The organism is Mycoplasmopsis gallinarum DSM 19816 (assembly GCF_000621085.1).
Classification (GTDB): Bacteria; Bacillota_I; Bacilli_A; order Mycoplasmatales; family Metamycoplasmataceae; genus Mycoplasmopsis; species Mycoplasmopsis gallinarum.
The window spans coordinates 68,704-126,374 of sequence record NZ_KK211211.1 but is presented as its reverse complement, the minus strand read 5'-3'; the positions used below and the strand labels follow the sequence as shown (position 1 = coordinate 126,374).

The window sequence follows — 57,671 nt, the reverse complement described above, 5'->3', positions numbered from 1 at the left end:
TGGTGTAGTTGCTTCAGCATTTGTACCAGCTTCACTTACACTTGGTGCAGGTGATGTGCCTTCTGAATTACCTTCAGTTGTTTCTGATGTTGTAGGTTCTGTATTTGAGTCTGCTGGAGGAGTTACTGGTTTAATTGCTTCTTCAAATCTAGCATTTAAAGCAGTTAAATCGTTATTTAATGTAGTAAGTGATGTTTTATCTTCTTCTGTTAATTCATCTTTTTCTGCTAAAGTAGTAACTTTTGCTTTTAAAGCAGTCATTTCTGATTTAAGAGCTTGAACTTTTTCGTTTGAATCGTATTGAGTATCATTAATTTTAGTTTCTAATTCTGTAGTATTAGTATTTAAAGTATTAAATGCTTCAATTGAAGTTAATTCAGCTTTTAATGCTTCATATTCAGTATTGTATTCTTGAAGAGTTGAAGCATTAGCAGTTAAACTTTCTTCTGAACCAAGAGTTTCAACTTTTTCTTTTAAAGCAGTCACTTTATTTTTTAAAGCTGTAACTTTTTTATCATTTTCATAATTTGCATCACTTAAATCTGATACATAAGTAGCAATATTATTTGTTAATGTATTGTATGACTGAATGTTTGCAAATTCAGTTTTTAAATCTTCTAACTTAGTTTTGTATTCTTGAATTGTTTCAGTTCTACCTTTTAAGTAAGTTTCTTGACCAAGAGTGTCAACTTGAGTTTTTAATTCGCCAACTTTAGTTTTAAGTGCTTGAACTTTAGTATCGCTATCACTTGCACTATCATTTAATGTAGTTTCAAAAGCTTCGATATCAGTTTTTAAAGTATTTAATTCTGCTCTTGCAGCTTTTTCCTCTGGTAAGTTTTCATCATTTTCAACAATAGTATCTAATGCAATTTCAGTAACTTTAGCAACGTTTTCTAATCTTTCGCTTCTTTGTTGTAAAACACCATTTTCATCAACATAATCATTATTTAATAATACTGAGTAAGTTGAATTTAAAATAAGTTTTGAACCATCTTCGCTGTATTCATAACTATTTAAAATTTCTGCATAAGTAGCAGGTAAAGCAGCTATTGTAATATGGCTGTCATTACTTTGCATAATGTTTTGACCTTTTAATGAATCTAAGAATCTATTTAATTCTTCCTTAGTTGCAAATTTATTAGTAACAGTGAAAGTTGCTGGATTGTATTGTTTTTTAGTTACATCATAATCAACTGTTTTGAAACCAGGGATAACTGTTAATTTTTGAAGGGTTTCTTTTGTGTCATAATCTTGAGCAAATTGTTTAACAATAATAAAACCACTTAAATCATTATTTCCAACTTTATCTTGAGTAATAACATATTTATTTTTTCAAGAAGCAGTTTTAATAAAATCAGTTGCTAATTGATATTCAGTTGGATATGTAGCAGCTTTGATTTTTGGATCAATTTTGTGAACTTCATTACCATTTAGAAATTCTTCTAAGGTAAGTTCTTTTTGGTTTGCTTGATTTTTTTGATTAAGATGCATTGTAACTGGAACTGCAATTGCAGTTGTAACAGCAGCAGTACCTAAAATAACTCCGGCTGTAATTAAAGCAGCTTTGGTTTTTGACATATTTCTCCTTAATAATTACTTTATTTTATTTTAATTATTATTTTAATTTTACTTATTAATTTTAAATATTTTATAAATAAATTTAATATTTATATTTTCTAGGCACAATAATTTTTGGTGTGTAGCGATAATTATATTTGCTTCCATCCAAAATATTGGTTTGAATCATTCTTTTAATATAAAGACCGATTAAGACATAATCAATAAAAATTTTCAATTTGTATTTTTCTAATTTATCATAAACAGAAGGTTTATCGATATCTGTTAGTCTTATATTTCTATCACCTGAAGTAATTAAAGCTAAAAAAACATCATGTGAAGAACAAACAACATTTACTAAATTGTTGTTTCTAAAAGTTTTAATTAAACCATTAATTTCTTCAATTTTTGAAGGATTAACACTGATTTTTTGCACAGCAATATCAAATTCTTCACTTGCTTTTAAAAAACCTGCATATCTTTCAGCTTTTTCAATTGATGTTAAATTTTTATCTTCAACATAAACAATTTTTTCGTTTTCTTCTTTAACATTTAAATATGCTTTGGTAAGTTGATAAAACGCTGATTCATAGTCAATTATGGCGCTATTGATTCCTTCATATTCTTTACCAAAAATAAAAGTAGAAATACTTTTAATATTGTTTTTAATGTAATTTAAAATTGGATCTACATTTGGTAAATTCGGTAAGAAAAATAACATCGCAGAAGGTTTAAATTGCACCATAAATTTAACAGTATCTAAATACTCTTTAATCGAATTAGGCGCATAAGTTATGACAGTCCGCATTTCTTTTTTTATTGAACCTTGTTCAAGTCCATGAATAATATGAAAATGTGATGATTTCATTCACTCGGGCACAATTACAAAAATAACATTATCTTTAGACTTTGATAATTTAGATGAATTTTTAGGTCTATAACCATAATCCTTAGAAACTTCAGCAATTCTTTGTCTTTTATCAGCTGAAACATATCCACCATTAAAAAAACGGCTAACAGTAGTAATAGAAACTTTTGCTAATTTAGCTATATCTTTATATGAGAATTCTTTCATACTTTAATTTTATAATATCTTAGCTATTATTTTTTTCATATTTTTGCATATTTTTTTTAATTTTCTTTATGCAAAATATGAAAAAATTTCTTTTGATTTTTTAAAAACAATGTTTTCATTATAATTTTTATGTTAACAAAACAATAACCTTATAACCTGGTCAGGTCAGAGATGAAGCAGCCATATTAAGAAGTGTTGTGTTTGTTAACTTTTTTATTACAATAAAAAAGCTTTTAAAATTGATAAAATTTATTTAAGAATTGAAAGTGAGAAAACGAAATGAGAGTTGTTCATGAACCTTTAACAAAACATCAGTTTTTAGATAAATATAAAGAAAAAACAAGAGAAATTGTTTCTAATGCTTTTGATGAAGCTACAAAAACAATTAATATAAAGAAATCTAAAATTTTCTATTGAATAGGTGTAGGTTTAATTCCTTTGGGAATCATACTGATTATTTTAGCCGCTTATATGGCTGTAATCAATAATTCAAATGGAACTTTATTAAATGTTTTTGCAATCATAAGTGTTATTTTAGGTTTTATAGCTTTAATTACTGGAATTATTTTCGTAATTATAACGATTAAGAAAACTAGAAAAGTGAATGCATCAATCATTGCTAAATTGAAAAATGATAGATTGTTTGCAAAAACTTTTGAGGCGTTCAATTATGAATTATTTGATACTGAAGCGGAAACAATTAAATATTTGGCAACAAAATATGATGAGAATGAAAGTTATAAATTTGAAAACGCTTTGACTGTCATTAGAAAAATTAATCAAGGTGATATTTCAAAAAATCTTCTAGGTATTGAAGGTATTCCAATTGATGCACAAATTATTAGTAATTACAATAATCAATTTGTAGTAGATGAATACAACAATATTTGAAAAACATTCAATTTAACATTTTACTGAGTTAGACAAACCACTGATCATAAAGGGAATATTGTAACTCATGAATATAGAAAAAATCTTTTTGCAGTATTGGGATATTATCCAAATAATGATCGTGCAGAAGGTTTTAAATTTGCTATCGGTCACAGACCTTTATCTATTGCGTCATTAAAAGCCAATGTGAAATTAGAAAATAATAAATTTAATAAAAAATTTAATTTATACTCAAATGATGAATTAAAAATTAGAAATGTATTTACACCTTTAACAATGGAAAAATACATTGAATTAGCTTCAGAAAATGTTAATGTGCCTGGATTTGGATTATATTATGATTCGCCTCTTGTGCTTAGCTGATTTGCTGGTTCAGAGATTTTAGAATTTAATTGACCAAAAGTAGTGTTGTTAAATAAACACAAAATTGTTAATTTTATTGTAAATGATGTGTTAAACGACTCATATTTAGTTTATTGAGTAAGTTCATTTATGAACGTTCCTCCATATTTCTATTAAAATTTAAAAATTAAGGAGAAAAATGCAAAAAAATTTTAATGAGTTTAAAAAAGAAAATTTAAACAAACTTAATGAATATATTCAAAAAAGTGTTGAAGAAAAAAGAAAAGAAACAAATAAAAAAGGAAAAATCCTTTATTACGGTTTATTAACTTTATTTATTATTGTAATTTTGAGCGCAATTGCTGTTTTATTTGTATATAGTCAAGCAGCATATCAAAATAAAAGTAATGTTAAATTAGTTCAATGATTATTATATACAGTAGTAATTATCTTTATTTTGTTTACTATAATGACTTGAAGTTATAAATATTTATTTATCAAAAAAAATACAAGCAATTATCAGTTATTAAAACCAGAAGATATTTACCCTGAATTATATAAATTAGCTAATCTAAATTATGTTGAAGAAAAAGAAAACATTTTGAATTGAGCAGCAGAATCGTTAGAAAATTCAATTCTTGCTCAAAATGAAGAATTAACTCTTGCTACTACAACAGAATTGATTAATTCAGAAAATGATAATCAAGACAAATGAACAATTCAAAACATTATTGCACAAGATCAAAATAAAAGTTACTCAAAATTATTTTTTGAAGCAGATATTAAATCTAAACAATTTAAAAATTCATATCAATATGGCTATTCTTTCCCACAAAATAGTGTTTTTGGACCAGTAGAAAATGCAGATGTGCTTTTATGTAAAAAATGCAATTTATTTTCTACAGGCAAAGTATCTTCAGTAAATACTATTAGAAACATTTATGAATTTGCCAAAGAATATGATTTATTAGATAGAGAATTTGGTTTTGTTATTCAAAAAGAAACAAACAAAATTTATGCTTGAATTACATTAGATAGATTATTATTTGAAGAACAAATTGATAAAGAATACGCAGAAAACATTTTGAGAGATATATTCCTTATTGGCAATATTCAAGACATTATTATGTCATTAGACTAAAATCAAAATAAACTAGAAAAGAAAATTTAATTTCTTTTAAACTAGTTTATTTTTATTTTTAATAAAAATTTAAAACATCTTATTTATAGATTTATTGATTTGGTTAATTGAAATTGTCTTTTTTCGCTAAAAATTTAGATAATCGAAATTATTAATATATAATAAAACAAATAATTTATATTATTTGTGAAGGAAAATTATGGAACCACAGCACTTAATGACAGTTAAGTTTGGATTTATTATGAATTTCTGAGTTGAAATTCTTATTTATTCTAAATTTGACTAGTATTTTTTAAGTGTAGGTAGATTAAAATATGCTAGTAATAGCATATTTTTTTTATAAAAATCGACCATAGTTATATAAAAATAAGGAGAAGTTATGAGCACTAAAAAACCTAAATTCAATTTTAGAACTCATGTTTGACCAAAATATGTTTTATCAGCTGGGCTTATAGTTGCCGCAACTGCAGCTTCGTTGGGAGCTTTATTTGCTTATTCAAACAACTCAGATGAGAAAAAAGGTAAAGTTAATCCTACAGGGAACGATAAACTTTACAATGTTTTTGTTAAAGATTTAAAAGAAGCAAAAGCAACATTTTTAAATGCATCAAAAAATAAAGAAGTTGCGCAATATGACTTTGAAAATGACGTAGTAAAAATCGACAAACAAGAATTTAATGTTAGAGATTATTTAAATTACTATTTTAGACAAAATGGGAATTTACCAATTTTAAATATTAGATATGGATCATTTAATTTCTACAATGAATATATAGAGGCAGTAAATCCTGCTGAATTTTTCAAATTCACTAATTGATTTATGACAAACGTTTCATGAGGACCAGAAATTATTACCTTAAATTCGTTCTCAATTGTTAAAGGTGTAGAAATGAAAGGTAATAGCATTACTTTGGGAGCACATGCTAACAATAATAAAGAAACAACTACTATTACTTTCTATCCTGATGCCTTTTTTGGTTCATTACCAATTTATTCAACTTTAAGTGGTGAAGGAAATGCACAAGATTCATTGGTGTATAAAATTAACCAAAATTTATTAACCTATGATCAAGCTGAAGGATTTTTAAGCAAAATTTCACAATACAATGCTTTAGCTAATGTAAGTTCTAAAACTTTATCAATGTACTTTTTCAGAAATATTTTGGATATTAGACAATTAATTGGACGTAAAGTTTATGCTTTAAGAAAAACTAATTGACAAGAAAATTTACTAAATGTAGCTGTAAATGACATTGAAAAAGCTAGATTAACCATTGAAAACCCATATTTATTGCTAATTAATGGTGCTAATTTAGAAGAAGCGAAATTAAATTTAACTAAATTAATTAATCAATATCAAAATGACGATACATATGAATTGTTGAAAAATATTGATGTCAATAATTTAGAAGAAAAAGAAATTATTTACACCACCATTAATCCAAATGAAGCATTAAATAAAGACGAAATTTTAGATAGATATTTAAATTTAACTTTTGATGATGGAACTGAATTTAGACTATTTAAATCATTTAAAGATGTTGAATATAAAACTGGTAGTTCTTCAATAAATTTTGCAATTAAATCTGAAGAAAATGTTGAATCAATTAAGAATGGTTTCAAAAAAGCAGAAGACAGAATTTTTGCTTTAAAAGAATCATATAAAGATTCAATTGAAAAAGTGGCTAAAAAATATGATATTTTAGTGAATTTAAATGAAATTAAGGCTCTTAATGCAAAATTACAAAAAGCAAAATCAGCCAATAATAATGAAGAAGTAAATCAATTAAAAACTCAATTAAATGAACAATTAGCTAATTTAAATAATGATCAAGATAAAATTAATGATATTTTAAATTTAATTAAAGACGAATATGATTTTGACAATAATTCATTAGTTATTAATTTAGATCAAAATGAAACATTAAATTACAGTCAACAAATTGCTTTAGCAAATCAATACAACGAACTTTATCATACTTACTACAATAAATTACAAACTATAACTTCACCAATTTTAGATGGAGTTACTTTTAGTGCGACTGAATATGAACCATATGTTTATTATGTAAATGATTTAGCTTATTTACCAAACCAATTAATTACTATCGATTCATTAGTGCAAGAATCAATTAATGCGCAATTAAGCTGAAGAGATTTTTACAATATTAATGGTTTCTTAAGCAGTAAAGCAGACGAATTAACTGATACCACAAGCAAACAATTTTACTTATATGCTCCAGAATTAAAATCATTAGAAGATGAATTTAATGCTAAAAATCCTAATTCACCTTTTAAGTTTGAATTTAGCAAATTACAAACTGAATTAAAAGAATTACAAAAACAAAGTCAAACAATAGCAGAACAAAAATCAGAACATGAAAACATTGCGGTAGGATCAAGCGAAGAAGGCGAAAAAAGCATTGTTCAATTAATGACTCCTTTATTTGAAGCTGATTTAAATCTTCCTGAAAATTATCAACCATTGGGATACAATGATTTTGCAGTTAAAAAATCATTTACTTTTTCATATTTGGCTTCACACTCTTACGAAGTTTTACAAAATTATTTAAACCTTTTAACTGATGGAAATCCAAGTGCTAAAGATGAAAAGACAAAAGCTGGTTTTAATGCTTATTTTGCAAGAGTTGCACAACCTGTTTTAGATAGATATGCAAATCAAATTAATGAGTTAAAAGAACTTGAAACTCAAAGAGATATTTATAGAACTAGATTAGCAAGTTCTGAAAACGACATGGAAGCTTCTGTGAATTTGGCTTATTATCAAGCTCAAATTACAGCTAAAAGAAATGCATTTAATCAAGAAGCACAAACTAATAATTTAGCTTCATATGAACAAATTAAAAAATTAATTAATTTTAAAGAAGCTATTGAAACTTCAAAAACTTTAATCGCTAAAATGATTAGCCAACGTGATGAATACATTAATAAAAGCGTTCAATCATTTTTAATTAGTATGGACGTGCGTTTAATTAACTTCAAATTAAATTTCTTATTAAATTCTCCATCATTTACAGATCAAAACATTTTAGATAAATATAATCAAGTTTTAGTTGAATATGCAAAAGAAAGAGCAACTTTAGCTGAAAAATTCAAAGCACAAGTGGCTTCACTAGAACTAGAATGATTTAAAGCTAGAGCACAAGCAGCTTTATATCAAATTCAATATTCAGACTATAATGCTGCCTTCACAGATACTAAAGGTGTTCAAGATTATCAAGATGATAAAAATGTGCAACAAAATGCAATTAATCAACTACAAACTGAAGTTGATGAACTTAAAACAGCTTTAAATACGCCACTTACAGCTTTAAAAGATCTTTATGAACAAGTCCAAATTGATTCAACTAATGCAAATGAATATGCAAAAGCGGCACAAGTTGAAATTTTAAATTCAATTGATGAAACAGAAAAGAAATATGCTGAATATTTAAATACAACTAGAGAAAAAATCAATAATTTAGTTAATGAAATCTTGCCTTTAAAAGAGCAATATGAATCTACTCAAGATGAACAAGAAAAAGTTAATTTAGTACAAACTATTGCACGTAAAACCACAGAATATAGATTATTAGAACTTGGTTTAGCAGGTGCGGAAGGGTTAAAAAAACTTTTTGCAATTAACATTAAAGAACAATATAACAATTTAACTACTGAAATTAATGATTCAATATCTAATTATGAAGATTTAATTACATTGAATAATAGAATATCATCTTTACTTTCTGCATTCTTATCAACTAATGAAGAATTAGATGAAAATCTTAAAAATTTAATTAATGAATTTAATCAGTTATTAGAAACTAAAAATAATGCTTTAACTACTGCATTGAATGCAAATAATGAATACTCAAGCAAAAGAGTGGATTATTTAAGAGCTAAAATTAGATTTAATTCAAAAAATACGCAATTAACCACAGCAAAAAATACATTAGATACAATTGAAAATAATTTAGTCGACATTCAACATCTTTTAACAGATGGTTCACAAAGTAAAACAGATTATGAAACTTATCATTCTTTAAGTGCTAAAGAAACTCAATTATTCAGAGAACAAGTTGCAAAAAGAAAAGAATTAACCATTATTGATGCAAGTGAACCTGAAAATGGCGAAAGTATTCATGTTGTTGATAATTTACGTTTTGAACTTAATCAATTAATTAATTCTTTCTATAAAAATAATCCAATAATTTCACAATTTAATGGTTATTTAAACGAATTAAGTGATGAAACTAGTGAATTAAATACTTTAAAAAATAATTACGAAACTAAGAAAAATGAAATTGATTTTGACACTGCTTTAAATAACTTTAATGAAGAAGTAAGAGAATTAGAAAATTACACTTCACAATTTGTGACTAATTTGAAACAAAAAGCAATTATTGAAGTAATTCAAGAAATAAATGGGGAAAATCCAGATTATCTTGCTCAATTAGTTGAAACAGCTAATATTGAAAATGAAGATTATCAAGATGCAGTTAATAACAAAATTGCGCAATACACTCAAAATCTAGATTCATCTTTAAACAAAATTAATCAAAAACTTGAGACCACTTTAACTTTCGCTTCTAAATTAAATACAACCGTTAGTGAATTAGATTCTAAATTTAGTGATTTAGAAAATCAATTAAATGCATATCTAAATAAACTAAAAGAAATTTATAAAGAAGCGGTTTTAAAATCATTTAAATATTTAAGTAAAGATGATTTAGAAAATGAAAATAGACATGAAGAAATTCTTAAATTAGGCATTAAAATTTTCAATTTAAATAACAAAATTTATTCATTAACTCTATTACAAAAACAAGTATCTGAATATAAAACTAAATTCACTAATGTCAGTGAATATGTGCAAAATTTACAAAATTCAGCTGAAATTTCATCTAAATTAGCAACTTACAAAACTAATTTAAAAGCTTATTTTATAGATGAAAGTGTTAAAGTAAATAATGCCAAAGACATTTTAGCTATTTTATTCAATAATGATATTGTTGCGGAATTTGATGCTCAAGAAGCACAAGCAGAAGAAACTTATGCAGAAATTGAAGCGGCTAATGAAAGAATTGAAGAAATTGAAAATGAAGAAGGTTATGAAGAAAATGAAGAATTAATTAATGAATTAGGAACTTTAAGAGCTAAAGTTGCGAACTTAAATCCTATCATTGATAATTATTATGCTTTAGAAACCTTAAAAGATACTTTCGAACAAGCTAATTCCGAATTTGGTCAAGCAATGGCTTTAGAAGAAAGTGATGAAGAACCAAACAATGCTTTAGCAAATGAAAAATTAACTCAGGTAATTGAAAGTCAAGAGCAATATGAAAACAGTTTAGACTTAATTAGCCAATACATGGCTGAATATAAAGCTTACGCAGAAGCATTAACTTCTAAATATAACTATCCAACAGAATTAGCATCACTTTACATTGAAGCAATTGAATTATCAGCAAATAATATTATTAAAATTACTAATGAAAACTTGTTAAAAGAATCAAAACAAGCTTCTTTAAATGATGAAAATAATTATGGTATTGCACTTGAAAACTCAAATCAACTAATTACTGCACAAACTAAAGTTGAATTAATTAACAAATTAATTAAACAAGGCATTTTAGCTAAAGATGCTTCACTTGAAGAAGTAAATAAAGTAGTTAAAAAAATGGAATTAACTACTATTGAAAAACAAAATACTAAATTAATTATTACTTTAAGAGAATTACGTGATAGTAGCGAAAAAAGTTTCGATGGTGCTTATAGTCAAAATTATTTCAAATTTAATGTTGATGCAAAAGATGAAGATCAAAATAAAATTAATGCTGTTGAAAACTTATTTAAATTCCTAGGTTACAAACGTGTGGTAATGCCTTCAATTATTAAAGAAGAAGGAAATATTAAAGACCCAATTTCAAACCAATTAATTAAAGGTTATTCAGTTTATACTGAAGCATATCAAGGTTTATTATCAACATTACTTAAAGAAGTTCCTTATGCAGCCGAAAAAATTGAAGGTGAACATTTAGTAAGCAAAATCAATGATCAAGGTGTTGTGGAATATGTTATTGAAAATGGTACATATTGAGGCTTCAAAACAGATTCAAGAATTGGTTTATGAGCTATTTTACAAATGAGCGATCCTCAAAACTTTAAGGGAGTACCAACTGACTTCTTAAAATTTGTGGCTGCCCATGAATACGGACACCACTTCACTTTAAATTCAGCTAGTGATTTAGGTGACAAAGGTGATGATTCAATTTTTGTAGGTGCTTTATTACCAAGTGCATCTCCAAATATTAATAATTATTACAACAAAAAAGATCTTGAATTGTATTTAAAAGCAAGAGCTAATATCGATGTTAATGCCGATAGATTATTTGATGGTGATTTTGTATCAAATGATTTTGGTGAATATCCTGCCTTTAAATTGCCTAAATTAGTAGATGGCGAATTAACTTATGTTGATGAAAAAGAAGAAAATATCTGAGGAACTCCACTTTATGAAGATAATGTAATTAAAGCAATTGATAATAAAAAACGTCGTTTCTTACAAACGCTTGAAGGCTTAAAAGAAGCTGCTAAATTAATTAGAGAAGAAAATGGCTTAAATGAAAAACAATTCAAAACATCTGATTTATGAATTATGAACTCGCTTGATCAATTCTCAGGAACTATTAATCCAACAGTAGCTTCTGGAATTGCTAAATATTTAGTTAAAGAAGCAGATGGATCATATTCATTTATGCCAGGTTCTTTAGAAATTCTTAAAGGGCAAATAAAAGACGGACAAGGCAATTTAATTGAATTTGAAACTAATGCAAACGGCAAAGTTGTACCAAAAGTTGTTGAAGGTAAAAAAGATGCTAATGGTAGATATATTTCAATTTCAAAAGTTTTAATTAAAAACAGTGATGGAACTGGAGTAATTAATTTGCCTTTAAATGTTGAATTTGGTGATCCAAACTCACCTCTTTATGATGTAAATGCAAAAACTTATGTAAATAATGAAATTCAAAAAGTAGTTGATACAATTAGTGGCTTAATTGTTGAAAAATTCCATTTAAATGGTTGGAATGATACTTCTACAGATTTAAGTATAGATTCAAAAATTGTTTTAGATTGACCAGAAAAAGGCCTTTACTTCATGTCTAGTGTAGAAAACTACAATGCTAAAGCAAATGCTTACTATCGTGACATGATTTTGGCAAGAAATCCAGAAACAGGATTACCAACAGATGCTAATAATCCATTTAATGCAATTAGAGTTTATAATGATGATGGTACATTAAACGTTTCAAAAACTTTAAGATTTAGAAATATTAATATTAGAACTTCTAACTTATATATTAATCCAACAATTTATACTCAAGAAAGTGAATTCCAAAGAGGAATGTATGCACTTTCAAGGGGTGGTTCAAATTTTGGTGCTCCATTAAATAGTGGAAATGGTTATGTTTTATTCCTTGATAAAGAACATCAATATATTCCAAATATTAAATTAGAAGGTGCTACAAGTTCAATTATCAAAGCAGACAGTTGATCAAAAGATACTTTAGATGCATTAGGTATTAAGCAATATCTTAAATCTCTTGATGAAATTCAAAGATTATTAATGGGCTTAGGAGATAATGCACTTTGAAAAACTTATGACGAAGATGATAATTTATTAGCTAAAGATGATAATGTAGCTGGACAATATCCAGTTTGAGATCAAACAGCAAAATTAAAAATTAATTTAAGAGCATTGAATTCTAACTTTAATAATGATTTATACAATTTATTTGGTAATGAAACTAATGGTATTGGTGGTCAATTAAGTTTTAGTAATTTTGCAGAATTTGCAGAATTTGTGTCTGTAGACTTGAAAAAAGCTGCTTTAGATAAAGTTAACCAACAAGTTAATTGAAATGTGGAATATGTAAAAACTAAAGTTCAAGATTTTGCAGCTTTCCAAAACGCTTTAAAATCAGCAGTTGAAAAAAGCCAAAGTTTAAGTGATGAGGAAAGAACTAAATACTTAACAATTGCAACAACCGATGATGAGCAAATTGTGGCAAATGAAATTATGACAAGATTTACACAAAGTAAATTAGCAATGTTTACAAGTCACATCACAATTCAAGATGTAATTGATAATCCTGATTATGCATGAATTTTTGACACTAATTATGGATATGGTGATTACAAAATTGATGGGTTAAATTTAATTAAACCTAATAAAGATAAATGAGAATTTGATTTAGAAACTTATCTTGAAGGATTCAAAGCAATGGCAAAAGAATTCACTACCACAATTGGTGAACAAACTTACAGTCCAACAATGCAACATTTTTCAATGTATGATGCACTGCTTTCAACAGGTAAATATCAAAGTTATACAACTTATAATCAATTTGCTCTATTAGTAGATCAAGAATATAGTTTTGGCTCAATCTATTCATTTATAGTAAGTGCTAAATTTAAAGCTGGAAAACCATCAGAAGATGTTATTTCTTACTATGGTTCAAAAAATGATAGAAGATTTAACGAAAAATTCAGTGACTATACTTTCAACTGAGCTGAAATTATTAACCGTGATAACTTACAAATTACTTATTCACCTTCATTAACTCAATTCGGTAATTTACCAACATATTTAAGTAATCTTTCTGAAGCTAATACAGGACTTGAATATGTAGTTGATGGAACTTCAACACAAAAATGAAAAGATAATGCTATTCATTATGATGATGGAGATTCAAGAGGCAGCATTAAGAAAACAATTAATGATTATGAACTAAATTACAACCAAGAAGCAAAAGAAAAAGCAAGAAACTTAGGCATTAAATACCAAGATGTAATTTTTGCTAATACAAACGATTTTAATGATGCTTACAACTATAACAATAATTATTTTGGAGAATTTAGATCAATTAATAATGGTTGATTAAAAGATAGATGATACCGTGAAATTTTAGACTTTGAACTTTATGACAATAAAGGAAAAGCAATTGAAGATGAAACTATTAGAATTACAAACTTAAAAGGTGAAAGAGTAACTAATAGACCAGAAGCCTTTTGACAATTCTATATTCAAAGCCAAGGAGTTGGGAAAAGAGAATTGTCAACCATTTGAAGAGATGTACATAAAGATGCAGTTGCATTATTTGGTTATGTACCTTCAGATGTGGCAGAAAACATTAATTATTTAGCCTTTAAAGATTTAGAAACTGGTGAAATTAAAACAGTTAAAATCAACAAAGACTTTACCAATAACATGTTCTATTACAAAGAACAAAGATTGGATAATGAAGCTAAATCAGAAGAGTATTTAAGAACTAAAGAAGGGGAAAATCCAAGACATACTTTGGATGATGAAGAATACAACTATACAGATGGTTTAGGTCAACATCATGAAGGTAAAGGATTTGTTGCATGAGTAACTGATTATGCAGTTATGAATAAATATAGAAATAAATTATTAAGCCCAAATAATAAATACTATGTTTATTTTGCAACCAATGAACAAGGTAATTTTGCCAAAGATATTGATTTAGGTGATGTTGAATCTGTTTCTGAAAATGGTAAAACCTTTAGCCAAGCACCAACCAAAATTTATAAAGCAGATAATACTGAATTTGGTGGTAAATATAACAACAAACCAATTCTAATTGTTAAAAACCAATTTAATTCATAGAAAGGAGCAAGATGAAAAGAAAATGATTATTAACTTTAGCCTTGCCAATGGTCTCGGCATCAACTTTAATTTCAGCTGCTTGTGGCAAAATTAATTTTGACTATGACTTAGGTTTGGCAACTGAACCATTAAACTCATTAAACTATATTCAGTTTGCTTCATTAAGTAAAGTGTTACCCTCATTGGTAGAAAGTCCCTTAAAAGGTGGACCAAATGAAAAATTGAAAAAAGAGTTGAATTTACCAGAAATTCTTTTTGGAATTTATGGTTTAGATGCACAAAGCAATAATATGGATGACTATCTTACAAATCATGATGCTCCATCAGCGCCGGCTGATAGATATTATTCATTAGATCAATTTGGTTCAACCACTGGAAATATTTTGGCAAAAAATAGTGAATACCAATCAGTTTCAGGTATTTTTACCGCCAATAATAACATTATTTCATTAAATGTTCTTTTGAATGAGGGAAATAGCAAATGAAGCAACAATGATAATGTTTATGCAGAAGATTATATTGATGCAGTCCATTATATTTTGGACTTAAGCACTGGATCTCAAAATCAGACTCAATTATTAAAATCTAAAATTAGATCAAGTGTGGAATTTGTTGATGCACAACAAATTTATGCAAAAAAATATAACAAAGCTTATAAAAATCCATTTGCTTATCCAAAATTAATCAAAAATGATAAAGGTGAATGAATTTATGATGTTTTAAGTGATGATTATCAACCTTGAGCATCACAAAATCCTAATGATGAAGCTGATGTAGCCTTAATTAAAGAAACCGCATTAGATTTAGGTTTATATTCAGGTCGTTTATACTGAAACTATTCAAATGAAGAAATTTTAAGTGCAATTCCTTATTCACCAGACTATAATCCAAATAGTGAAATTACTGTGGTTATGTTACCTAATCCCGAATATTCATTATCTAAACATACAGAAGAAGAATTAAAAAATATTCCACAAAGAATAGCAACAAGAATTAGAAAATATCTTTATCATGATCCAAGACAAGAATATGGAGCAACATTTACTGATTTATTAAATCAAAGTAGAAGATTAAGAGAATCATTAGATGCAAGTATTCAATATTCTTTAGATAATGAAAATGCCTATAATGAAGCAGTTAATAAACTTTATAAAGGTCAAGATGTTTTAAATAATCAAGAAATTTTGAATTTTAAAGCTAAATCATATATGAAAAATAGAACTTTAGCTTTAGATGAATATTCACTAAGAATTGAGTATGATAAATATCAACCAGCTTCATTAAGTAATGCTTATCGTGACTTGACTAGCACATTAGTACCAATTAATCGGAAATTTGTTGAATCAATTGGCGGAATTTCTCAATTTGGCTTAAATAAAGAGAAATTTTTAACTAATGGTGCTTTCAATTTAAGTGAATTAGTTTTAGGTCCACAAGGACACATGATTTTAACTAAAAATAATCAATATTATTCAGCCGATAAAACTATTTCAAATAAAATCAAAATTTATTTTAGTTCAGATCCAAATATTAATTCAGCTATGTATGATGATGGTTATATTGCAGCAACAAAAATTCCAGCCATTCAACAATTAAATTATTGAACTCAGGCTAAATATAGACCTTTTATGAATAAATCGACTGGATTTGGAACAATTGCTTTAGCTTTTAATTTAGATAATGAAACTAGACCAAATAGTTTATTAAGAGATAGATATTTAAGAAATGCAATTTATTATGCTATAGATAGAAATGCAATGTTAAATATTGTTGGCTGAAGTTCATCATATCCAGTTATTACTTGAACAGCTTTTGGTAATGCCGCTTCAAGTTTTGGAGATCCAGTAGAGGTAGCTTTTGATCATAATTACATGTATGTAGAAAAAGCACCAGAAAATTACACCGATGAACAAAAAGCAATCCCAGTCCAAAATTACACTTATGTTGATCATTTAGCTAAAAGTTATAATTTTGAAAATGTTGACAGAACCGATAAAGCTCACAGAGTTGAAATAGCACGTGCTTATTTAGAAGCTTTTAAAGCAAATTATCAGGCCAAAAATGGTAAAGTTTTAGATAAAGTGGAACTTAAATATATTTCAAATTCAACAGATGAACAACAAAAAGCTGGGCTTGCGTTACAAGATTTAATGAAAAAAGCTTTTGGAGATTTTGTCCAAATCGAAATTAAAGGTTTACCTGAAAATGTTTATGAAGATGCAAGAACAACAGGGGACTACGATTTAATTTATAAAAACTTTGATTCATTTGGAACAGATGTTTACAGTTATATTAATGTCTTTTTAAAACCAGATGAAATTGATACAGCCAATAATAAAAGTACTGGATTTAGAAATAATCCAGCCGGTTCTTGAACTTATAAAGATTATTTTGCAGAATTTGGTTATAGATATGATGAAACAAGTAATCAAGTTGTAACAGATCAAGCAGAAAAAGCAGAAGAATTAAGATTAAGATTAAGAATTGAACCAGATGTGTGAAATAAAATGATTGAACTTTCATTTATCAAACCAAATGAAAATGTTAGTGATTACACCAAAAGATATTCAGCATTCTTCTCAAATCAATTTACTGAAGAAGAAATTGCTCAACATTGAACTGAAAGAAAAGTATTTGCAATCATTGCTGCTTTTGAAAAAGTAGTTAGAGATGGTGCTCCAGTAGTTCCATTAATGGAAGTTGATACTTATTGAGATATTTCAAGAGTAAATGGAGTAGATAGCTTATTCCGTTATTCACTTCAATTTGCTTATGATATTGCTAAACCACCAAGAGATAATTTACCATTAACAATAAAGGATGCTAATTAATTATGATAAAAGAGAAACAAAATTTTGAATATTTAGATTCCCTGGAATCGCTTCCAATTAATAAAAGAAAAAAATATCAAATTCATAATCAACCAGTAGATTTTTCAGGAAAAATTAAACGCAAAGTGGCTTGATATTGAAGACTATTGAGCCCTCAATCACCGGGATTTAAAACTGCATTTACAATTACAAAAATGTTTTTAGAATTTATTGTAATTGCCTGAATTGTTATAAGTATTACTTTCTTTTTAGTACATTCAATTCCTGGTTCAAATGCATTTTTATCAAACTTAGATGATGCAACTAAAAGAGCTAAAGAGGCAGAATTAGGTTTAGATTTACCTTTAATTCAAAGGTATGGATTATACTTAAAAAACCTATTGCATGGAGATTTTGGAATTTCTTATTCAGTATTTCCAGGTACTCCAATTAACGATTTTATTTGAGTTAGATTCTTAAAAAGTTTTTACATCGGAATTTTTTCAGTCGGTTTAACTTTAGTTATTGGAATTCCAATTGGTGTATATGTTGGAATGAATCCAGATAAATTACCTGATCATATTGCCACTTTAGTAGTATCGATTTTCTCATCTATCCCGTCTCTTATCTTTGCGCTTTGATTATTATTAATTGGTCGTTCATTAAATATGCCATATCTTTTCAATGAAAAAGATATTGCAACCTATATCTTACCTGGTTTAGCTCTTTCTCTTGGTTCAACAATTGTTTATATTAAATATATTAGAGTGGAATTAAATCGTGAATTAAATTCACAACATGCTAAATTCTGCTATTTAAAAGGTGTAAGTAGAAGAAGATTTGTTTGAGTGCATGCGCTTAAACCATCATTATTCCCAATTGCCACTTTCTTCCCTGTTGTAATTTTTGGTTCATTTATTGGTTCATTGTTTGTAGAAAGAATCTTCTTTATCACTGGTTCAGGTGGTTTATTCTTACAAGCAATTACTTCAAAAGATTATTCAATTATTTTATTTATGATTACTATATTCTCATTGATGACAATTCTTTCATATACCTTGCGTGATGCACTTTATAAAATTATTGATCCACGTGTGAGAAGAAGAGGATAGGAGCAACAAATGGCATTTTGAAATAAAAGAAAAGAAGCTACTAATAATGTTGCTTCACAAGAATTGGCACCAAATAGAATAATCCAACCTTTTAACTATCAAAAATGAAAAATTATTGGTGATGTACTTGATTATTATGAATCATCAACTTTACATAAAAAACAGAGTTCAATGAAAGAATTCTTTTATCGTTTTAGTCGTTCATTTGCTGGAGTTTTTGGTTTAGTTACTTTATTAATAATTGTACTTTTAGCAATTATTATTCCGTTCTTTACAAGAGATCCAAATGTAATTACTGAAGAAAATAAGTTTTGAACCTTCTTTACAAATGGTTATATTTTTGGAACAGATGACTTAGGAAGAGATTTATGAGCTCGTTTATGATGAGGACTTAGATATTCATTAGGTTTATCAGTTGCTGTTACAATGATTGAAGTTATCGTAGGACTTTCAATCGGAATTGCTATGGGGCACTTTAGATTATTTGACAAAATTATGACTTTTGTTATCAAAGTAATTTCAAATGTACCTTCAATTATTATTTTAATCGTAATTACAATTGTGCTTAAACCAACTTTCGGAGTTATTGTTTTTGCCCTTTCATTTACTTCATGAACAGGAATGGCAAATCAAATGAGATCCCAAGTTATGCGGGCAAAAAACTTTGAATGAATTAATGCTTCAAAAATCTTAGGAACTCCAACAATTAAAGTTCTATTTAATTATTTACCAGTGGTAGTACCAATTTTGGTAACCCAAATTGTTTTCTCAATTCCAGGGGTTATCTTATCTGAAACTTCATTGGCTTTCATTGGTTTATCAATCCCATCAATCCCTACCTTAGGAAACTTAATTACAGACGGTTCAAACTTATTTGTTTCATATCCAAGATATGTTTTAATTCCTTCATTTATGCTTGTGCTTGTTACTACTTCAATTCAATTAATGTCTGCCTCAGTGCAAGATAGTTTATTAAGACAAAGATAGGAGCTTTATATGGCTAATTCAAGAAATAAAATGACTTTAGACGAAAAATTAGCAATGGAAGCTAAAAATAAAAGCAAGCGTAATTTGAATGAAGAAACAAACAATAGTGCAAATAGTTTTAATGAAAATTTAGCAGCAATCAATGAACAAGCTATTCTAAGACAAGCGAATAAAAAAGTTGCAGAAGAAATTAAACCAATTCAAAAAGAAGCTTTATCTAGCGACGAATTATTAAATAATGAAATAAATGATTTTATTGTTGAAAATGAAAAATTTCATTTAGATGAAAATCTAAATGATAATGAAATTATTAATGCTGAAGGTTATTCACAAAAATTTAAAAAACCAATTATTTGAAACTTAAAACCTAAACCTGAAGATTTATTAGTAGTTAGAAAAGATGTAAATAATACTTTAGTCAGAAAATTTATTGACTTTTGAAAAACTTTATTTAAAAATTTTGTGTCTTTAGGCAAAAAAATCTTGCAATTAGTAAGAATACTACCTAAAGAAAAAAATGAAGTTTTAGAGGAATTTCAAAAATATATTGATAATGCTAAAGTTGAAACAGTTTTTGGAAAACCAACCAAAGTAGCTGCTGAAATTGAAGATATTTATTTAACTTTTAAAAATCCAGCTAACCCTAAAGAAAAAAACTTAGTATTGCGGGGCTCATCTTTAAAAATTTACGAAGGTAAAGTTCATGCCATTATAGGTGAATCAGGTTCAGGAAAATCAGTTATTACTTCTTTACTTTATGGATTAACAGGTTCAAATGCAATTATTGAATCTGGAAAAATAAAACTTTACGGATTAGAAGTACAAAATTTCAATGCCTACAATTGAGAAAAATCTAAATTAAGAGGTAATATTGTTTCTGCTGTTTTCCAAAATCCAATGTCAATTTTGGACCCAACTATGAAAGTTGGAAAACAAATTATGGAAGGAATGTTAGTTAATAAATTAGTAAAAAATAAAAAAGAAGCTTACGAAGAAGCTTTAAAATACTTAAAATTAACTAAAATTAACAATCCTGAAAAAGTTATGAAACTTTATCCACATGAACTTTCTGGTGGAATGATTCAACGGATTGCCATTGCCTCAATTATTTCGCTTAAGCCAAAAATTTTAGTAATGGACGAGCCTACTACTGCATTAGATCCAACTGTTCAAGCATTAGTGTTAGATATTATTCGCGAATTACAAGAAACTTTCAAAATCGCGATTGTCTTTATTACTCATGATTTGGCCGTAGTGTCATCAATTTCTGATTTTATTAACATTATGTATGCTGGTCAAATCATTGAAAGTGGAACTAAAGAAGAAATTTTGATTAATCCACAACATCCATATACTTGAGGTTTAATTGTTTCAATGCCTGATTTTAATAAAGATACAAGATTACAAACAATTAAAGGAGCAGTGCCATCAAATCTTAATAAGATTGAAGGAGATGCTTTTGCGGTGCGGAATGATTATGCACTTGGTATCGATTTTGAAGAAGAACCAAGTTTCTATCAAATTTCACCAACGCATTTTGTTAAATCTAACCTATTGAATGAAAATGCACCGGCTTACAAACCACCAAAAATTATTCAAAGACTTTGAGCCAAATATGAAAATTCATTATCAAAAATTTATGGTTCAAAAAATAATGAATATGTTTCTGAAGAAATTTATCAAAAATATTTAAAAGAAGCTAATCAACATAATTTAGAAATTGAAAGTACCCAAAATAAGGAGGAGACAAATGCCTAATTACTATTGTGAAAAAGGTAAATTCGGTAAAAAATATTGTCGTCCAATTTTACCAGGTACCGAAGAAATGTTAGCAGCTGAAGATAAAAAAGTTTTAGTTGAAATCAGAAATTTAGATATAGAATACGGACAAGGAACTAAAAAGTTCACCGCTATTAAAGATATGAATTTAAATATTTATGATGGCGAAGTTTTAGGTTTAGTTGGAGAATCAGGTTCTGGTAAGTCTACTACCGGAAGAGCAATTATAGGTTTAACTCCACACTCATTTGGTTATATTAAGATTTTAGATACTTTTGTACCTAAAAATATTGATAAAGTGTCCAGATGAGGCAACAAACATAAGAAAATTTTAGACTTTATGGTAAATAAAGTGCAAATGATTTTCCAAGATCCTACAAACTCATTAAACCCTTATAAAAATGTGGAAAAAGTTGTAGGTGAAGGATTAACTAATTTAAAAAATTCTAAATATATTTATTTAATTACTGAAGATCAAAACTTTTTTATTGAATTAAATAAAAGACTCGAAGCATCTAATGCTGAACCTTTAGTTGAAAACTATCAAAATCAATTGGATTGAAATTTCACATTAGAAGAGTCATTTGATTATGTTTATGAAAAATTATTCAGTGAGTTTCAAACTAAATATAAACATTTGAAAAATTTTGATGAATTATTAGATTTCTATAATAAAGCTAAAGAATTAAGAATTACTGAAAGTAATTTAACTGAAAAAGAGTGCAAAAAGCGTTTAATTATAGATATTTTAAAACAAGTGGGACTTGATGAGTCTGTACTTGATAGATATCCATTAGAGTTTTCAGGTGGACAACAACAACGTTTAGGTATTTGTAGAGCAGTAGTATTGCAACCTAAATTATTAATTGCCGATGAACCTATTTCTGCTTTAGACGTTTCTATTCAAGCTCAAGTTATTAATATTTTTAATGATTTAAAAGATAAATATCACTTAACAATTTTATTTATTGCCCATGACTTAAGAATGGTTGAATATATTTCAGATAGAATTGCAGTAATTAACAAAGGAGTTTTATTAGAAATCGGACCAACTGAGGAAATTATTTATAATCCTTATCATCCATATACTAAAAGTTTACTTGATGCAGTTCCTTCAATTGAAAGTAAAAAAGGTTCATTGTTAGGCTATGTTTATGATCCAAATATTCATAATTATGACGAAGAAAATCAACCTAAATGACAAAATTTAGGCAATAATCACTTTGTTTTAGCTACTGATAAAGAACTAGAAACCTTTAAAGAGATTAAAAAGGAAAAACAATATTAAAAATGAATATCCATTAGGATATTCTTTTTTAATTATTTAAAGTTAAATAGAGAATAGTGACTTTGCCATACTGTTTTTGATTTTGAATAGTTAATCCATCCGGAATAATAATTTTAGAAGGATTGTTAGTTTCTAAAATTATTAAACCATTTCTTGATAAAAATTTTTTAGTTTTTAAAATGTTTAAAACACTATTTAATAATTCATATTCATTGTATGGAGGATCTAAAAAAATATAGTCATAAACAGTTCCTTCACGATTTTTTAAAAATGTTAAAGCATCTGTTTTATAGATATCTAAGTTATTAATTTTTAACTTTTCTTGATTTTTTTTAATTACATTAACTGCTTCATAATCATTATCAACTAAAACAGCTTTCATTGCTCCATTACTAATAGCTTCAAAACCAAATGCTCCAGATCCTGCAAATAAATCCAAAACAATTTTATTTTCTAAATCAAAACGCAATGTATTAAAAATTGCTTCTCTAACCCTATCCATTGTGGGTCTAGTTTTATTAGATGAAGGTTGCTCAATAGTTAAACGACGATGAGTTCCGGAAATAATTCTTAGCATAAATAGTCCTTTTATAATAAGTTATTTACATATAATTAATTTTCATATAATATTACTATATTATGAAATATAAAGTTAATTTAGTTAAATTACCAAATAAGATTTTAAGAGAAAGATCTAAAGAAGTAGAATTACCTTTAAGTCAAGAAAATATTGAATTAGCTGAAAAAATGATTTGACATATTGACGATAGTCAATTTAACCCTCAAACCATTTTTCAACCAGGTGTTGGTGTGGCTGCCATTCAATATGGAATTCCTAAAAGAATGTTCTATATTAATGCTGAAGAAAATGGCAAAGTTTTAAGAGATGTATTAATTAATCCTAAAATTATTTCAACTTCCGCAGCTGAAGTGGCCTTAGAAAATGGCGAAGGGTGTTTATCAGTTGCTCATTCATGAAAAAACCAAGAAGGATTTGTACATAGACAAAATAGAGTTTTAGCAGAGGCTTATTCATATTTCGATAAAAAAGTAAAAACCTATGATTTATCTGGCTATTTAGCAATTGTTTTCCAACATGAATATGATCATCTTGAAGGTAAACTATTTATAGATAGAATTAATCAAAATGATCCTTGAGCTGAACACAAAGACGCAAAATATATCGGATAGAAAGGGTAAATATGGACATATTTTCAAAGTTTTTTGAAATTCAAAATAGTCAATACATTTGAATTGCAATAGTTGTTCTTTTTTTATGTTTAGGTTTAAATTTCTTATGAAGCTTTTTAAAAGGATGAAAAGGAGCAATTATTACTAATAGTTATATGATTGTTTCTTTTATTGCTAGTGTATTAATAGCGATGGCATTTAAAAAGCAAATAATTCAAGTTTTTGAACAAGGAATTGCAGAAAATAAAAATATATCAAATCTAAATATAGAAATAGCTCCATTAATGTCTGAATTAGTCACAATTGCACTTTGAGTTGTAATTTTCAGTATTAATTTGCTATTGATGTTTGCGTTTTGAATTATATATATGGTAGTAATAAAAAGATTTATTAAAAAATCATTGAAGAAAAGTAAAAAGAAATTACTTAATCGTTTTATCGGTGGTTTGGTAGGTTTAGTAGGAATTTTTCCAATTACGGTAATGTCAATTGAATGTACTTCACCTCTAACATATTCAAATCCTTTTATTAAAGCTAATTCTAAAGTTTTAAATGCTATTTCTTTTGGACAAACTTCAGGATTGACTGATAGTATGCCAGCCTTTAAGGGAATTGATGAATTATTTGTTTCTAATTCTTCACAAGTAATGTTCTTTTTTGATGAATTACAGAAAAAAGGTAATTATCAACCTGCAAATAGCACTCAAAGTATGGAAGATTATTTAAGATTATTAGTTTCAAGTAATTCAAACGGGAAATTTACCATTAATTATCGCCCTTGAAAAGACTATTTAATTGCTGATCAAAAAGAAAAATACATTCATAATTATGAATTTGTAAATGAAAAAATGCAATATTTTGTTGAAACAAACAAATCATTCAGGATTTTAAAAATATTGTTACAAATAGGCATCAAGAGTGCTAAAGAAGAAATTAAAAATAACATAAGTAAATTTAATGATTTATTTATTAGAGCTAATATTGATTTAAGCAGAGTTAATTTACAATATGAAAATGCACCTGCTAGCGCTAATATGCCTCAATTAGCATTCACATCATTTAATACAAAAGAAATCACACAAATTAAAAACGCTATTTTTAAAGCCTTAGATTTAGAAAACGTTTCAATGCCAAGTGACGATAACAATAACATTAATAATCTAAGTAATGATGAAAGAATTAAATATACTTTCAACAAAATTTTAGATTTAGTCTTTGTAGCAAAATAAACTAATTTATAGGAATATATGTCATTTTAAAATCGACATATATTTTTTATTTCAATGCTTAAATTTAAAAAATATTCTTTAATGCAAAATATTTCTATATCATAATATCATGAGTAAATATGATGAATCTAGTATTCAGCAACTAAAAGGTTTAGAAGCTGTTCGTAAACGTCCTGGAATGTACATTGGTAGCACGGATATCAATGGTTTGCATCATTTAATATGAGAAATTGTTGATAATTCAATTGATGAAGCATTAGCGGGATATGCAAATGAAATCACAGTTATATTGCATAATGATAGTTCTGTTGAAGTAATTGATAACGGAAGAGGAATTCCGGTTGGAAAAAAATCAGGCACAAATAAAACAGCTGTTGAAATTGTTTTTACTGAATTACACGCAGGTGGAAAATTTAATGATAGTGCTTATAAATCAGCTGGGGGTCTACATGGAGTAGGTTCATCTGTGGTTAATGCTTTAAGTACTAAATTAGTAGCCACTGTTTATAGAGATAAAAAAATCTATGAAACAATTTTTGAAAATGGCGATGACATTGTGCAAAGAACCAAAGAATTAGGTAAAACTACAAAAACTGGTACATCAGTTAGATTTTGACCAAATTATGCGATTTTCAAAAACAGTAAATTTAATTTTGAAACTATTGCAGAAAGATTAAAAGAAAGTTGCTTTTTAATTAACAATTTAAAAATAAATTTAATAGATGAAATTAATAATAAAGATGCTACTTTTTTCTTTGAAAATGGATTAAAAGAATTTTTATTATTTATTAATGAAACTAAAAAATCTGTATCCGAACCTGTAACCTTTAAAGAAACTAAAAGTAATATTGAAGTTGAATTTGGCTTTCAATATACAGATAGTTACAACGAAACTATTTTGTCTTTTGTCAATAATGTAAAAACAAAAGATGGTGGGACTCATGAAACCGGTCTTAAAACAGCATTCACTAAAATTTTTAATGAATTTGCAAATGAGGAAAAGATTCTTAAGGGAAAAAATACTTTTGAAGGCGATGATATCAGAGAAGGTTTAACTGTAATTTTAAACATCAAAGTTCCAGAAGGTATTTTGGAATTTATTAGTCAAACTAAAAATAAACTAAGTACACCAGAAGCTAAATCAGCAGTCGAGGACGTAGTTTCTAAACAATTAAAACTATGAATAAATGAAAATAAATCAGTTGCAAAAAACATTTTAAATAAAATTAAAAAAGCAGCTGAATCAAGATTGGCAGCTAGAAAAGCTAGACAAGAATCAAGAGTGACTAAAAATGCACTTAAAGAAAAACAAATTTTAAGTGGTAAATTAACTCCTGCACAATCAAAGAAACCAGAAGAAAAAGAATTATTTTTAGTCGAAGGGGATTCTGCTGGAGGTTCAGCTAAACTTGGTAGAAATAGAGTATATCAAGCAATTTTACCTTTAAGAGGAAAAGTTATTAACACTGAAAAATCAAGATTATTTGAAATTTTGAAGAATGAAGAAATTGCAACAATAATTAACACTATTGGGGCTGGAATTGGTGAAGATTTTGATATCAATAAAATTCAGTATCATAAAATAATTATCATGACTGATGCAGATACTGATGGAGCACATATTCAGATTCTTTTATTAACTTTTTTCTATAGACATATGAAACAATTAATTGAAAATGGAAATGTTTATATTGCCTTACCACCTTTATTTAAATTATCAAATAAAAAAGAAGTACTTTATGCTTGAGATGAAGATGAATTACAAGAACTTTTGAATTCTAATAAGCAAAATTATGATATTCAGCGTTATAAAGGACTTGGTGAAATGAATGCTGATCAATTATGAGAAACTACAATGAATCCGGAAACTAGAAGTTTGATAAGGGTTAAAATTAGTGATGCGTTAGCTGCAGAAAAAAGTGTTTCTATCTTAATGGGTGATAATGTTGAACCAAGAAAAGAGTGAATTAATAACCATGTTCAATTTACTCTAGAAGATGATTTTGAATTTTAAAAGGAAACTATTATGAAACAAGAAAAGAAAGATAAATTAGATGCCCTTTTAACTAAAATAATTAATCAAAATCTAGACATTGTAATGTCAGATCGTTTTAGTAGATATTCAAAATACATTATTCAACAAAGAGCTTTACCTGATGTTAGAGACGGATTAAAACCAGTTCAAAGAAGAATTCTTTATTCAATGAATGATTTAGGTTTACAAAATAGTAAAAATTATAAAAAATCTGCCAGAGTAGTAGGGGATGTAATTGGTAAATACCATCCTCATGGAGATAGTTCTATTTATGAAGCTATGGTAAGAATGGCGCAAGATTGAAAAATGAACTACCCTTTAGTTGAAATGCACGGAAATGTAGGTTCAATCGATGATGATCCTGCCGCTGCAATGAGATATACAGAAGCTAAGTTATCTAAAATTAGCGACTTAGTAATTGGAGACTTAAAGAAAAATACCGTTAAATTTGCACCTAATTTTGATGATAGTGAAAAAGAACCTACGGTTTTTCCAACTTTAATTCCAACACTATTATTAAATGGAGCAGATGGAATTGCTTCAGGTTTTGCGACTAAAATGCCACCACATAATTTAAATGAAATTTTAGATGCTGCAATTGCTAAAATTAAAAACCCTGATTTGGAATGAAGAAAATTAATGAAATATGTCAAAGGGCCAGATTTTCCTACAGGCGGAATTATCTATGGAACTGACGGAATTGCTGAAGCCTTTGAAGTAGGTAGAGGAAGAGTTACTTTAGCTTCGAAATATGAAATTAAGGAAGACAAAAAAAATAAATATATTGAAATAACTGAAATTCCATTTGGAGTAATTAAATCTAAATTAGTGCGTGATATCGATTTAATTATTGCTAGTGAATCAATTGGTGGATTATTAGAAATTAAAGATCAATCTGATAGAAATGGCATTAGCATCTTAATAACTTTGGATAAAAATGCTAATGCCGAATCCATTGTTTCTTATTTATTACAAAAAACTGAATTACAAATTTATTATAACTATAACAATGTTGCGATTCAAAACAATCGCCCTAGAACATTATCGCTTAATAATCTTTTAACTGCATATCTTAATCATTTAAAAGATGTAAAAAGAAAAACCTTAATTTTCGATTTAGAAAAACTTAAATTGAGACTCGAAATTGTCATTGGATTCTTAAAAGTTGCTGAAATTACCGATGCAGTAATTAAAGTAATTAGGGAAAGTGAAAATTCAAAGCAAGGGGTAATTGATAATCTAATTTCTCATTTTAACTTCACTTTGAATCAAGCAACAGCTATAGCCGAATTAAGATTATATAAATTAAGTAAAACTGATAAATTTGCTTTTTTAGAAGAAAAAAACAATCTTGAAGAAGAAATTAAAAAAATTGAAATTTTGTTAAATGATGAAAATGAATTTAATTTATATTTAATTAATTTATTAACTGAAATTAAAAAAATATATGGCAAACCAAGAAAAACTCAAATTGTAGAAAACAAAATTGATTTATCTTATTCAGAAACAGATTTAATTCAAGAAGAAGAAAAATATTTAAGTATTTCAAGAGATGGTTATTTGAAATCTTTTTCAACCAAAGTTTATGAAACTAATGTTTGAGAAAATTATGGTTTAAAAGAAGAAGATAAAATTGTATTTTTTGAAAAAGTTAATACTACTCATCAGTTATTAATTTTCACTAATTTAGGTAATTATGCAATAGTGCCAATTTATAAAATTAACGAAAGTAAATGAAAAGAATTGGGCAATCATTTAAGTGAATTTGTAGATTTAAAAACTGGGGAATTTATTATAAATGCCTATGATATAGATACTTTTGATAAAAATAATTATATAGCCTTATTTTCAAAACAAGCGCAAGGGAAAAGAGTAAGCTTAAAAGATTTTGAAATAACTAGATTTTCTAAAACTTATACTGCTTTAAAATTAGCAAATGATGATGAATTAATAGCAGCAGAAATGACAAAAGGGGACGGAGATGTTCTGTTAGTTACAGAAAAAGGATTTGTATCATTTTATACAGAAAATGATGTGCAAATTTATGGCACTAAAAGTAATGGAACCAAATCTTGCTATTTATCGACAGGTGATGAATTAAAATTTGCTAAATTAATTGACTTTAAAAATGACTTATTAGTATTAGCTAACGAATATATAGCTAAATTAGAAACTAAGAATCTAGTTAAAACTAATAAGAAAAATCTCGGTAAAAAAATTCCTCTTTTAGAAGATAAAAAAGCGAATAAAATCACAGAAATTTCAGTTTTAAGTGAAAATAATTTTGTTTTATATCGTGACACAGAAGACAATTTACATGAATTGTTGATTGATTTATCTAAACTTAGTTCAAGCTTTACGAAATTGCCTATTTCCAAAATGTCTTGAAGTCAAATTAAACCAAATAAATCAGTTGTAAAAATTAGCTTTGAAAATGAATTAAAAGAAACTAAATATACAATTGAAACTAAAAAAGAAACCAATTTAGTAGCAGAAGCAGAAAAAAATATTTTAGATTTGGACGTTGATTCACTTTTAAATAAATTAAAAATTAAATAATGACTAAATGCAATATGAATCGAAATATTGCATTTTTTCATTATTTTCCACATTTTTTAAGTTAAAAATTGATTGAAAAATTAGTTTTTTCATATTGTAAATAAGATTTATTTTCTTTTACTCCTATAATATAGATATAAAAGTTTAATTAATATATAATTGTTTTATAAAAATTTACATATGGGAGCATAATGGAAGAACAAAATTTAACAAAAAAGAGCGATAAAAAATTTCTTTTTGCCATTGACCTCGACGGAACCTTACTTGCTTCAAGTTCACAAGGTTCAATTCATGATGTTACTTTTAATGCAATTTTAAGAGCAAAAGCAGAGGGACATATTGTTTGTTTATTAACAGGTAGACCTTGAAGAAGTACAAAACCAATTTATGAAAGACTTGATTTAGACACAGTTGTAAGTAATTATAATGGTGCTCAAATTCATAATCCAAAAGACGAAAATTTCACCCCTTATATTAAATATTTAGATTTGAATGAAATGCTTTATGTTTTAGGTGATCCAAAAGTTAAATCAGAAATTACTAATATTGCAATCGAAGGGCCAGGGTGAGTACAACTACAAAAAAGAGATAAAGATTTAGAAAGTGTTTTTGGTTTCAGAGAAAGCACTAAATTTGTGGTTGGACTTGATTTTAATAAATTACCTTTAAAACCAACTGGAATTATTTTTGATGTTAAACATTCAACTGATGTTGAAGAATTACGTTCATATTTGAAACGTAAATTTGGTGACTTAGGAGAATTTTCATATTGATCAAAAGGAAAAGGTTTAACTCCTGTTTTTGATATTACTAATGTATCAGTTAATAAAGGGCGCGCATTATCATTATTATCAAGATACTATGGAATTGATTTAGATAACACCATAGCAATGGGAGATGGTTTTAATGATGTGCCAATGTTTAAGGTAGCTAAAATTTCAGTTGCTGTTGGTAATGCTTCAAAAGATGTTAAAAAATATGCAACAATTAAATTAACTAAAAATAATGATGAAGGTGCAGTAGGACACTTTATTAATAGTATTTTGGATAATCCTGAAAAAATTATTGCTAAAAGTGAAGCAGCAAGACAAAAAATGATGAAACATCGTTCAAGTATGGATGATATTGAGGAATAATGCAAATAAAAGAATTGGATATTGATCTTAATTCTTTAGATAATTTATCAATTATTGGAGTTGATGAAGTGGGTGTGGGCGATTATTTTGGTCCTCTTGTTTCATCAGCTGTTTTTATTCCTAGAGAAAAAATGCACTTTTTAAGCGAATTAGGAATAAAAGACAGCAAAAAAATTAGTGATAAAAAAATTAAAGAATTAGCTCCTATAATTCAAAAAAATACTATAAATCAAGTGTTTTTTCTCAGTCCTCATGGTTATAATCAACTTAATTTGCAATATAATTCAAATGAACTAAAAATGTTTTGCCATCTAAATACTATTAGTAAAGTGGCTAATGAAACTACATCTGATTTTGTTTTAATAGATCAATTTTCTACTTTAAAAAGTATTAAAAATTATTATCAAAAAATAATGGTTGATAATAATTGAACTAAAATCCCTAATTTTAATGCTGATATTAATTTGTTAAAAAAAGCTGAAAATTATTCATTGGCAGTTGCTTGTGCTTCAATTTTGGCAAGAAATTTCTTTCTTAATTATATGAAGCAAATGAATGAGGAATATAAAATTAACTTTCCTTTAGGCGCAGGAAATCAGGTAAAAGAATTCGCACAAAAACTATTTATTGATAAAAATATTAACCCTAAAAAAGTAGCCAAAATTCATTTTAAAATGAATTAAAACTCTTGAAAATCAAAACAAAAAATGAATATTCAAAGCGAATATTCATTTTTAATTTAAATTATTCTATATCATAGGCTTTCTTAATAGTTTCTTCTAAAACACTTAAAGGCATTGAACCATATTTAAGCATGTAATTAAATAGTTTTTTCACTTCTCCGTGTTCGCCTTCTTGTTCAGTAGTTTTATTTAAAAACTCTTCACGACTTAAGCCAGTTTTTGCTAAAACTGCGTTGTACATTTTTTCAAAAACTTGTTTACCTAAAATATAAGCAGTTGCTTGTCCTGGATAAAGTAAATAACGTTTAGTTTCTGTATTAATTTGCCCAACACTTAAAGCTGTATAACGTTGCATAAATTCTCTAATATCTTGTAATGAAGCATTTTCTTGAATTTCACTATTGCCTTTAACTTTTCCATGTAAAGCTGTATCTACTACTAATCTTACATTTCTAAATTGTGCCTCATTTAACATACCAAAGTACTGTAACATATTTGTTAATTCAACAGCTTTAGCTAATTTTGCTTCATCACTAAGATTTGGATTATGACTTGCAATTAAATTTCAATAAATACCATTGTGAAGTTGTTTAATTTGGCTTAAAGCTTCTTCAGTAAATGTGCCATTATAGAAAGAAGTAATTCCTGATTTAGCAACTTTGAAACTTTTTGGCAATGCATAATAAGATTGACTATTAAAATCAGGCTCACCATACATACCAATTTCATTACCAAACATTTCCATAAAGACAGCTCACCCTTCTAAATAAGCTCCTGATTGTGAAACATATGCATCAAGGTTTGGATCTTGCGCTGAAGTGTATTTATAATAAGTTGTTTGTAAATGATGTCCCATTACAGCTTCATGGTTTGAAAGTGATGAAATACTTCATTTAGCTACTCCATAATATGGATCAGGGTTAAAGTAATATTGATTATTTGAATAATAAGCAGCTCCATCAAGCTCTCTTTTTGCAAAAGAAATTGGAGTTAAAGAATAATCAGGGATTTCATAATTAAAGAATTTAGCAGCTTTATCAGTGGTTGAATCTTTAAATTGTTTAAAAGCTAAATAGGTACTTAGAGCTCCATAATATGCATCTTTATTGTTAATTGAACCATATGGATTATTTGCAGTTTGTTCATTAGTTCAAGTACCATATCCAGCATTTTCCAATTTAGTTTTAATTTCAGTTAAATCTGGATTAGTATCTAAAGCAGCCTTGAATTCTGGTGTATAAACATCGCTTCCTTCAAGTCCTAATTGAAATTCTTCACTTTTAAGTCATTTGTTAAAGTTTTCTCAATTTAAATTACCTTTAGCATCACGAATTACTAAAGTTAATTGTTCAGGTGTGGCTGGTCCATTTGAATCAGCATCATAATTAAAGCTTTCTTGTCACTCATTGCCCTTACCAACAATTACATCAGCAATTAAATTAGCTACTTGTTTTGATAAAGATTGATTTTCTTTAATTAAAGACATTCCATAATCAAAAACTTCTTCGCTTGTTACTCCATTTTTGGTTGAAGCTAAATTGAGCATTCAATCATAAGCTTGTTTACCTGACATATGATTTTCAATTCCATTTGCTCCATTTCAACCAACTGCTTTAGCTTCTAAATCACTTTGGCTTAAACCAAGCCCATAAATTTTGACTGCTTGATTATTATCAAAAGCTTCTAAAGTGTTTTCAACTTCGTTAGTAGTGTTTGTTAAACTTAAAATTAAACTATCAGCGTTTTCACCTAAACCGTGATTTGCAGCTTGATAATATTCAGTTGCATAAAATTTATAAAAATCGTAAATTGCTTGTTTTGCTTCTTTTAATTTTTCATCTGTAGTTGAAGTATCTTCAGCTGATTTATAAGTTAATAAATCTGCAACAGAAATGGTTTGAGCACCTGATTTAATAAATTTAGTTACTTCAGCCATAAATAAATTCTTAATCACACCATTCATATTTAATTTAATAACTACTTTTGAAGATACTAAATTTAATTTGATTGACTCAGCTAAATTTTCTTTCATTATTTTAGCTGTTTCTGCAAAGTTTTTAGCCTTACTTAAAGATAATCTGTAAAGTGAATTATCATATGATGTAATTGGAAACATATATGATGCAGAAGTTCATAATTTTGGATTTAAACTTAAATAATCAGATTTTAAGTTACCAATGATTAAATCCATATCGAATAAAGCCGTTTTCAAAATAGCATTTGAATCAACGTTTAAATTACTTGAATCAACTTTGGTTAATCAATTACTTCAAGTAGTTAAAGTTGATAAATAAATTTCTTTCATTTCATTAGTTAAAGCACTTTGACCTGATAAATTATTTTTACTTAAATAATTTTCGAAAGTTGTTAAAACACCACTAATGAATTTAGTAGTAATTTCTATATCTTTATTTTGATAATTTTTACTAAAAGCAATTACTGATTTATTAATCAAACCATCTTTAATTAATGTTGCTAGTTCATCTTTTAATTTTGTGTATTCAGTGGCTGATGTTTGATAATTAGCAGTTAGAGTTTTATATTCATTTAAAGCATCAGTACGTGTTTGAAGAGCTTCATTGTAAGCGGTTTCTAATCTAGTCACTTCTTCTTGATTTGGTTCTGATTTGGCTTTTTCAGCTTGAAGTTGCTTTTGAAGCTGAACAGCCTGATTGTGTTTTTGTACATAAGCAGAATATTTAGTTTTTGCTTCTTGTACTTGATTTTTATACAATTCAAACTTTTCATTAACCTCATTTTGTTTAGCAGTAATTTTTGCATCTTCTTTTTCAATTTGACTGTAGAGTGCATTTCTTGCTTCAATATTAATTGCATTTTTATCATTGTTAATTTCAACATTTTTTGATTTTTCTTTTTCATTCTTACAACTAATTGCTATTAATGGTAAAGCAGTAGAAGTTGCAACTGTTGAAAAAAACAAAAGCATTTTCTTTTTCATTGTTCTCCTCTCAATTTTTAATAAAAAAATTTTAACAAAATTTTAATTTTTTTTCTTTGGAGTAAATTTTTATATGCTATTATATATTCACAAGTGGTTATAGCAAGATGGTTCACCTGATCCCATTCCGAACTCAGTAGTTAAGCATCTTAGTGCCGACGATAGCCGAAAGGTGAAAATAGGAAGCTGCTTTTTTTATTTAATTTTTTCTTTTTCATAAATTTCCATATATGTAATAAAAAAAATTACAATTTATACCCGTTTTTTTGTGAAAATTTCCATATTTTTTTATCTAGCAATCATGTGATTCAGAAAGTAATTTTCAAAAAGAATATACTTTTTATAGAAAATGATTAATGTATAGGAGAAAAAAAGCAATGGAAAAAATGAAAGCTTTTGTGGTACGTGCACCAAAACAATGAAGTGTTGAAGAAGTAGAAATACCTCAACCAAAATACAAAGAAGTTTTAATTAAAATGGAAACTTCTGGAATATGTCATACAGATTTACATGCTGCTAATTTTGATTGATTAGTAGAACCTAAATATCCTTTAATTCCAGGTCATGAAGGAATTGGAATTGTTGCCAAAGTAGGCGAAGGATGTACTCGTCTTAAAGTCGGAGATCGTGTTTGTTTAGCTTGATTACACGATGCTTGTGGACACTGTGAATTTTGTTTACAAGGTGAAGAAACATTATGTCCAAATCAAAATATGTCAGCTTATACTAAAGATGGGTCTTTTGCAGAATATGCAATTGGTCATGAAGATTATGTAGGTATTGTACCTAAGGAATTAGATATTATCAGTGGAGCACCAGTAGTTTGTGCTGGAGTTACAACTTACAAAGCATTAAAGAGAGCAAAATTAAGACCTGATCAATATGTAGCTGTTATTGGTGTAGGTGGATTAGGCCAATTAGCAATTCAATATGCAAAAGCTATGGGATATAAACCAATTGGAATTGATTTAACTGATGAAAAATGTGAATTAGCCTTAAAATCAGGTGCTGTAGCAGCATATAATTCTAAAAAAGATCCTGACTTTGTAAATAAATTAATTGAATTTACTGGTGGAGGAGCACATTCAGTAATTAATACTTCTGTAGCAACTAAAGCAGCGGAACAAGGAATGTCAATTTTACGTCGTAATGGACGTCAAGTACTTGTTGGACTACCATCAAAAGACAATTTAGGTAAAGACGAGTTTGGTGTTTCAGTATTCTGAACTGTTTTATTCCAAAGAGAATTAGTGGGTTCAATCGTTGGAACAAGATTAGATTTACAAGAAGCTTTAGAATATGCAGCCGAAGGAAAAGTAAAATCTGAAGTTACAAAAGTAGTTTCATTAGATGAAGTTGCAGAAATTTTTGACAAATTGCAAAAAGGCGAATTTTTAGGAAGAGCTGTAATTGATTTTAGAAAATAAGTAAATTATTAACAGTTAAATGAATACCTTTTTAGGTATTCATTTTTATTTTAATTTTTAATATGACTGAAATTGCAACAAAAAAAATAAAAAACATAGATTTAAAAATCTATGTAAATTGAATTGATTTAATTAGCATTTCTTTTTGCTATTTCAACTAATTTAGATTTTATGCTGTTGTTAAATGTAAGCAATTTAGATCTAACAATAGGCGAAATAACAGTATTTATTTTATTTTTTATAATGTTTATAACAAAATTTGGAATAGGAATAGCTATAAAATTAAATAGATAATTCTGTATAGAATCTAGTATTTTATTTGCTAGTGCATTAATTTGAGTTTCATCAAAGTTAATGATAAACTGAGTTTGTAAAATTTTTAATAGCGACATAAGTGTTGGACTTGCTAAAAGCTCGTTAACTTTATTTACAATTTTTTTAGTAAATTGATTGTTTGCATTTTTTGCTTCAATTTCTTGGTCTGTTCAAGAATTATTAGCTTTTTTAATATCAAGTCTTACATTTCCAGTTTTAATATTATTTGCATTTTGAAATTTCAAAGTCAATCCTCAATTAACACTATAATCAGGATCAATTTCAATGATTTTTATATCATCATTTAATTCTACATTTGCAACGTCTGCAAAAAATTGTTTAATTTTAGCTACAACAGCATTATATTCTGCTAATTTATTTCCTGTCTGTGCTGCTTCAAGAGTCAACTTATTAGAGAATTTACCTGTTCTTGCTGCATCGGTAAGTTGTTTAAATTCAACTTTTCATCATTGTTCTTTAACGTAAAAATTATTAAAGAAGTTTTGGAAATTATTTTCAAATTCTTTAGCTTCTTCAGCATTAATAAAATTAATAGGAAGTTCTAAATCTCAATTCACAGAAAAATAAGGTGAATTATTATCTAAAATTGGTTTGACTAATTCTGTATATTCTTGTCTTGTTAAAATTGCTGATTTAGGTGTATTTGGATAACTAAAGTTTCATAATTTTAATTGTGAATTTAATCTTAATTTTGAGAATTCACTAGTTGAAGTTTCAAATTCTCTCAGCTTTCTTTCATATTGTGCAAGTTTATCAGATATAGTTGAAATTTCAGATACTTTAGCAACATTAAAAAGATAATCAACATTAAATGTTTTTTCAACTGGTTTAGTTGGGTTAGTAGGATCAGTAGGATTAGAAGGATTTGGTGTATCACCTTTTCCATTACCACAAGAAATTAAAGTTAAAGGTAAAGTAGAAGTGGCAACTAATCCAAAACCAAAAAATATTTTTTTCTTAAATAGTTTCATAAAAAACTCCTTGTTTATTTAATGAAATTCTAAAAAAAAAAAAAAAAAAATCAAAGTATTTCGAACTAATAGACAAAAAATGCTAAATTGTCACTCTTGGTTACAAAAACTTATAAAAAAATGTCATTCTAAAATGACATTTCATCAATTAATATAATTCTCTTCAAATTTTTATCATAAGAAATAATTTGATTGTCAATTTGAAACAAATATTGTTCTATTTCAGGTAAGGCATCCAAAATTATCATTTTGAAAAAGTCAAAAGTAACTAACATTGCCACTACATCATTTTGACAATATTTTTTTAATTCCGTCTCTTTTTCGCTTCACTCATTATCTTTAATGATATTCAACTGTCTGTTTATAGCAGCTTCCATTGCCATACTACCATTTTTAATATCTAAATCTTTATATTCTTTAAAGTAAGCATGATATTTAGTTTTAACTTGTGATTCAGTTATAAGTTTTTCAACTTTTTTAATCCCTGTTAAACCAAAAAGTTCAAAAATATTGAAATTTAACATATTAGTAGGGATTGATTGTTTGCTTGTTGAAGTAGTGTTAATAGTCGGATAAATTCATTTATCTAATTGCTCAATTTCCCCTGCGATAGTTTCAATATTTTTTTTGTCTCTATTTTTGATTTTAACCAAATTATTAGGAAATAGAACATCATCTTTATATTCAATATTTATAGTTCTTTTAGTAAGAAAGTCTCTTAAATCTAAAGTATTATTGTTTATATGATTAACCATTGATTCAAAAGTAGTGAACTCATTAATTCCTATTTGTTCCATTTGTTTAATAAATTCAAGATCATTATTTAAATATTTTGTTTTTACTAATTCACAAAGTTCATTATTTCGAGAATTTTCGTAAGTTTTATTAAAGACAACATAATAATCAGCCTTATTAGCATAAACATTAATCAGAATATCAACTAAATCAATTAAAGTTAAACTTAAAGGATCTTTTAACAAGTTTTGGCATATTTGATTATTTTTTAAAATAATTTCTCCATTAACTGTTTCAATAATTGATACTTGATTGGTAAATTGTTGATAAGGTTTAGCATTATCAAGCATTGGAACAATCGAAGTAACACCTTCATAGTCATATCAAATATATCTTTTATCTTTTTTAATATATTTGCTTAATAATTCAATGGCCCCAATTGAGAAATAATTAGGAATTGTTTTTCTTAAATCAACAGTATTTTGAAAATCTGAAACATATTTAGTATTTAATATATTAGTAATTTTTTTAATTTGAGTAGAGAAATAATATTTATCACTCATATATAAAAAAAGAATTAATTTATTAAACTCTTTGTCTTTTCCATAAGTTGATTCTAAAAATTCATCTAAATTAAATTCCCCATTTTTACTATAAATAGGCGCTTTTGAAAAATATGAGTCAACAATTTGCTTTATTTTATCTTCAAAATTACCAAAGTCGCTATTATCAATATATTTTAATTCTTTTGGTCATTTAAAATTAACTTCTTCTGTTTTTTTATCTGTGGCAATCATTGGATTCTTAACAATTTTGTTAATGTTGCTTGAGACAATTGAATAAAAATTAATATCTAAATTTTCATACTTAAAAAAAGTTCCATTGACAATTTTTTTTCTTAGTTTTTCTCTTTCTCCATTATCATCTTTTTTGGGTTTCGAATTACTTGATGAAGCTGCATCTGTGATAAAAAAAGGAATTTTGCCTTTTTCTATATTTGATTTAAATTCATCAAAAATAATTAATTTAATATTTTTAATAACAAGTCCTGTCAATTTCGCAACTTCAAAAATGAAATTGGCTTTTAAATAATCGCTTGATTCAGTTCAAGATTTATTTTTTTTCAAATAAGCAGTTTTAGTTGCTTTATCATAGGCAAATAAATTTGCTTTTAAATAAAAATCAATTTCTTCAGTTGAAAAATTATTTAAATAAAAACCAAGTTTAGGATTAATAATAAGCGAAATATTAGGATTGTTAAGAGCAAGTTGTAAATTAATTAAAGAATTTTCTAAACTTTCAGAAGGAGAAAGTTCATAAATTTCATGTTCATTAAGATTTAAACTGTTTTTAAGAAAATCAACTGCTTGCTTTTGAATTTCTTTTTGAATTATTGCGTTTTTTCTTTGTGAGTAGTCCCATTGAACTTCCAATTCACTTAAAGACTCTTCTAAAAAATCAAAACTGTCAATTTCTGTTGCATTTTCGTCAGCTTCTTCTTCATTTAATTCTCTTAAAAATTGCAAAATGTTTTCAATATTTTGTTTATTTTGATCATTCGCTTTTTTATAAAGTTCAAACCCGTTTTGATCAATATTTGGAATTTCATTATTGGGAAAATCACGATGAAAAATGAAATAAGGTTGAGCAATAAAAGATAATTTATATTCAAAAAATGTAATATTTACATTTTTTTTATTTTTATTTAACTTTACTGAATTCAATATCATTATCTACTTTTCCAATTTGTTTTCAGTACTCAAAAAGTTCTTTTCATTCATTTTCATTTTTGCATCTTAAATAAGCAACTTGATCATTATCCCTTGGTAATTTATACTGAGGTGAAATTCCGGTAGTAGTATAGTGTTTTCAAAATTGTTTAACTATTTCAATATCATCTTTAGCCATTTCATTATTAACATTGAAGTTATAAGCAAAAGTTTGCGTTTTAAAATCAACATTTTCTAGATTGGTATAATCACTTTCATTTAAATAAGTTGCAACAATAGAATAGTATTTATAGCCCAATAAGTGAGCATATAATTGTGCTTGTTTTTTATAATCTTCTGGTAAGTTGCCCTTTTGTCAAGCATCTTTTTTCTTCATTCCAACAGCTTTCATTTCTAACACCATACTTAATTTAGGAATGATTCCATCAGGAACCCCACCTATAATTTCATCATTTTGAAAATAATCGTAGTTGACTTTTTCAGCTTCGATATGTTGCATATCGAATTTATCATCGGTATAAACATATTGACGTAAAAAATCAAAAACTTTTGGTTCTAAATAAACCCCAGCATTAATATATTTCATCTGTAAAGCGGGCATTTTTAATCTGGCTATAAAACAGAAAGCATTAAAAGGGCTTTTAAAAGAATCGGTTTCGAAAATATCTCCAATAGATGAACCACCAAATTTTTTAAATTTAGTAAATTTAGAATTGCTATTAAGTAATTGAGCATGATATTCAGGACTAAGTTTAACAACTTGTGCAGTTTCATCTAAAAAATAATCTATTCCATTGTATTTTCTTGCCATTATTTCTCCTTATTTTTTAATTAATATTTGTATTATAAGAGACAAAAAATAAAAAAATATGAAATATTTAGCAATATTTCATATCTAAAATTATTTTTCATCTTCTGTTGCTAAAACAAAATCATTTAAATTGAAAGGTTTCACTCAATTAGTAACTTGATCTTTTGTTCCATAAATAAAGTGATCATCTTCAACTTTATATAATTTAGGTACTTTAGGGAATTGTTGATCTTTTAAATAATCTAATTCAAAGTTAATGTTTTCAAATTTTTCATTTGCATTAGAAATTTTTGGAATCGCTTTAAATAAGTTAATTGTGTAAGGGTGAAGAGGTTTATTATAAACCACATTAGTTTCACCTGATTCAACAATTTTTCCTAAGTGCATAATTTGCACTCTGTCAGCAATATATTCAATCATTGAAAGGTCATGCGCAATGAAAATCATTCCAATGTTTTTCTTTTCACATAAATCTTTTAATAAGTTAACCACTTGCGCTTGAATAGAAATATCCAATGATGCAATTGGTTCATCAGCCACAATGACTTTTGGTTGAGTAATTAAGGCTCTGGCAATAACAATTCTTTGTCTTTGTCCACCAGAGAATTCGTGTGGATAACGGTAAGCAAATTGTTTTAATAAACCAACATCTTCTAGAGATTTATAGATAGTCATTTTAATTAAAAGATTTCTAACTTTTCAAGAAGCTAATAAACGATTTCAAAGCATTTGCACATTACCTAAAACTGGAATAGTTTTGCTTAAAGCAATGTCTTCCCGAGTTAAGTCAGCAACTGATTTTGTTAAATCTTTTTTAGTTAATTTAGAAATTAAAGTCTTAACTTTGTTAATTAATGAATTTTGTTTTAAGGCTTTATCATTATTTAAACCTAATAATAAGTAAATAGCATTAATATCTTTTTGTAAGTACTTAACTTCAATTTTGAATGATTGTAAAGTGTTTAATTTATTTTTAATTTTACTGTGATAAATAGCAATTAATTTTTTTAGTTCATTCACTTTTTTATTAATTTGCACTCACTCTGGTGACTTTTTAGTCAATTGTTTTTGCTCTTTAAGCAACTTCTCATAATCAGCTTTTAAAGTTGCAAAGAATTTGTCGCTATTAACTTTAAATAAAGCATCAGTTTCACTTTGCATTGCTCTTAAACTTTGATATTGTTTTTCATTTTCTGAAATATCAACATGCAATTGATAAATTTGATCAATTTCTTTTTCAATGAATTTAGCTAATTCTTCTTGACTTTTAGCTTGTGCTTGATTATATTTTTCTTGGGCAAGAGCTAAATCACTTTGAGTTTTAGCTGGTTGAGTTTCATTTTTAATGATTGTTTCTAAGTGATTAATTTGACTTTGGTAGTCGCTCAAAACTTTATTTTTGTGTTCTAATTCAGTTGCATTTAAGTGAGTATATTTATCAAGTTTAAAATTAAACTCAGTATTCAATAAATTAGTAATCACTTTTTTAATGTCTTTTGAATAAGTTAATTTTTCGATTTTTTGATTGTAAAAATCAAAAGCAGATTTTTTTAACTTAAGCATTAAGTTTTGTGCTTGTTGATAATCAAGAGCACCTAAATTGCGACTTATATTTTTAGTGTATTGATAAAGGAATTTATTTAAAAGTCCTTTTTTCAAACTATATGCATAAAAATTTAAATCAAAGGCTTGAATTCTGTTGTAGAAATCAATCTTTTTATCCATTTTAAACTCTTTAATATAGTTACTAAATGTATTGCGATTTGCTTGGACACGATTTTTTCATTCGTGTTTAAAAGTTTTTAATTCATTTTTGAGATTAATAAGTTTTAAATTAGCTTCATAAGCATTAAGTGAAGTTTTTAATAAAGCTTTAGTTTTTTCACGTTCATCTTTTGCTTGAATTAATTCTTGTTCGTCTAATTCTAAGTCATTAGCACGCAATTGATTTTGTTTAGCATAATAATAACTGATTAGTTTTTCAGTATTTGAATACATGTTATTGACAATTTGGCTTTCCATGTTTTGTTTTTCTTCTAGATAGTTATAGAAAGCGTTGAAATTGTCTTCATAATTTAAATTTGCATCATATTCATAATTAGATAATTTATCTTTTCAGTCTGGGAAAAAATGAACAGCTAAATCATTAATTGCTTTTAAATTATCCAATTTGATTTTTTTAGCACGATATTGAAATGTGTAATGAAAAGTTTTTTTAACTAATTCTCAATCTTTAAAGATATCTTTCATTTGTTCATGAATAATTCCATTAACAATTAAAGGTTCTCTTAAAGTAGAGTAGATATTTTTTTGTCCATTTAAAGCTGCATGTGGATCTTGAAAAATCATTTGAATATTTCTTCTTAAGAATTTCTTTTGATTTTTTGATAATTTTTTACCACTAATTACTTGTTTATTTAAAGCTACAAAACCATTGAAGTCATCATAAAGTCTTAATAATGAACGACCAACTGTAGTTTTACCAGAACCTGATTCACCAATTAAACCAACAATTTCACCTTCATGTAAATTAAAACTAACATCATCAACAGCTTTATTTACATAACCATTGTTGGTGAAATATTTTTTAAGTCCTCTTATTTCTAAAACTACATTATTTTTATTTTTCATCTTTAAATACCTTTTTAAATGCGTCTAATTTATCTTGTAAATCTTTTGGTTTTTGTACCTTTGGTGCATCAGGATGCAATAATCAAGTAGCAGCAGCATGGTGTGAATCAATTTCAATTAAAGGAGGTTCTTTATAAAAATCAATTTCTAAAGCATAATCATTTCTTGGCGCAAAAGGATCACCAAGTGGTAAATTAGCTAAATCAGGAGGAGTACCTTTAATTGAATAAAGACGATCTTGGCTATTTTCTGGAATAGCTGAAATCAAAGCTCAAGTATAAGGGTGAGCTGGTTTGGTAAAAATATCTTTTCTAGTTCCTCTTTCGATAATTTTACCTGCGTACATAACAAAAATATAATCACAAAATTTAGCAACTACACTAATGTTGTGTGAAATTAAGATAATAGAAATCCCTAATTTTTGTCTAATTGTTTCGAATAAAGCTAAAACTGAAGCCTGTACAGTTGGATCTAAGGCAGTTGTAGGCTCATCAGCAATAATTAATTTTGGATTTAAAGCCACGACCATTGTTATAACAACCCTTTGTTTCATTCCACCTGATAAGGTGTGCGGGTATCTATAAAAGACTTGTCTTGAGTCTCTAATTCCAAATTGTTCTAAAAGTGAAACTAAATAATCAATTTTTTCATTTTTTGATTTATTTTTTCACTCATTGTTTAAATTTAAAGCATCAAGTAATTGTTTACCAATTTTTCTTGTTGGATTTAATGAAGTTAAAGGGTCTTGTGGGATATAACCAATATATTGTCCTCTAATTTTTTGTCATAATTTTTTATGTTTACCAATTTTAGTTAAATCATAATCTGCAATTTGCATTTCATCAGCATTAATAATAGCGCCATCATTAACATTAATTAATGATTTACTTGTAACACTTTTTCCTGAACCAGATTCACCAACTAAACCAACAATTTGCCCCTTTTTAATGTCTAAGTCAATACCACGAATAATTCTAATTGTTTGTTTTTGACTAGTTTTAAAATCAACAGTCAAATTACGAACTTTTAATAATTGATCATCTTTTAATGATTCGGTTTTAATTTGATTTAAATTCATAATATTATCTCGCTTTTACAATTTTAGGATCAAGTGCATCGTGGATACCGACTGCAATAAATTGAAGACTTAATGATAGGACTAAAAGAATTGAGGCTGGTAAAATCATTAATCATGGGTTAAGTTCAGATTGTGAAATGTTATCAATCATAAATTTACCGATGTTAGCTGAATTATCGTCTTTAAAGAATCCAAGGAAAGCTAATGAAGCCACAGAAAGAATAACTGATGGGATTCTTCTAACAAAGTTCATTGCTAATTTACCAATGATTGCTGGTAAAGCATGTAAATAAACTTGTCTTGGAGTTGAAGCTCCAATACTTTTGGCAGCTGTGATATATTCTTCATCTTTGACAGTAATAATAAACATTCTAGTAGTTCCAATTGGTCAAGTTCATCCAACGAATAATAAACCACCAATTAAAACTCAATCGTTAGTTCCTCAAATAGAAACGAACATTAATAATCAAATAATTGAAGGTGGAGATTGGAAAATTTCGATGATTCTCATAACAACTGTATCAATTCATTTTCCAGCGTGAAAACCTAAATAAGCACCAATTGTAACTCCAATTAAAAATTCAATTGAAGCCACAATTAAAGCAACTTTCATTGATTGAATTACCCCAACTCAAGCAGTAGTTCAAATATCATAACCATTTTCTGTGGTTCCTAAATAAGTTTTTAATTTTGGTACAGCTTGGCCAAGTTCTTGTAAATAGGCAATTTTATCTGAATCAGAAACTAATGAATTTCAATGATCTGGGTTAATGGTTGTAAAAATTCTATTAGTAGTATAAAAATCATAAGCATTGTATTCAATAAATTGTGAGCCAGAAGCTGAATATTCAGTATTAAAACTTAATCCATAACCAGCATCTCTTAAATATTGATAATATTGGCTATCCACAATTACATTGTATGATTTGATTTTTAAAGTATCAAATGAGATTTCATGTGCATCAAAAAGAGGCGGTAAACTTTTAATAAAAGTTAATTTTTCTTGACTATTAGCATCGATTCTTTGTGCTGCTAAATAAGGTGAAGTGAAGTAAATAATAACTGAAGTTAAGATTAAAGCTAAAAAAGCTAATGTAGCTAAAACAACAACTGGATTTTTAAAAAATCTTTTAATAATTTCAACTGCTAAAATTTTCGGTTTTCCGGCAATATTATTAGTTAAATTTCTATCTTGAGCTAAATGAATTTTTGAACTAAAATTTTGGTTTAACTTATATTTAGCATTAAATTCTTCATTTGATAAATGCATTGACATTAGTTAACTCCTTTCAATTTTGATTCATTATTCATTTCAAGTTTTTTGATTTCTTTTTTTCTGTGTTGATAAGCTTTGAAAAGTAAGTAAAAATTCAATCCTTGTGAACTTTGATATTTAATTCTTGGATCTACTCATGCATAAGAAATATCAACTAAAATTTCAGTAAATAAAGCTAATGAAGTAAAGAAAATAATATTAAACATAACTACATTAATTTCTCCATTAGGGAAAGATTGAGCAATAATGTTTGATGTTCCTGGAATAAATCAGAATCTTTCAACAATAATTGAACCACTTAAAAGTCCTATGTATGAAGGAATTAAAATGGCAGCTAAAGGAATAGAAATATTTCTAAAAACATATTTTCTAAAAATTTGTCCAGTTGATAAACCTTTAGTTTTAGCAATTAAAACATAATTTGAAGACAGAACAGTTACAATTTGATTTCTTGAATACAATGTATATCCTGATAATGATGATAGTGAAATAACGATAATAGCAGGAAGTAAAGAATTAAAAGTAATTCATCAATTATTTCCCACTTCTTCAGGAGCAATAAAACGCATTGGTAAACCAAGCATTTTAAATAAATTAATTGCAAAAGGAGCAATAATAAAGGATGGAATTGCAATAAAGACTAACACAAATGCATTAATAATGGCATCGGCAGCCTTACCACGATTATATCCAGCTCAAACTCCTAATAAAATTCCTAATGTTGCACTAATAATGAATGATGGTAATGATACTAAAATACTTCATTTAAGTGGTCCAAAGAATAATTCTGGAATACTTTTAGCCTCTGGATTATTAATGAAGTACATTTGTCCAAAATCGCCTTTAAATAAGTTGGATAAGTAAATACCAAGCTTTTCAAAGGCGTTTTGCTCACTAAATTCTTTAGCTAGTGCTTCTAAAAGTTTTCTTTCAGGTTCTTTTAATTCAGCACGGCTTTTTAAAGCTACTTCAAAAGGGTTTGAAATGAAAGTAACAATTAAAAGATAACTAAAAATTGTGATAATAAATAATGTAAGAATAGCCAAGGCTATTCTTTTTAAACTATATTTAAACATTAACTATAAATTAATTAAAGTGAAACAAAAATGTCATTTCATCATTCACCATTGTCTGAAGTATAAGGATATACATAGTATGGATTAATTAAACTAGGTGTATATTCAGTAACTGAAACTTGTCTAAATGGATCAACAGTAAAGCCAAAGAATGAATTAAGTTCTTGAACTAAAGTAACATTTTCTTGATTGGTTAATGAAGCATTAAATTCTAAGAAGAATTTTGAAAGTATTAAGTACAATGCGTCGTCATAACCTTCAAATCCTGCAGGATTAACTTTAATTTGATTATCTTCTCATTTATAAACATTAGGGTGTGAAGCTCAAACATCTAATTGATTATTGGTTAATTCTGTTAATTTATCTAATGGCACGCTAAGGTTAACATTATTTTCTTGATTCTCCACATAGGCTTTAAAGGCTTTAAGAGCTTTTGCTAAATTAGGGAATGAAGTTTCTAATTTAGTAGTCATTGCTTCATTTCCTGCAAGTAATGAGAATAGAGCTCTACCTTGATCATTTAATAATCCAACAATTCCTGAACCAATGGCATCATAATCATATCCTCAACCATTAGCAGCATAAACACCATTTCCGCTGAAAAAGATTTGATAGAAATTATCTTCTTCTGGTTTAATAAATTCAACTTCTAAACGAGAATCTAAAGCATTGTAAATTTCAGGTAATAATTTAAATGCGCCTTCTACTTTGGCAGGAGTTCAGTTATTAAATCTATAAGGGATTTTAAATTTAATTTTATCTGTTTCTGGATTTAAATCAGTATTTTCAGCATAAAAGGCATCTAATAATGCTTTCATCGCGGCTTTAACTTCATTATATTTAGCTGATTTGTATTTTTCGATATCTGAACTTGAGCCAAGATAATGTTCTTCTTGTAAAGTTGGTGTAACTAAATTATTGTCTGTATTGATTTGTAATTTGTTGTAATCTTTGTCAAGAATAAAGTAACTATTAGCTTCTTCATAAGCATCACGAAGAGTTTTAATTCTATTTTCAGCACTATCTTGATCACTACCCCCAATAAGAGCATCGGGAGCTAAACTTGAAATAAGTTGTTTTCTGCTGCCATTTCAAACATCGGCATCAAAATAATCAGGGTTAAAGACAGCATTAATTAAGTTTCTAAATACAGGTCCATAACCAGTTGCAACTTTAGTTCAGTATTCTAAACCTTTTTGATTACCAGCAGCATTTTCATTAATTCCTTTACCATAGTAAAGTCTTGAAAATGCTTCTGAATAACCATCAATAGATAATTTATCATTGGTATTAACTTTTTTAGCAAAATATCTTCAAGTTGTGTAGCCATAAAGACTTGTTGAATAATTAACTTTTCTAAATTGTAAATTGTATTTTCTTGGTTTAAGTTCAGCATCTTTTTTAGCTACATCAGTTAAGTTAGCAAATGGGAAAACAGAAATTCTACCATTAAGATAGTCATCTAACATCGCTTTAACAAATTGAGTTTGATCTGCTCCACCGCTTGATGGCATATATTTATATTCTCTAGTATTAAGAGTATTTGGATTATTTACTCATTCAGTGTCATAGTAATTTCTATTTTTTTCAAAAATATCTTTACTTGTTGCTGAACCAGAAAAACCTGCATAAATATATGGACCAGCAGCTAACAATGATTCAGGATCGTTTTGATCAATATATGAACCGTATCAATAAATTCCAGCTAATCTTAATGGATTGTCAAGTGAAAGTTGAGTAATTAATGATTTTAAGCTGTCTTTTTTAGCTTGAACATCAGTAGCACTAATATGAGGAACTAAAGTTCTTGTTTCATTTTGTACTGAAGCACCTCTTGCTTTAATAAATTGTGAAGGTGCGGCTAAAAATTCTCCATTACTTGCAATTGCATCAAAGAAAGTATTTAAATCAGCAGCATTTTCACCAAGAGCATCAAAAGTAACTCTTTCAACACCATTTACAGTTTGAATGAATTGATCACGATTGTAAAATTTGCTACTATCTACATTGTATAAATTAAATAAATATTCATTACCAAATGAACTCTTTTCTGAATAATTAGTTGCACCAGTTTCAAGTAAAGATCTAGCTGTATCATCTAAATCATTTAATAATTTTTCTTTTTCTTCCTTAGTTTTAGAACTTAAAGCTTGATCATTTTGAATTGCTTTTAATCTTAAAGGTTTATTTAAGTAAGCTGTTCTTAATCAACTAATATAGAAATCATCTGCTACAACTTTGAATTCAGTTTTTTGATTTTTAATATTTGATCAGTAAATATTATCTCTAATTTCGAATTGAACTTTTTTAGCATTTTTTAATGTTTCAGCAAAAGCATCTGAGTTAATGCTATTTGCATTATTACTTTTTACTTTATACAATAATTGACTGTAATTACCATTTGAATCAGCTAAAGATTTAATATATTCAGGATTATAGTCATCATTGTCAAAAACATGTTCTTGATCATTGTTATCTGTAACAATAACTTTTGAACCAGCCATCAATGAGTATTTTCAAATTGATGGGGTTTTAATTAATTTAGCACCTTGAGCACCAATTACAACTTGCGGACTATTTAAAGTTTCTTTACGAACTAATGATACAGTGGTACTTAAAGAAGTAATAGAATCATTTCCTCCGTAAGATTGACTTGGGTCATATTTAAAAGCTTGAGCATTATATGGATTGTTAATATATGAAATAAATGCTTTATCTTGAGCCACTTTTTTACCAATAGTTGAACTATCACTTGGCGAACAAGCGGCTGAAACTAAAGCACCAATTGATACAAAACCAGCCGAAAGAGGAACTAAAGTAGCCAATTTTCTATTTAATTTAGGCATATTTTCCTTTCATAAGTTACTTATTATTTAATTAAGTAATTTAATATTTTTATTTATTTTAAACTTTTCTTACACGTTATATTGATTAAAAAAACTTGTTGGCTTATAACCAACAAGTTCATTCTCATTGACTATAGCACATTTTGACTAATATTTTTATAGGTTTCTTCCTACTATGTCTTTTGTTCTATAGTTTTCATAATATTTATTTCTATTATTTAGTTTAAGCAGGAAGGCCTGCCTAAGTCATTTTTATTTAGCAGGCTGATAATGAAAAATAATGTCCATCTTAGTCACAAATGGGCAAATGGTAATATTCATTAATCCTTTTAAATAAAAACTTGTATTCAACATAACACGCTTATTATATACATAAAATAAAAATAAAAAATAATTTTATTTTAAAAAAACTAGGTCAAAACCTAGTTAAATTTGATTTAAAGACACAATTACCATTGGTTCTTTATCAAAAGATTTAAACATTTTTTTTCTAATCATATGACGAGCACGATTTTGAAAATCTTTTAAACCATCAAAAGTTTCAGATTCAATTAACTTTAAAATAGTTGATTTAATTAAATCTTGTGCTTCTTTTTTTTCTTCTTTATCAATTACACCGACAAAGTTAATTTGCATTTTACCAGTTAATAATTTATTTTTTGGATTGTATAAACAACTAATTAAGACAACACCATCACGGCCTAACATTTCTCTTTCGTTGATAACTTCATTACTTATATCACCAACTCCAAAACCATCGATAATGGTATCACCAACTTCTTTGACTTTCCCTTTAGTTGATAATAATTCATCATTAACAAAATGTACAACTTTACCATTTTGAATTAATAAAATATTATTTTTATTAATATTAGTTTCTTCAGAAATATATCTTTGCGCATCAGCTAAATATCTATATAAACCTTCAACTGGAATAATATATTTTGGTTCAATTGCTTTAACTAAATTAACTAAGTCAACTTTAGTTGGATGATGACGATAAAATTCATTATTTGAAACATCACTAATTTTTGGAGTGATTTTAGCAATTTCATCAAGAGTTAAAGCCTCTAAAGATTCTAAACCATTGACTGCTGGTGCTAGCATAATAACTGTATCTGAGGGAATAAGTTTTAGAAATACATCTTTATTATCAGTGATTCTTAAAAAGCGACTATATAATCTTTCAGTTGAACCAGTAACTAAAATAACGGCATTTTTAGTTTTGTTAGCATATTTATAATCAATTATTTTTGGTCACTTTAAAGTGGGATTAGACTTTTGAATTAAATTTAAAATTTGCCCGTAAGTTTTTCCATAAGTGATAACAGGACGATTAGTTTCAATAGCTAATTCAAGAATTTGTTGAATTGCCACCATTTCTTCATCGTAAGCACCGATAATAATTCTTTCATCTTCTTTCGCACTTAAAAAAATGTCTTTAATATTTTGTGGTAAATTAATTTTATTAATTGCCCGATCACCATAATTAGCTTTACCAGCATCAACAACCAAACATAAAATTTTACGTTTAGTGAATTTTTTAGCTAATTCTTCAAAATTTAGACGTCCATAAATTCCTAAATCGCCTTCAACAAAATTGAATAAAAATAAAATGTCGCCATTTGGGGTTATGAAATCAAAACCAATATGACCTGGCATTGAACCAGCTAAAGCAATTGGTTGCACAAAAATTTCACCTAAATTTAAAGTTTTATTAAGCACTTCAACTTTATAACTTGGGTTATCAATTTTATATTTTGATAATCTATCTAAAATCATAATTTTATTAAAACTTGAAGTATAAATTTTTAAATTAGGCACTTTCATTAATAATCAAGGTAAGGCACTAAAAGATTCATTTTTAACATCACTTATAAAAACACCTTTAATTTTTTCAGCATTTTTTTGTAAATATTCAAAAGAAGGAATGAGAGTGTCAACACCATTTTTTGAATTAATTGGAATTTTGGTACCTGTATTAATAATGTAAATACTTTCGTTATATTCTAAGACATAACAGTTTTTACCATTTTCATCTAGACCACCTAAGGCAAAAATATTAATGTGATTTTCTTTCATATATCTCCTTAAAAATGATTAATTAATTGAAATAAATATGTATTAAACAAATATTGTTTTAATTTTAATATAAAAATAAAACTAATACAAAAAAATGCATCAGTTTTAAAGAATTATTAATATTTAAATTTATTAACTATTTGATTAGATAAATAAGTTATAGAGATCATTAACGCAAAATTGTTAATAATGTTTAAGAATATATTATTGCTATAAACTAAATAAGAATTAACTCAAATGGCGGCTCAAAGTGCGAATATAAATGTAAAAATATTTAATATGAAGACAAAAATATTAAGCACTTTGATTTTAAATTTTAAGTTTAATGAAACTAATAATATTGAAGTAGCAAAAAGAAAAATTAGAATCAAATTAGGAATTAAAATAAAGTTTTTAGAACTATAAATAGAATAATATAAAAAGTCAAAGTTTTGTGTTTGAGCATTTCATTTTGTAATTTCCACAATTGAAGGCAAAAGTGAAATTACAAAAATTAGCATTAAAGTCATAAGTGCAATTAATTTAATATATTTACTTTTAATTTTTAAATCTGACAAATTAAACAAAAATCAAAGTATATTAATTACTAAAAGTAAATTAATTCACAATTTATTCATTGCAATAGTATTATCAATAATTAAAATTAAAATAAAGAAGCAAGTAATTATATTTACAAAAAATCAAATCAATTTGCTAATATTAGTAATTCTATTTTTAGGAAGAACTAAAAATGAGCTGATAATAATTTTTACTAATATTAATGTGAAAACTAATGAAGAAATAATTTTAAAATTAATATTAGTCTTGACATTAATTAATCAAAAATTTTCTACAATTTCAGGCACAATATATGGAGCAGCAGTTTCAAGTGTTGGATCAATTCTATAAATAATTAATATAGGGAAAATTAAAAAACAAATAAATAAAATAATAAAAAAGAAATTGAAATATCTTTTCATATCTAAATTTTATCTAAATACATATTTTGAATCGTAGATTGACTTTAATTTTAATAAAAAAAGTGGAAAATTCCACTTCAATTATCATATCTTAACTCTTTTTTCAGGTGCAAGATACATTTTGTCTTCAGGTTGAATTTCAAAAATATTTTGAAATTCATCTAAATTTTTTGCTTGAATATTTGCTCTTAAAATATCAGGAGCATGAGGGTCTGTTGATAAAAGAATTTTTGCTATTTCTTCTCTTTGTTTAATTCTTCAAATTTTCGCTCATGAAATGAAAAATTCTTTGCTATCATGATCAGCATCAAGTTGTGAAGCAGCTAAAGCACAACTAATTCCCCCATTATCTGCAATATTTTCACTTAAAGTTAATTTACCATTACATAAACCAAATTGAGTTGGTTGGCCTTCAAACAAATCAACCATTTTTTCACCTAATTTATTAAATTTAGCAAAATCCTCTTCAGTTCATCACATATTTAAACTACCATTTTCATCAAACTGAGCCCCATTATTGTCAAATGCATGACTAATTTCATGTGCAATTACAGCTCCGATTCCACCATAATTAGCTGATGAAGATTGTTTTAATGAATAAAATGGTTTATTTAAAATTCCAGCAGGGAAAACAATTTGATTTAAATTAGGAGCATAATAAGCATCTACAGCCGAAGCGCTCATTGATCAATATTCAGGATCAATTTTAGTGCCATATTGACTAAATGCATAATCTTCTAATACAGTATTAAATAAAATAATATTATCTACTAAATTAGCCTTTTCAGTTTTAGTTTCAAAATTATCATAATAAGGTTTTAATTTACTTGGATAACCAATTTTTACTTTTAATTTATTAAGTTTAATAATTGCTTTTTCTTTTGTAGATTCAGATAATCAAGTATTAGCAGACAATCTTTGGCGATAAATCTCAATCATTTTAGCCACTTTATTTTCAACATCGATTTTACCTTTTTCACCAAAGTATTTTTGAGCAAAATATAAACCGAGTACATCTCCAAAATAATTTTGCATTAAATCAAAAGCTGAATTTTTTCTATCAGGTAATTTTTTAATTCCAGATGAAACTTTAGTATAAATTTTTCCAATAATTTCAGTTTCACGATCTAAATACGGACTATAAAATCTTAATGTTTTAATTAAAAGTCAGTCTTTAAATTCATCAAAAGTTTGATTGTTTAAAATTTTATTTAAATTTTCAAAAAATCTTGGATAAGTTACTGAAACAAAATCAACATTTTGATTATTAACTAATTTTTTAGCTAAATCTCCAAGTTTAAAATCAGCTTCATAAGCATTTAATTCTTCAAGAGAGCGAGGATTATAAAAAGCAATGTAATTTACTAATTCTTGCCCAGTTGGATGAAATTCTAAAATTTTTCTATCAAAACTTAAAACATTTTCAACAATTTGTGCAATTTTTTTAGGATTAAAAGCAAATTTTTGAAGCAATTTGGTTGCCATTTTTTTATATGCATTTAAAAATTTACTTTTCATTGGATGACTATCATCATAAAAACTATTTTCAGGTAAAATGATTGAAGGATTACCCAAATATAAAATTTGATTTTCAGAATTTTTAAAATCTGAATAAATTGAAAAATCGAAAAATGAAGGAATTTCTCTTAATTCGAAATTATTTAATTTAGTAATATAGTCATTCAAATCTTTTAAATTAGTAACCTTTTTAACAATTTCCTTTAATGGTCTAATACCCAATTTGTTTCTTGTTTCATAATCCAAAGCCATTTCATAAAATTTGGCTAAATTATTTAATTGTTCATTTTTATTTGGTTTTACAGATAAATTTTTAATTAAATTAGCTGCCAACATTTTTTCTTTACGTCTAATTGTTTTATAGATTTCATAAAAAGCGCCAGTGGCTGTTTTATCAGCAGGAATTTTAGCTTTTTCTTGTCATTCAGCATTTACTGCATAATATAAGTCATCTTTAATATTTGCTGGTTTCATTTTCTTATCCTTTTAGTATTTAATTATTATATAAATATCTTATTAATTTTCATCAATATTTGCTAAAGCTTCCAGGCAAGCAGTTCAGCTATTAAAATAGTTTTTCCTAAAATAATAATTTTCACTTGAAATTTTTGAACTTCAGCAACTTCCTTTTTGCTAAATCCACCCTCTGGCCGATATAAATAATTGAATTGGTTTTTAATTGACTTTTTAAACTGGAACACGAAATACGAACAATCCATATTGAGTGTGCAGCTTAGGGATTTTCTTATTGTTATTTTGTTTTTTAAATATAAATATTATTAATTAGTTCTGTTAAATATTGCTTGGAAGTTTTATTAAATTATTTTGTTTTAAATGTGAATATGGTTAATTAATTTGTTTAAATAGGGTGTGTGCAAGATAACAAGTCTTAAAAAATGGTGAATTTTAAGCAAAAAATTCAAATTTAATAAAACTTTCAAGTTCTTAAGAACATTTGAAAACCATATAAAAATTAAAGTAAAAGATTAAACTGGGACACGAAAATTGGACAAAGTTTAATTTGTCATAACACCTCAAGATTCTTGAGGTGTTTTTCAATTCAGTACAGATTGAATTCTTTCAGTGTTATATCAAAATATAAAATTAGTAATTAAATTTTTAAGTTCTTTAAATGTAATTTTTGATATGTCTATTAATTTTAAACATTCAGATTTCAAAATTGAAAAGAAATATTCAGCCTCCCTATTATCCAAAGAATTTCCAACTCTTCCCATTGAAACAACTCCATTGTTCTTTTGAATTGTTTCTACATAATTTTTTGAAGAATATTGAAATCCATGATCAGAATGTGCAATTCATTTTTGATTTAATTTTATTTTCGACATATGTTGCATAACCAATTCAAGATCATTTCTTGTTGAAAGATTGTAATTAACAATATATTTACTTTTATGATCAATGGCAACCGACAAGAAAACAAAATTGTTTTCACAATCTTTTGGTGCTTGAATATATGTTACATCTGTTGCAATAATTTGATTTTTTTGTCCTTTGTAATCTCGATTTACTAAATCAATAAATTTTACATTTGTATTTTTTTGTTCTCTGTCTTTTCTCTTTTTTCTAATTAAACAAAGCAAATTTAATCTATTCATTATTCTACCAATAGTTCTATAATTAAGCGTTATTTGATATTTTCTTTTTATATAATTTTCAAGTCTTTTTCTTCCAAATAAACATTTATTTTGTTTAAATGATTTAATTACTAATTCGTCATATTTATTATTAAATTTTAGATTTTTATTTTGTTTATTTTTTGTTTTTAAATTATGAATAGTTGATTTAGATTTGCTAAATGAAAGACCTAATTTTCTTACAGAAATTGAAGATTTTTTTATCTTAGAAATATCAACTTCAATTCCATTTTTATCAAAAGAATCTTTGTAAATTTCCAAAAGTTCTATTAATTGTTCTTTTGGCATTTTTTCTAATTCTTTTTTAACAATTTCAATTGGGGTTATATTTTTCTTTTTCGGCCTTCCTGCACCTTTACCTTTTTTAGAAGATTTACCTGTTTTAGATTCTAAATTAGTCATACCTAAATTATATCTTTTGTAATTTCTAATAAAATACCTTTTCACTTCTATGAATTTTTTATCAAAAAAACTAATTCCTCTGATTGAAAGAAATTTAATTTCAAAATCATTTTTTGCAATTAAACCTTTTTTATAATCATGATAACTTGAAAAAAGTTCAAGTCATTCATGCTGTTTAAGCTGTCTCATATATTTTCCTATACAAAAAAACACGAAATATGGATTGTCCATATTTCGTGTCCCAGTTTAGATAGAACATTAAAGTCTATTTTTTTATCTGCTTCTCCTTTTACTTTTATTTATTAATTTAATCTGCTTATTAATATGTTCTCTGAGTGCTTCTAAATGCTCGCTTTTAATTTTTTTAGGAATATTTTCAAAACTATGATTTTTAAAATTAGTAAGAATTTTTCCACCGTTTAACACTAATAGTTTTGTATGATTGTTTTCAATATTTTTATTCCAATTCTCAATAGGTGCTTCACTGTCAAATTTTAAATTTACTCATTTATACTAACATTCTTTTTGTTTGTCCTTTTAAATTTCTTTTTAAGAAAGCAATTAATTTTTCATTATCATCTGTTTCATAATAATCAACAAATAAACTGCGATATTTTCCTATATCTTTCACAACTAAAACTTGATTGAAATGTTTTGATAGTAGTAAATTAGTAAAAATCATTGAGGTTCTTTTATTACCGTCATTAAATGGTTGCAATTTCATTAATTTACATTGCAAGGATAAGACACTATCAATATTTAAGTCATATAAACTATCTAAAATTACATTATTAATTAATTCTTCATTTACCACAGGCGGCTTATAAGAAGTTCCGGTAATTAAGACACTTTGTTTTCTAATTTTTCCATTATCAATAATAATTCTCTCACCGATATTTTTGTTAATGTCCATTAGTGTTAAAACAGGAAATTTTTTATTATATTCAATTTCCTCATGAATTACTTTTTTATATGTTTGATATAAATTCAAAACAATGTTTTTATTATAAAAATTCAAATTTAAATCATCTAAATTATCAACTAACTTTTTTGTTTGATCGATAGTGATATCAATATTTTCTAAATTAGATGCATAAGTAGTTAATTCATAAATATATTTTTTAATCATCTTTTACTATCACTCCTTTGTAATTACTCCATCTCAAACATAAACATCATCATTAAAATATATTCCTTTGCAATTTTTGTAATAATTTTCTTTTCTGCTTGGTAGTTATAAAAAATTACATAATTTTCTTCATCTTTAAAATTATCTGCTAATAAGTCAAATTTTGGATGTTTATCCTAAAAATAGGTTTTAGAAATAGTAAAATTAACATCTTAAACCGAAGCACGAAAAGTGGACAAAAAGTTTAATTTGCTAAAACACCTCCAAAACTCTTGAGGTGCGCTCGATCCACATTTTTTAGGGTGGTCGGATTGAAATTACAATCGAGCAATCACTCGTTTAAAATTTGCGCGCGATTTTTTAAATTTTATCTAAATACATATTTTGGTCGTAGATTGACTTTAATTTTAATAAAAAAAGTGGAAAATTCCACTTTCAGTTATCAAATCTTAACTCTTTTTTCAGGTGCAAGATACATTTTGTCTTCAGGTTGAATTTCAAAAATATTTTGAAATTCATCTAAATTTTTTGCTTGAATATT

The 57,671-nt window shown here is 26.7% G+C and carries 33 protein-coding genes, 1 rRNA gene and 1 other RNA gene (1 of these 35 running past the window's edge); 17 read left to right on the top strand and 18 right to left on the bottom strand.

Going from position 1 to position 57,671, the window contains the following annotated elements:
• Positions 1-1,581, bottom strand: the 5' portion of a protein-coding gene (locus Q346_RS0103440; RefSeq protein ID WP_027333074.1) for a hypothetical protein. 156 nt of this gene lie to the left of the window's left edge; 1,581 of the gene's 1,737 nt are visible here — the first part of the coding sequence; its start codon is at positions 1,579-1,581; the stop codon falls past the left edge of the window.
• A gap of 82 nt (positions 1,582-1,663) precedes the next feature.
• Positions 1,664-2,635, bottom strand: coding sequence for a LacI family DNA-binding transcriptional regulator (locus tag Q346_RS0103435; protein ID WP_027333073.1), 972 nt, complete (start codon positions 2,633-2,635; stop codon positions 1,664-1,666).
• A gap of 126 nt (positions 2,636-2,761) precedes the next feature.
• On the opposite strand from Q346_RS0103435, the gene ffs reads away from it, so the two are divergent.
• The 9 genes from ffs to Q346_RS0103390 all read left to right on the top strand — a co-directional run bounded on the left by ffs (position 2,762) and on the right by Q346_RS0103390 (position 22,676).
• Positions 2,762-2,852, top strand: an RNA gene (gene ffs, locus Q346_RS04120) — signal recognition particle sRNA small type.
• Positions 2,853-2,914: 62 nt separating this feature from the next.
• A complete protein-coding gene (locus Q346_RS0103430) occupies positions 2,915-4,045 on the top strand; it encodes a DUF3137 domain-containing protein (RefSeq protein ID WP_027333072.1) in 1,131 nt (376 codons plus the stop codon).
• 22 nt (positions 4,046-4,067) lie between these two features.
• Complete coding sequence (locus Q346_RS0103425; protein ID WP_027333071.1) at positions 4,068-5,009, top strand: hypothetical protein; 942 nt, start codon at positions 4,068-4,070, stop codon at positions 5,007-5,009.
• A 379-nt stretch (positions 5,010-5,388) separates the two neighbouring features.
• A complete protein-coding gene (locus Q346_RS0103415) occupies positions 5,389-14,700 on the top strand; it encodes a PDxFFG protein (RefSeq protein ID WP_027333070.1) in 9,312 nt (3,103 codons plus the stop codon).
• Positions 14,701-14,711: 11 nt separating this feature from the next.
• A complete protein-coding gene (locus Q346_RS0103410; RefSeq protein ID WP_027333069.1) occupies positions 14,712-17,531 on the top strand; it encodes a periplasmic substrate-binding domain-containing protein in 2,820 nt (939 codons plus the stop codon).
• Positions 17,532-17,533: 2 nt separating this feature from the next.
• A complete protein-coding gene (locus Q346_RS0103405) occupies positions 17,534-18,622 on the top strand; it encodes an ABC transporter permease (protein ID WP_027333068.1) in 1,089 nt (362 codons plus the stop codon).
• Positions 18,623-18,631: 9 nt separating this feature from the next.
• Entirely contained in the window at positions 18,632-19,609 is a 978-nt protein-coding gene (locus tag Q346_RS0103400) for an ABC transporter permease (protein WP_027333067.1), read from the top strand.
• Between the two features lie 9 nt (positions 19,610-19,618).
• Complete coding sequence (locus tag Q346_RS03965; protein ID WP_244874349.1) at positions 19,619-21,367, top strand: ABC transporter ATP-binding protein; 1,749 nt, start codon at positions 19,619-19,621, stop codon at positions 21,365-21,367.
• The gene (locus Q346_RS0103390; RefSeq protein ID WP_027333066.1) at positions 21,360-22,676 is read left to right on the top strand and encodes an ABC transporter ATP-binding protein; all 1,317 of its coding nucleotides are present in this window, start codon (positions 21,360-21,362) and stop codon (positions 22,674-22,676) included. The genes Q346_RS03965 and Q346_RS0103390 overlap by 8 nt, the downstream gene beginning before the upstream one ends.
• A 28-nt stretch (positions 22,677-22,704) precedes the next feature.
• Here the strand turns inward: Q346_RS0103390 and rsmD are convergent, their stop codons facing one another.
• Positions 22,705-23,268 (bottom strand): 16S rRNA (guanine(966)-N(2))-methyltransferase RsmD, encoded by a 564-nt coding sequence (gene rsmD, locus Q346_RS0103385; protein ID WP_318023975.1) that lies wholly within the window; start codon positions 23,266-23,268, stop codon positions 22,705-22,707.
• A 47-nt stretch (positions 23,269-23,315) separates the two neighbouring features.
• On the opposite strand from rsmD, the gene def reads away from it, so the two are divergent.
• From def to Q346_RS0103350, 6 genes are all read left to right on the top strand, one after another.
• Positions 23,316-23,867 (top strand): peptide deformylase, encoded by a 552-nt coding sequence (def, locus tag Q346_RS0103380; RefSeq protein WP_027333064.1) that lies wholly within the window; start codon positions 23,316-23,318, stop codon positions 23,865-23,867.
• 11 nt (positions 23,868-23,878) lie between these two features.
• The gene (locus Q346_RS0103375) at positions 23,879-25,096 is read left to right on the top strand and encodes a hypothetical protein (RefSeq protein WP_027333063.1); all 1,218 of its coding nucleotides are present in this window, start codon (positions 23,879-23,881) and stop codon (positions 25,094-25,096) included.
• 109 nt (positions 25,097-25,205) lie between these two features.
• Positions 25,206-27,110, top strand: a complete 1,905-nt coding sequence (parE, locus tag Q346_RS0103370) for a DNA topoisomerase IV subunit B (RefSeq protein ID WP_027333062.1) — start codon at positions 25,206-25,208, stop codon at positions 27,108-27,110.
• A 12-nt stretch (positions 27,111-27,122) separates the two neighbouring features.
• Positions 27,123-29,690 (top strand): DNA topoisomerase IV subunit A, encoded by a 2,568-nt coding sequence (gene parC, locus Q346_RS0103365; RefSeq protein WP_027333061.1) that lies wholly within the window; start codon positions 27,123-27,125, stop codon positions 29,688-29,690.
• Positions 29,691-29,881: 191 nt separating this feature from the next.
• Positions 29,882-30,826: a Cof-type HAD-IIB family hydrolase gene (locus Q346_RS0103355; RefSeq protein WP_036438101.1), complete on the top strand. Its 945-nt coding sequence runs from the start codon at positions 29,882-29,884 to the stop codon at positions 30,824-30,826.
• On the top strand, positions 30,826-31,509 hold the full coding sequence (locus tag Q346_RS0103350) for a ribonuclease HIII (RefSeq protein ID WP_027333059.1): 684 nt from the start codon (positions 30,826-30,828) through the stop codon (positions 31,507-31,509). Before Q346_RS0103355 ends, Q346_RS0103350 begins: the two co-directional genes overlap by 1 nt.
• A 61-nt stretch (positions 31,510-31,570) precedes the next feature.
• On the opposite strand, the gene Q346_RS0103345 is transcribed toward Q346_RS0103350, so the two are convergent.
• Positions 31,571-34,468 carry a DUF885 family protein gene (locus Q346_RS0103345; protein ID WP_027333058.1) on the bottom strand — a complete coding sequence of 966 codons (2,898 nt, stop codon included), beginning with the start codon at positions 34,466-34,468 and terminating at the stop codon, positions 31,571-31,573.
• 89 nt (positions 34,469-34,557) lie between these two features.
• Between Q346_RS0103345 and rrf the strand changes: the two genes are divergently transcribed.
• Both rrf and Q346_RS0103335 read left to right on the top strand, forming a co-directional pair.
• Positions 34,558-34,663: ribosomal RNA gene (rrf, locus tag Q346_RS0103340) — 5S ribosomal RNA — on the top strand.
• Between the two features lie 191 nt (positions 34,664-34,854).
• Complete coding sequence (locus tag Q346_RS0103335) at positions 34,855-35,895, top strand: zinc-dependent alcohol dehydrogenase (RefSeq protein WP_027333057.1); 1,041 nt, start codon at positions 34,855-34,857, stop codon at positions 35,893-35,895.
• A 128-nt stretch (positions 35,896-36,023) separates the two neighbouring features.
• Here the strand turns inward: Q346_RS0103335 and Q346_RS04055 are convergent, their stop codons facing one another.
• The 14 genes from Q346_RS04055 to Q346_RS0103265 all read right to left on the bottom strand — a co-directional run bounded on the left by Q346_RS04055 (position 36,024) and on the right by Q346_RS0103265 (position 57,130).
• Entirely contained in the window at positions 36,024-37,202 is a 1,179-nt protein-coding gene (locus Q346_RS04055; RefSeq protein ID WP_027333056.1) for a hypothetical protein, read from the bottom strand.
• 128 nt (positions 37,203-37,330) lie between these two features.
• Positions 37,331-39,667, bottom strand: a complete 2,337-nt coding sequence (locus Q346_RS0103325; protein ID WP_027333055.1) for a UU173 family protein — start codon at positions 39,665-39,667, stop codon at positions 37,331-37,333.
• A complete protein-coding gene (locus tag Q346_RS0103320; RefSeq protein WP_027333054.1) occupies positions 39,639-40,478 on the bottom strand; it encodes an MAGa7180 family putative nuclease in 840 nt (279 codons plus the stop codon). Before Q346_RS0103320 ends, Q346_RS0103325 begins: the two co-directional genes overlap by 29 nt.
• A gap of 90 nt (positions 40,479-40,568) precedes the next feature.
• Complete coding sequence (locus Q346_RS04260) at positions 40,569-43,109, bottom strand: ATP-binding cassette domain-containing protein (RefSeq protein ID WP_027333053.1); 2,541 nt, start codon at positions 43,107-43,109, stop codon at positions 40,569-40,571.
• The gene (locus Q346_RS0103310; RefSeq protein WP_036438099.1) at positions 43,099-44,187 is read right to left on the bottom strand and encodes an ABC transporter ATP-binding protein; all 1,089 of its coding nucleotides are present in this window, start codon (positions 44,185-44,187) and stop codon (positions 43,099-43,101) included. The genes Q346_RS04260 and Q346_RS0103310 overlap by 11 nt, the downstream gene beginning before the upstream one ends.
• Before the next feature lie 4 nt (positions 44,188-44,191).
• A complete protein-coding gene (locus tag Q346_RS0103305; RefSeq protein ID WP_244874348.1) occupies positions 44,192-45,463 on the bottom strand; it encodes an ABC transporter permease in 1,272 nt (423 codons plus the stop codon).
• Positions 45,463-46,539, bottom strand: a complete 1,077-nt coding sequence (locus Q346_RS0103300; RefSeq protein WP_027333050.1) for an ABC transporter permease — start codon at positions 46,537-46,539, stop codon at positions 45,463-45,465. The genes Q346_RS0103305 and Q346_RS0103300 overlap by 1 nt, the downstream gene beginning before the upstream one ends.
• A 14-nt stretch (positions 46,540-46,553) precedes the next feature.
• Positions 46,554-49,385, bottom strand: a complete 2,832-nt coding sequence (locus Q346_RS0103295; protein ID WP_027333049.1) for an OppA family ABC transporter substrate-binding lipoprotein — start codon at positions 49,383-49,385, stop codon at positions 46,554-46,556.
• Positions 49,386-49,811: 426 nt separating this feature from the next.
• The gene (locus Q346_RS0103290; RefSeq protein ID WP_027333048.1) at positions 49,812-51,467 is read right to left on the bottom strand and encodes an MBL fold metallo-hydrolase RNA specificity domain-containing protein; all 1,656 of its coding nucleotides are present in this window, start codon (positions 51,465-51,467) and stop codon (positions 49,812-49,814) included.
• Between the two features lie 116 nt (positions 51,468-51,583).
• Positions 51,584-52,426: a hypothetical protein gene (locus Q346_RS0103285; RefSeq protein WP_027333047.1), complete on the bottom strand. Its 843-nt coding sequence runs from the start codon at positions 52,424-52,426 to the stop codon at positions 51,584-51,586.
• A gap of 81 nt (positions 52,427-52,507) precedes the next feature.
• Entirely contained in the window at positions 52,508-54,418 is a 1,911-nt protein-coding gene (locus Q346_RS0103280; protein ID WP_027333046.1) for a M13-type metalloendopeptidase, read from the bottom strand.
• A gap of 62 nt (positions 54,419-54,480) precedes the next feature.
• Positions 54,481-54,663 carry a 16S rRNA (uracil(1498)-N(3))-methyltransferase gene (locus tag Q346_RS04285; protein ID WP_027333045.1) on the bottom strand — a complete coding sequence of 61 codons (183 nt, stop codon included), beginning with the start codon at positions 54,661-54,663 and terminating at the stop codon, positions 54,481-54,483.
• A 297-nt stretch (positions 54,664-54,960) separates the two neighbouring features.
• Complete coding sequence (locus Q346_RS04115; protein WP_162148279.1) at positions 54,961-56,190, bottom strand: IS3 family transposase; 1,230 nt, start codon at positions 56,188-56,190, stop codon at positions 54,961-54,963.
• Between the two features lie 319 nt (positions 56,191-56,509).
• The gene (locus tag Q346_RS0103265) at positions 56,510-57,130 is read right to left on the bottom strand and encodes a Fic family protein (RefSeq protein ID WP_027333043.1); all 621 of its coding nucleotides are present in this window, start codon (positions 57,128-57,130) and stop codon (positions 56,510-56,512) included.
• Positions 57,131-57,671: the final 541 nt, after the last annotated feature.